We start from the raw sequence: 53778 nt of genomic DNA, 5'->3' as shown, positions 1-53778 counted from the left end.
TTGTGCTTACACAAACGTCCTTTCCACCGCCAATACTTGCTGTCGGTAGCGGGTTCACCTGAACAATGGCATTTCCCGTTACATCATAACTACATCCCGTTGAACTTGCATCCTTAACACTGACCAGTTTATATTCGTAAGCACCAACTATACCATTAGGCTGGCTGATTGTTGCTACTCCATTATTGTCAGAAATTATGGTTTCTTCTGCACTACCAACTTTTTGATAAGTGAAAGTATAAGGAGCAGTTCCCTTAGAACCCTTCAAGGTAATGATCGAAGAACCTGAATTTGCACAAACCTGAACACTACCATTAATCTCGGCAACTGGTTTGGGATTCACTGTCAAGGTAGCTATACTAGAGCTAACAGTGCAATTGGCCGAAAAAACATCCAATCTGTATTTGTATCCATTTGCGATGTCAGACACGTCTTTAGCCATAAGGGTTTTAGTGGTAGACCCGGAAATTCCGTTGCCATCCTTAACAGCTTCCCACTTTCCACCAGGGACTAAATACATCCACTGAAATCCAGTAGCGTCCTCATCGACAACGGCTGATGCGCTAAAGTCAGCTCCTTGACAAATTGTAACACTCTGAGGTTGAGAGGTGATTCTTGGGGTAAGAACTTTTACCGTAACCGTCCCAATTGTCGACTTCTCATCGTAAAAATCTCTGTAAGTATATTCGATCGCATCAGTACCTAAAAAAGTAGGTTCGGGTGTAAATGTCAGCTCCTGAGTCTCCTGTGAAAATGTATAGGTCCCGATACCAGCCTTAGTAATACTTTGCTCAATTTCAGGCGTCTGTGGATTTAAGTCAACTTGATCTAGCTTAATAGGTCCATTTGCATTAGGAGTATCGTCATTTTTAAGTATTAAATAGCTTATAGGATTATTCTGACAAGTTTCAATAATATCATTCCCGGCCGTTGGTTGCTTAAGCTGGTCCCTATTCACACCCAATGTTAAACCCCTGATTTCATGATAATTATTGCTTCCTCCTGTAGAAGAGGAAATCCCGTATTTCAAACCTGCGGCAGGTATAGGCACATCGTATGGATAATCTGTAATGACTTTTGTAATTTGATCATTGTATCTAATACTTACATTAATCAGCAGTCCGCCACCCTTTCGCGGAATCAAATTGATAATTACTTTTCGATAACCAGTTTTGTTTTCCTCAGCACCCCTCACTCCTCCCGCGATTTTAAAACTTCTACTACCCTTGGAAGTTTGGTAGCTTTTTAAAAAAGCGTAATTTTTGCCATCAGTTTGGAAACCATCTCCAGCTCCACGTAATGTGACACTATTCTCTATAAATCCATCACCACCCTGTCTATTTTCTGTCGGATTTGAGAAATTACCATACTCATCAAGCCCGATACCCAAATAACCTTTACTCACACCCGGTCCGCCATTTAATTGGGAGTAACCAAGTGAGCCTCCAAAACCACCGATGTTAAAATCATTTTCCGTGACCGCGGCATCAAATAGAAAAAAACATATACCATCTGCACCATTACCGCCATAAGTAAAATATTCAAATTCGATATTGAGTCCATAATTACCGGTAAAAACATTATTAGAGAAGACATAGCCTTTTTGATTGCCAAAATTATTTGTTAACCTCAAATATCCCTCTCCTGGCTTGTCATTTGGTGCATCCGTTACACCCGGCGGGGCAGTACCAGCCGTTAGATAAGCAGAAGGTGCTCCTCCAAAAACTACATCTGATAACTTTGGAGAGGCTCCTTTAAAATCCTCCTTATAAGGAAACTGCGCAAATGCAAAAAACGGAATAAAAAAAAGAATAAAAAACGCAACCAGGGAAAAACCCTTCTTCACCAAAAAACCTCCCCGCTTATACCCTTGTATCAAGGATATCAACCGACCAGACCTTAATAAAACAGAAAGGAGAGGTAACTTCATAAAGCAGCGTTATTGTAAAGATTTAATAGTCTCGTTCATCATAAATAATTCAACTATAAAGAGGCTTTCAAATTTTAGTGAAGTTTTTCACTACAGCTCTTCTCTATAGGAGATCAATAATAATTTCTAATAAGTTAATTAATCGTTTTACTCCCACAAAATACCAACAATATTCGAATATTTCCAAATATAATTCCCCACTTTTCAAAATTTCATAATTCTCGTGCCAAAAACTATGTTCAGACAACAATTGAACTTTTAAGTATGTTTGAAAAAATCCTTCCAAGATCAAAATACAAACCAAATACATCTTTTAGGAGTGCAAAACCTGACCTACGTAATTCTGTGTTATACGGATTTTTTTATAAAAGTAGATTTTCTTAAAATACAGCCCGCAATAGACATAGGAGTATGAATTACCCATATTGAGAATTTTTGTACACACATATAAAATGGAAATCTTTGATTTTTGACATGGTTTAAAAATGCTGAATTAGCCACATTAACAACCTAATTAGTTAATATATATTAATTAATATAAGAATATTATCAATAAATAAGACTCATTACAAAAATCATCAGACACTTTTAAAAGAACAAAAATCACAATTATTAAACAATAAACAAATTATTAACCATAAAGAACAATATTTTGCAAAACCACTCAGTAAACATCCGACGACGCCAGTGGTAAATGACTAATAATCCGATTATTTTTTGTATCTTTGCAGAGAACGGAATACAAACACACTATTCTCTCAATACTTACTTGCTAATCAATCTATTGGTTAGATTCAATTTCTCCTGACCCCCTACCGTTGGTGTCCGGGATTTAAGTTTTATTCAGGCTAGATGGATCCTTGGATTGATATTTAGGATCGCCTCAACAAGTAAACATCAGAGAAGAGTTATTTTTTAACTAAATCAAGGAAATTTATGGCTAAGTCTCAGGCAACCTTCATGAAAAAGCAATTAGAGAAAAACAGACAGAAGAAAAAAGAAGATAAGGAGCAACGTAAACTGGAACGCCAGCAAAATTCATCAGGAGGAGACCTGGAAAGTATGTTGGCATACGTTAATGAATTCGGCGAGATCGTTTCGACACCTCCAGAAAAGGTTTCTACACCTCCAGAAAAAGATAAATAAGAACAGGCCTGTAAAAGGGCCTTTTTTTATTAGATATCAACCCAAGCATAATTTAAATGATACTATCTACAGAATCACATTATCTTGTTATCAGGTATATATCTCCTGTACACTTAACAGGCTATTAACGGGCTATTAACAGGCTGTTGACAGGCTCAAAAGGGTGTTTTAAGCCTGTCAACAGCCCGTCCGTACCTCCTTAAGTCCCTGATAATAGCAAACTGAATATCTTCTTAAACAGAAGTATCAACAATCAAGAATATAATGAGTATAAAAAAAGGCTATATCTGAGATATAGCCTTTAAATATATTAGATCAGCAGAGAAACTTATTGTGCCCTGCCTGATTTTTTATCTTGTCCTCTTCCGATCAGGTAACCTGCACCAGCACCAGCTACACCACCGATAACGGCACCTCTACCTTTTTTCTTGTCGATCAGGGCACCACCCAGACCACCGGCACCCGCACCGATTACAGTTCCGAGCGCAGCGCTACTCCAGCCTTTTTTCTTTTGTGTAGTTGTCGTCGTCGTAGTGGACGACGAAGGACTAGCCATTCTTGCAGCAGGTGCATTTTCAGCAGCCCTCGCTTCAGCCAGCATAAGTACTCTTTTTTCTTCAGCCTCTTTTGCTTCTTTAACTGCAAGTTCCTTTTTGACGATTTCAGCTTTTTGGAAGCTATCTACCCTCATACTATCTCTTGTTGCTTTTATAGCTGCCTGTCTGATTGCTTCTTCTTTTTTAGCATTGGAACAAGCCGACATGGCCAGGACAACTCCAAATATTGCTATTAACTTTTTCATCGTGTATCTTTTTTAGTTAGAGAATTAATAATATATCACTATTTACTAAAATGATGCCAAGATTAAAACAGCACTATTTATCCATCAACGGAGACCATCCCCGCTCTTCTGTACTGTCCCGATCATCATCTTCACCATCGGGATTATGAGAGATCCTGTCATTGTCATTATTGAGGTTAACATGGTAGCGGGTATCATCAGATGAATGATCTGCATCTAATCCCAGATTCGTGTTTTTATCCTCTTCAGCTAAATCGGTTTTAATTTTTTTATCCTGATCAGTGACTACTTTTTGATTCATATTTGCCATCATCTATAGGTTATATGATGTTATAACAAAAATAAACTCCCCCTGGTTTGTTAAAATCTGCTCTTTACGAAAGATTAACCGATTTAGATTTTGGATATTAGTATTCTATTGATTATTTTCACACCGAAATTTATAATAATAATATGCGTACAACAGGAAAAGTTAAATGGTTTAATTCTGCAAAAGGGTTTGGTTTCATCACTCCAGAAGATGGAGGAAAAGATATTTTCGTACATTTCTCTGCAATTGCAGGTGACTCATTCAGAGAACTGAATGAAGGTGATAATGTAGAATTCGAATTGAACGACGGTAAAAAAGGCCCTGAGGCTTCTAATGTAACTGTTATTTAATTAGCATTCGTTAAAAAATTAAAAAGGGGTAAATGCATCTGCATTGCCCCTTTTTTTATGAATAAAAACTAAATCATCTCATGAAAACGATAAGTATCCTTGGTTGCGGATGGTATGGCCTGGCACTCGGCAAAAAATTGGCTGCGTCAGGCTATACTGTAAAGGGATCAACCACCAGTCCGGAAAAATATCCTGCATTGAAAGAATCCTTCATTGAGCCATATCTGGTGAGTTTTCAGGATAAGGAAGAGAATTTTGATCCTGCATTTTTCGATAGCACCACGCTTATCATTTGTATACCCCCAAAACGAAGCAGTGCAGAACAGCATACCTATCTAAAGAAGATTGCAAAGATAGCAGATGCTGCTTCAGGAACAAGTATTGAAAATGTAATCTTCATTAGCTCCACTTCTGTTTACGGTGACCACAATGACAAAGTTGATGAATCTTCAGTCCCTCTGCCAGACACTGATTCCGGGAAAGCTATCTTAGCTGCAGAAAATCTGCTGAAAGAACATAGCGGCTTCAGCACTACCGTGATCAGATTCGGAGGACTGATAGGGCCAGACAGAAATCCAGGGAGGTTTTTTGCCGGAAAATCCGATATTCCAAACGGACAGGCGCCGGTAAACCTGATCCACCTGTCAGATTGTATCGGCATCACTCTGAAGATCCTTGAAAATCGCGCTTTCGGAGAAACATTTAATGCCTGCTCCCCTGAGCATCCGAGTCGTGCAGTATTTTACACCGATGCCGCAAGGCAATCAGGTATGGAACTACCCCAGTTTAAAGATGAACTATTATCATGGAAACAAGTAGACAGTTTTATGGTTAATCAAAAATTTAATTACAACTTTGAAGTGAAATTGAATCCTCTTGTGATACAATAAAATAGGAAATTTGAATCAATCAATTTTATGGAAGTGGCTGTGGTTACCTTTAAAAATGATATATTGCTGATCTGCCAGCCCCCATTGTATTGCATGGGAGCAGTTCAGGCGAAGTTTTCAAAGATACATTATACAGAGAGATGAAATTAACAGTGTGGGGCGCAGCGAAGCAGGTGACAGGAAGTATGCATTTACTTCAGTCGGAAGACTATAATATCCTGATAGATTGCGGACTGGATTACGAAAAGGGCACCTATCAGGAAGAAAACCAGTACTTTCCGTTCGAACCTTCAGATATTGATGTAGTGATATTAACTCATGCTCATATCGACCACTCTGGAAATCTTCCGACGCTTGTAAGAATGGGCTTCGAGGGACAAATCCTCTGTACCCCTCCTACTGCAGATCTTACAGAGTTGCTGCTCATGGATTCCGTTAATATTTTTCTGAGCAAGCAAAATAAAAGAGGTAAGGGTAAAAGAGCAGGCTCCGGTCCAAAACCTTTGTACCTGCACAAACATGTAACAGACACTGTAGAACGCTTTGTAACGATAGCTTTTGATAAAGATTTCAACCTAAGCCCAAAGATCTCCCTGAGATTTATACCTGTAGGCCACCTCCTCGGAGCGGCAGCAATAGTACTTACCCTGCAGGATGAAGGAAAAGAAAAGAGGATCGCCTTTACAGGAGACATTGGCCGTAAAAACTATCCCGTTCTCGTAGATCCGCAGGCGATTCCTGCGGTAGATTATCTGGTATCTGAGTCTACCTATGGGGGCCGGGTACATAGTAAAGATACGACGCTTCAGGACAAACTCATCGAAACAATAAACGACACCTGTGTGAAGTTCCCCGGAAGGCTGATCATTCCTGCCTTTAGTATCGGCAGAACTCAGGCACTGGTATACTCACTGAACAAGATCTTTAGTGAGGGGCTCCTCCCCCCGGTGAAGATATTTGTAGATAGCCCACTTGCCAGTTTCGCCACAGATGTGTACCGCAAATACCATCATCTGCTCAACGAAGAATCACAGGATTTTTATAAACGCAAAGGCGATGAGTTCGAATTTGAAGAACTATCCTATGTGCAGGACAAAAGGGAAAGTATCTCCATCTCCAATTACCATGAACCCTGTATCATCATCTCCTCAGCAGGTATGCTGGAAGGTGGCCGTATACAGGATCATTTGTACTACAATATCCAGAATTATTACTGCACCATCTTATTTATAGGTTACTGTGCCAAGGGAACGCTTGGAAACCGCTTACTGCGTGGAGATCCTATCGTAAGACTGAGACACCGCGACCTGATGGTATTTGCCACCATCAAACAGACAGACCTCCTTAGCGGACATGGCGATCATGATGACCTAATGAGCAACGTGACTCAGCAGAACCCTGCCATTCTGAAGAAGGTCTTTCTGGTACATGGTGAAGGTAAAAGCCAGGAAATCTTAGCCACTTCAATACGCGAAGCAGGTTATGAAGTAGCTATTCCTGAAAAAGGCGAAGTGTTTGAATTATAAAATATTTTTAACACTTCTTGATACCTGGGCGATGTGCTCAAACATATCAACAGCACTATGCTCAGCAAGCTGATGTTCCTCTTCAGGAACGGTAGTATTCAAAACATTCACAAAACTCAGCCATTTGGGCATAAGATTTTGTGCATACACATTGTAATAGTTTAAGCTCAGGTTTTCGAATGCAGGATTTGCACGAAGTTTTTTCTGGATCACATGCCCCCCAAGGGTAGCTCCTTCCAGCACATACATTGCACCCAATGAAGAAGAATTATTGTAATCCTTCAGCAGAAAATCGATATCTAACGCGTCAAGATCTGCCTTGTCCATATTCATCTCCTTCAGATCCTGCTCAAGAGCAGAAAGTTTGTCCCTGTTTTCGATATCAAGACTCTCCTTGATATCATCATCCAAAGCCTCATGTAATTTGGATTCTATAGCAGCATGAACAACGTAGTTGGTTGCCAGTAAAGTTTTATATTGCTCGAGTGTCAGTGTTTTGTTCATAATTTGCTGAACAAACATCAAATTTTCGAGCTCATCGTGATGGGCACTTGTGGCCGACTTTAATTTTTCCTGAAGCATGAAAGCCTGGTGTAATAAGAGTGATTATATTAATTGATACTTCTGTTCTGGGTAAACCAGAAATCATAGAGCGATCGTACACACAAAATCAGGTTGTGATAGCCGCTGGGCTTGGTAAGGAAAGCATTCGCACCAATTTCAAGTGATGTTCTCACGTCATTGATGTCATCAGATGTAGAAAAAAGTATTACAGGTACATATTTGAAAAAAGGAATTTCCTTGATACGCTTTAATACATCAAGTCCTGAGAGTCCAGGTAAATTCAAATCCAGCAAAATCAATCTGGGCCTATGTTTTTCTTCGGCGAAACGCTGCAGCGTTGCTATTGCGGCATTCCCATCCTCAGCAATACTTACCGTTAAATCCTCACTTACTTCCTTCACCGCATATTGCATAATAAATGCAAAATCCTGATCGTCTTCTACGTAAAATATATCCGGGGGCATTATCATATCTTAAATTTTGAATGCTATATAAAAAATTGTGCCAACTTCCAGTTCGCTTTCAAACCATATTCTTGCATTATGCTTCTCTACAATACGTTTTACAATTGCCAGACCAACACCAGTGCCTTCAATATCCTTAACATTCTCCATCCTTTTGAAGAGTTCGAAAACTTTATCACGATGACCAATGTCGATACCGATACCATTATCCTGGATCTTGTAAACAACTTCTTCCTCCTCCTTCACACCTTCTATGTGTACAGCTGGATGCTCTTTTACAAGACTGTATTTTACAGCATTGCCAATCAGATTGGAAAAAATCTGGCTGATGAGCACCGGAGAGCCCATTATTGAAGGGAGCTCGCCAAAAGTAAGTGAAACCTTCTGCGCTTTCATAGCCATGATTGCTTCAGCTGCGCTATCTTTCACGATCTTATCCATATCCAGCTCAGCAAATTCCACCTCTGCCCTGCCCACTCTTGCAAGTTTTAGGATCTCATTGATCAGGAAATTCATTTTATCTGCACCGGCTACTACTCTTTTGAGTAAATTCTTTCCTTGTTCATCTAAAGATTTATTTGACATAATCACTAATTCTGTGTAACTCTTAATCGAAGTGAGTGGAGTCCGCAGATCATGAGATATGGTATAGCTAAATGTGTCCAGTTCTTCATACGCACGTCTGAGGCGTTCATTCAAGATTCTGATCTCGCCAGCTTTCTTGTTAATGGTATTGATGATTTTTTCGCGCAGCTTCATCACATTAGACACTTCGGTTTTGGTCCACTTCAGCGCTGTATTTTCAACCTGCTGGGAAAATGTCTCAAAAGAATTTCTCGGTGAGAGGTTCATTAGGCCATTTTCCGATAGCACCACAGGCTTTTCAGGATTCCCTGCCCAATGGATCTCAGTGATTTGCTCAGGTCTGAACCAAACCACGATCTCGTCCATATCTTTAGAAACCATGGCCGCTATGATACCGCTCCCAACTTCCTTGTATGCTTTTGCACTGGGGAAAACTTCTGGTAAGCGGTGCGTATAGTATATCGCATCATCCATGGTAAACTTCAACCAGTCGAACAACTCTCTTAATTGCTGCTGATTTGGCGTAACACCAATGGTTGAGATTTCATTATCATATAATACAGCAGCACCCGAAGCACCTGCAATATCTTTTATAGTATATTCCTGACCGGTAAGTGCCGAAACCAGGTCTTCATCTTTAGTCAAATGAAGGCTGATCAGACTCATGGCCAACTGGTAGCTGGTTGATTGCTGTTCATGCTCTTCATCTTCCCTGTACTCCAATGCTGATGAAACGATTTTGCCTATTAACGCAGAACCTTCCCTTGCTTTGTAATCGATAAATTTAGGGCTATAATTATGACAGGCAATTAAGCCCCATAACTCACCATGAGCAATCAGGGAGATACTGAAACTGGATTCGACACCCATATTTTTCAGGTACTGAATATGTATCGGAGAAACTGCCCTGAGCACAGAATGTGTAAGGTCAAGTGGCTCGTCAATTTCAAGCGTCAGAATTGGTGCGCTCTCTGTATTCACATCAGCAATAATCCTGGTATAATTAAGTTTATACAGCTCTCTGGCCTGTTTGGGGATATCTGATGCCGGATAATGCAATCCATAGAAAGGCTCCAGATCATCATTCTTAACTTCTGCAATAACCTCACCGTGCCCATCTTCCAAAAATTTATAGATCATAACACGGTCATAGTGTATGATATCTCTGATTTCCTTCGCCGTATTGTGCAGAAGAGATTTCAGGCTCTTGCCGCCAAGAATTTCTGAAACGGATTTGCCAATCTGGTTCTGTATATCATATTCCAATGTTGCAGCTTCAAATTCTATCAGAAAAGACTTTCCGCTTGCGGAAATGATCATATAGAAGTCGGCCTCATCAATCTGCACCGGATAGGGATTGATGGAACCAAAATCTTTCTTTACTCCGCCCAGATGAATCATCTGGAGTAACTGTCCGCTTTTGATATTTAAACCGGCAAGCTCTTCGAAATTATCATAAGGTTTTCCCAAAAGGTTTTTGGCTTCTACAGCTATATAGTCTTTAGTATTTTCACTTGCATAGGTGATCAGTAAAGATTCACTATCAACTGCAAGCAGAAAACCGTGTGATTGTACTTTTCCTGGAATATGGATGGGTTCCCTATCGCAATTGCTCAGATCAACATTGTTCAAATTCATAGATATCGTCATGCAAAATATTGGCCGTAATCGTTTCAGCGCCTTTGCTGCACAAAATTATCAGAATTTATGAATCTGATGACAGTTTCGAAAAGTATTTATTCAGGATACCTCATATAAACAAAACATGAAGTCACGGTTAAATTTTACCCAAAAACAGGTCTTTTGTAGCAAATACTATACAGTAAACTGAATTTTAAAAGCGAAAAGTCAAACCGCAATATAAATTATGCAGACATAGTAACCACTTCATAATGAAGAGATTTGAAGGATATAATGATGCAATTCTGGCTTTGGCAGGATTATTTCGTATAGCAAATCATTCAGTACAACACTGAATGCATTAATATCTAACAACAAATAAAATGAACTCAAAAATTACAAAATCGGCGTTGATACTATCCTTAGTAGGGTTATCAACTTCATTATTCGCTCAGGATATGAATTCTGACACCACTAAACGTTTTGACAAAAAAGATTTCCGCACCTGGTCGATTGGCTTAAATGGTGGTATGTTAACTCACTATACGCCATTCAACGGAAGCAGCAATGGAGATTTCCGCACACCACAGGAGAGCTGGGGATACGGAGGTTATATCAAGAAACAAATCCTTCCGGGATTTGGTATTCAGGCAGACTTCCTTGCAGGTAAGGTAAAAGGCTTCAGGGCTAACTCATTACCTTCGCCAAGTGCAGCACAGGATAACAGCAGCTTTGAAACAAAAATCGATTGGTCGGCAGCATTAAGCGCTAACTTCACTATCGCTAACCTGAGCTTAAACCAGAAACGTAACTTCTTATCACCTTATGTTACTGCAGGTGCGGGTTACATGTCGTCAAGTGCGAATGTACAAAACACACCTGCGGGAGCCAGCACAGGCTACAACGAAAACTGGTTTGTACCAGTTGGAGCTGGTTTCAAACTGGGTGTATCCAAAGGTGTAAACATCGATTTAGGATATACAGTTAGCTTCATGAAAACGAACAACTTCGATGGTGTGCGTGGCGCAGCAAATGATAAGTTTTCTTATGCACACGCTGGTGTGGAGATCGCTTTGGGTAAAAAAGGAACTTCACAATTACAGAATTATAGCCCTATCGCCGCTATCCGCGAGGAAAGTGCAGCTGAAAGTGCTGAGTTAAGAAGAGCATTGTCAACTTCTGAGCAGAACAGACTGAGAGATCAGGAACAATATGCTAAAGATATGGGCGATGACGATATGGACGGTGTAGCTAACAAATTCGACAAATGTGCCGGTACTCCTGCAAATACAGTTGTTGATGGAGCAGGTTGTCCTCTGGTAGCGCCTAAACCTGTGATCAGGGAAAAAGTGATCATCACAGAATCAGATCGTAAAGTAGTAAGCGAAGCAATCAGAAACCTGGAGTTCGACTTAGGTAAATCTACGATCAAAGCGACTTCATACACTACATTAAACAGAGTTGCCGCTTTATTGGTTGAGAAAAACTTCAGCCTGAAATTAGCAGGACATACTGATAACACTGGTTCTATGGCCTTAAACTTAAGCTTATCAAAAGACAGAGCTGAAGCGGTTAAATCTTACCTGGTTTCTCAGGGAGCTAACGCCTCACGTGTTGAAGCTACAGGTTACGGACCTAACCAGCCGATTGCTACCAACAAAACAGCAGCCGGACGTCAGAAAAACAGAAGGGTAGAATTTACTTTATACTAGTATACAATCCTTATCAAGCAAAAAGCCCCGTTCATCATTGAACGGGGCTTTTTGCTTGATAAGGGTTTTTACAGAAAACGGAATACTTAAAGTTCAGGCCAGTTTTCTCCTGTTAATTTCAAAACTCCAGCATCTCTGTTAAAAGCCAGGGTGATACGCATCTTATCTTTCAACACAGTATCAATCGCACTGCAGGCATTATATTCTTCCTTAACAAATTCCAGTTGCAAAGTAGCAAGACCAGCTTCCTGAATCACAACTGAACCGGGAACAACCGCTACCCTGCTCACTTTCTCTTTTGGAAAGTAAGCCTGCAGCATATAACCGATCTGCTCTGCATGATCATGGATAGCAGTGATAAGCAATTCTGCAGATACTGATGGCTGCTGTGCTAAAGATTCCTGTTGTGCAGCAGATAATTTTAAAAGATAAGACGATTCCATTTCTTATATAATTTAAGGTTTAAACCAGGGTGGCAAGAGCTTCCTTACTGAAGCCTTTCAGTTCATCAACTTGTCCCTGCTGAACCTTTTTCACCCAGTCAGGATCTGCTAATAAAGGCCTTCCAACTGCAACCAGATCAAAATCTCCCCTGTCCATTCTTTTCACCAGTTCATCAAGTGATGCCGGCTGTGAGGCTTCGCCCCTGAAAGCAGCCATAAACTCACCTGTCAAACCTACTGATCCTACTGTGATCGTAGCTGCACCGGTCAGCTTTTTAGCCCATCCTGCAAAATTCAGGTCAGAACCTTCAAACTCAGGCTCCCAGAAACGACGCTGTGAACAATGTAAGATATCAACTCCTGCATCAACCAGAGGGTTGAGCCATGCTTCCATTTCCTGTGCTGTAGCTGCCAGTTTGTAGTTGTAATCCTGTGGTTTAAACTGCGACAAACGAATGATTACAGCAAAATCCTCACCTACCTGTCTGCGCACCTCTTTGATTACCTCAATAGCGAAACGACTGCGTTCGGGTAGTGTTGCACCGCCATACTGATCAGTACGCTGATTTAAAGCATCCCAGAAAAACTGGTCGATCAGATAACCATGGGCACCATGTATTTCCACACAATCAAATCCCAATCTTTTGGCATCTGCAGCTGCCTTTCCGTAAGCCAGAATAGCGTCTGTAATATCCTTTTCAGTCATTGCCTGTCCTTTTTTCTCACCAGGATTCACAAAACCCGAAGGACCTTCAAACTCCGCAGGTGGCAACCATCCTGAATGATGATTAGCCATGATACCCATATGCCAGATCTGAGGTCCCATCTGACCATGAGCGCCATGAACATCCCTGATTACTTTATCCCATCCGGCAAGTGCCTGATCACCGTGAAAGTGTGGAATATTGCCGTCGTTTGAGGACGACAGACGGTCAATTACCGTTCCTTCAGAAAGAATTAGTCCTACATCTCCAGCTGCACGCTTACGGTAGTACTCGGCCACATCAGGAGTTGGAATTCCATCCGGAGAGAAAGCACGGGTCATTGGTGCCATCACTATCCTGTTCTTCATATTTAATGTTTTCAGCTTAAAGGGCTGAAACAAGCTATCTGTATTCATATCTGTTCTTTTTTATTTCGATCACACGAATATACATCGGTATTTCCCGATAGATGAATAGATGTTACAACATGACTATATGATGATCAATCTCCGAGGACAGTGGAAGATTAAGAAGAAGCGGTGACCCTGTGAGCAACAGCGGCAACAAAACATTTGAGGAATGGCCAGACTCTCAGGCTTTTCATGATAAAAAGATCCTGCAACAGCGAAGTTTCTCCATCCAGAAAAGCAAAAATGCGATATGCCGGAGCCTGTTTAAAAAGATCTGCAAAAAGCTGATGCCCCTCATACCGACGTTCTGCCAGAACATTGAGTAAAGTAGCGTCATACAATTGCTGTTTCAGGCCAATGTTCTCGTTCTTAAAAAAGGGATGTCCTTCAGACTGGAAACTCTGCAGGATTTTTCCAATGGTTTTTTGGGTATTTGTGAAAGTATAACCAGTGCTTGCCCGGGTATCTCCTCCGGCAGTACCAATATGAACGATATTATCTTCAAACCTTTGGAAAGGATGATCCGTCATCGGTATTACTCCATATTCCTCCTCGAGAATTTCATAATCACTGATTCTCAGTACATCATGAATATACTTCCGCAGCTCACGCTCGTATTCCTCCATTGGCAACACTGATTTTGAAAACAGCGTATATTCGATAAAAAGCTCATCCGAAGCCATCGGAAAGACATACAGAAAGGTGGTTCCATTTTGCTGTCCCGTTCTGAAATCCATGAGTATCGCTTCTGAAGGCCTGGACAGCGAATTTTTAACTTTGATCCTCAAGCCTTTGAAGTGTTGTAAAAAATACTGAACACCCGGAACCGGTGCTGGCTGATGGTAAACAGAATTAAAGAGATAAGTTGAGAGATAGGTGTGCTCAGGGGTTTGAAGGGTACATTGCTGACCGGAAGAACTCACTGAAGAAATCTCAGACTGAATGAAGGTGATATTGGGAAACTCACGAAGATACGCCAGCACGTGTTCGTAAAAATCGATACTATTGATACGGCTATACGTGTAGTCGCCAGTTTTCAAAGCTACTTTTGTACCATCGTGAGACACAAAATAAAGCTCAGGCCATTGGTGTCTGATCAGTTGATCAAAACATGAATCTTCTTTATTCCAGAATGACCAGGTTTTATCATTTACGGCTTTATCAGAGCGGTCGACCACAATGATTTCCTGATCTACCCAGATACCGAGCTTCATCGCCCTGTACAGGAGACTTAAACCGGCAAGGCCTCCGCCACAGATCAGGATATCACATTTTATATGCATTGCCATACAGTATCAACAAACCACTTTTTATGGTCGAGGAAATGAGTAACAGTTTTGAAACCGGTGTGGCTCGCCATTGTTTCAGTTTCCTCAAGGCTGTATTTTTGGGAGATTTCCATATCAATGATTTCATTCTCCTTAAACAGAAACTTCTGTCCGGAGATCGTAACTTCCTGGTTGATCCTGCTGATCAGGTAACTCTTACAGGCACCACTTGCCGGGTCATAGGTAGGATAATGTTCAAACTGCTCGGTGTCAAAATTCCCCTCCAGCTCATTATTGATCCGGTGTAACAGGTTGAGATTGAAATCCCGCGTAAATCCTGCGGCATCGTTGTAAGCAGCAAGAATAGTTCTCGGATTCTTTTTCAGATCGAAGCCCACCAGCACCAGGTCGCCCTCCTGCAGGCAGGAACGTATTTTACGGCAAAATTCAACTGCATTCTCAGGGGTTTCATTCCCGATATTGCCACCCAAAAGCATGACCACCTTTTTTCTGGATGAAATCTGATTTGCCTTTTCCAGCATCTGAAAATACTCACCATTCAGACCTTCAATTTTAAGTCCTTCGATCTTTTCAGGAAGGGATTCTTCCAGGTGTGCAATCATTGCAGATGAAATATCTATTGGCATGTAAGTGAAATCGGCTTTCATGTCTACAAGTTCCTTTAACAGAAAACTGGATTTCGTAGCATCTCCGGCGCCCATCTCTACCAGGTCGAAGGTGTTAAAGCCATTTTTCAGCGTTACTGCAAGATCTTTGGTGTGTTCCCTGAAGATCTCCATCTCACAATTTGTAGGATAATATTCCGGGCAATCCATGATTTCCTGGAACAGCTTATCGCCTTTCCCGTCATAGAAATATTTAGAGTTTAGTGTTTTTGGTGTCTGACTGAGGTCATGTAAAACCTCCTGGAGAAATTGATTCATATTTATTTTGAGAGCCTGATTCCGCTATACATCCAGCGTAAATTGGGGTGAAAAAAATTGCGGTAAGTATTTCTGCTGTGATGTGCCGGTGTGGCAATGGAAGCGCCACGTAATACTTTTTGGTTGACCATGAATTTACCATTATACTCTCCTAAAGCACCTGCTGCTTTGGAGAATCCGGGATAGGGAAGATAAGCACTTTCTGTCCATTCCCAGAGCTTGCCCCATTCCAGTTCTGCAGAAGCTACCTCCCATTCGAACTCTGTAGGTAGACGCATGCCTTTCCACTGCGCATATGCTGCCGCTTCATAGTAACTGATATGTGAGACAGGTTCGTCGGGCTTCAGGATTTCCAGACCTGAAAGACTGTAACGGTGCCATAGCCCTTCCACTTCGTACCAGTATAAGGGGGCTTTAACATTATTCTGAGATAGCCAGTCCCAGGCTTCGGCATGCCACAGGTTGAAATCCTGATAACCGCCGGCTTTGATAAATTCAAGATATTCTTCATTATTTACCAATCGTGTGGAAATGCTGAAGTTTTGGATATATACTTTGTGTCTGCCCAATTCATTATCAAAGTGGAAGTTCTCCCCCTGATGACCCACCTCGTAAACACCTTCAGTAAAATCTAGCCATCCCTCTTCAGTATTCAGCAGACCGGATTCGATGTTATCTGAGGCATATTCCGGAAAGAGCGGATTATGACCCAGAATATATTTGATATCATACCATAACAATTCCTGATGCTGCTGCTCATGATTTAATCCCAGCTCCACCAATTCCAGAATCTGAGGATCAGTTAATGCCGGCAGGTATTTTTCCATCGCCTCATCAACATAAGCTCTGTACTGAAACACGTCATCTACCGTTGGCCTGCTCAGGTTGCCCCTGTCCGTACGGATCACTCTCGCGCCTATGTTTTCATAGTAACTGTTGAAGACATAATTATAATCCGGATTAAAAGGCTGATAGCCGAAAGCATTAGGAATAAGAATGAAGGTTTCAAAAAACCAGGTGGTATGTCCAAGATGCCACTTCGGCGGACTAACATCCACCACCGGCTGAACTACATAGTCTTCTTTCTGAAGTTTTGAACATATCAGGACGCTATGCGACCTAACTGCTGAGTAATTATCCCAGAGTGACATATTATTTTTGATTTAGATGTTTTGTTAAGTCTGTTATTGATTCGATGCTCAAACTCTGTGCCTGTTCTCTTCTCATCATGAGAGCATAACTGTTATTAAAGCCTATTGGTTTTAGCCACTTCAAATTAAATTTCTGATCAAAGGCCTGACTCACATAATGGTATACCTGATCCCTGTTACCATTTAGCTGATTAATAGTTATAATGTCAGGTTTTAACAAAACCAGAAAGCCGGTGCCCGTATATTCCGGATAGAAATCAATCTGATTATTGGTTAAAGCATCAAAACATATCTTAGTGCCCCCCAAACCGGTTTTTGTGGATACAGCAAGGTCGGTATTGCCCAGGATCAGTATCTTGTACATCTGCACCAGTATGTATTGCTCGCCGAAGATCTTGGAACCTATCCTGATTGTCCCTTTTGTACCATTTCTGGCAGGTTTGTACAGGTTCTTATCCATCATAAAATCCTTCGCTACTTTTTCCGGGCTCTGTTTAAGCTGATCTACCTTAAAATTCAGGTCTGTCATCACCGAATCGTTGATAGAACCGGATAGCTGATTAAGTACTCCTTCCAGCTCGGGATATTTCTTCAGCACATCGTTTCTAACTATGGGAGCAGCATAATAGGGCGGAAAGATATGCCGGTCATCTCTGAGTGTAACCAGGTCATAGGCTTTTAAACGCCCATCAGTACTATAGCCGCTAATCACGTCGAGTTTATGCTCAAATGCCGCCTTATACATCACGGCATCGCTGATCACAACCGTCTCTATTCCCAAACCATAAACGCTTTTCAATCCCAGATACCCGTCCTGACGGCCCATAAACTCCGGTGTAAAACCTGCAAGCATTTTACCCCCGATCTGTGTAGGCAGCAGATAGAAGGAGCTCATCGTGATAAAGGTAAATGGCAGGATCAACCAGGCTACTCGTATACTTTTCAGGTTGATCTTTTGCAGCAATGATAAAAGGAAATCCAGTAAGATCGCCAGCAACGCTGCCGGAATTGCCCCTGCCAGGATCATATTGGAATTGTTGAGGGCAATCCCTCCAAAAATAAACTCGCCAAGACCGCCCGCAGCAATATAGGCAGCCAGCGTAGCAACCCCCACATTAATGACAGTGGCCGTACGGATACCTGCCATCAATACCGGAAAAGCCAGAGGCAGTTCTACTTTAGTAAGGATCTGCCACTTGTTCATGCCCATCCCCTTCGCAGCATCAACCACTGCAGGGTTTACTTCCGTGATGCCGGTATAGGTATTTCTGAGTATAGGCAGCAGTGCATACAGGAAAAGGGCAAGAATGGCTGGCTTGGGCCCGATACCTAAAAACGGTATCATTACCCCAAGTAAAGCTATGCTTGGAATAGTCTGTAATACGCCGGCAATCCCAAGGATGATGCCGGAGAGCTTTTGCTTTCTGGCAATCAGAATTCCGATAGGTACCGCAATAATGATAGCCAGGATCAGAGAGATCATCGTCAGGCCGATGTGAGCCCAGGTCTGGCTCCATAACTTGTCAGACTGCTGACTTACAAACTGCCAGAAACTTTGGGTCTCATCCATTATTTTGTTTTTTAAAGCGCGAAAATGCCCCCATTAACTGATCTAACGTAACTTCATCAGATTGAGAATTCTTATTTTGCAGAAGCGCTTCCATCTTATCCCATACAGATAAATCTTCCTCTACCTCCGGCAGCACTTCTTTTAGTAAAACTGATTTAAATTCCAGCTGAAGGCGCTGTTCATTCAGGAAATCTGACACGAAATCATTTGCCGGATGAAAGAGCAGCTCCTCGGGGGTACCGATCTGCTGAATCTCACCCTTGTCCATCAGGCAGATCCTGTCGCCCATCTCAAAGGCTTCCTGTACATCGTGTGTCACCATGATGATGGTCTTTTTTACCAGTTCATCCAACATCCTGAACTCTTTCCTGATATTGATCCTTGTAAGATTGTCCAATGCACCAAAGGGTTCATCCATCAGCAATACCGGCGGATTGACCATCAGTGAACGGGCAAGCCCCACCCTTTGCTGTTGGCCACCGCTCAGTGCAGTAGGATATTTGTCTTTTAACGCAGCATCGAGCTTGAGCTTATCAAAAAGTTCATCAGCACGTTTCCTAATGGTTTCAGTATCCCATTTCAGAAGACGCGGAACGATCGCAATATTTTCTGCAACGGTATAATGTGGAAAAAGACCATGGTTTTGCAATACATAACCTATCCCACGTCTCAATATTTCTGGCTGCTGCGTTCTGATATCTACCCCATTCAGGAAGATAGATCCCGAATCTGGTTCTATCAGCCGGTTAATCATACGCAGCGTAGTGGTCTTTCCGCAGCCACTGGTACCCAGCAAGATGAGGTTCTCTCCTTCTTTTACCTGGAAGCTGATATTGCTTACCGCTCTGGAAGAGCCAAATTGCTTAACGAGGTTCTCTGCTTTAATCATTTAGTCGAGCGACATAAATAAGTTATTGAGTGATTCTGCATATAGAGGATGCGCGAAAATGGTATACCTGATCTCCTCATACGTAATTTTACCCATCATCGCCATTTGCAGGATAGACATAATCTCTCCACCCTGTTCACCGATAATGGTTGCACCTAGTATTTGCTTTGTCTTTTTATCAACCACTGCTTTCATGAAACCCCGGGTTTGGCCTGTCTCTATTGCCCTTGCAACATGCGCCATTGGCAATTTAGCCACCACATAATCCAGCTTTGCTTCAATCGCTTGTGTTTCGGTTATTCCGATCCTGCCCAGCTGCGGATCTACAAACATACAATAAGGAACCATCCGGTCTTTGATACTCAGTTTGCCCTTATTTAATAAGTTTGTTGAAACCACCACAAAGTCGTTGTATGAAATGTGGGTAAAAGCCGGTCCGCCTTTCACATCTCCCAGAGCGTACACATTTTTAACGGAGGTTTCCAGAAATTCATTCACCTGGATATGACCTTTTTCATCACATTTGATACCTGTATTTTCCAAACCCAGATTTTCTGTCTGCGGTTTTCTGCCCGAGGCCAGCAGTACATGGCTGCAGGTATAGGTATTTATCTTACCCTTGTGATCTGCAGTGACTCTAATCTTTTGATTGCTGATATTTTCAAACTTCGTGACTTTCACTTCTGTGAAAACCTCAATGCCATCCTCCTTAAAAAATTCGCTAACCACCTCACATACGTCAGTGTCTTCTTTGGGCAGCAGCCTGTCGCCATGTTCAAGGAGGGTAACTTTGGCGCCGAACCTGCTGTACATCTGAGCAAACTCCAGTCCTATATATCCCCCACCCACGATCAGCAGGTGTTCCGGAACCTCTTCCAATTCCAGAATGCTAGTTGATGTGAGGTAGTCAATGTCCGTTACACCTTCAATATCAGGGATGACGGGGCTCTCACCGGTATTAATGAAGATATGTTTTGCCGTATAATTCTCAAAACTGCCGTCATTACCATCAATGTAAAGCGTATGATCGTCAGTAAATTTAGCTGTACCATATACCAGTGTGAGGTTTTTTGTATCCTCCAGCCCTTTAACAGAGCCATCATGAGAACGTTTTACAATCGCGGCCTTGCGTGCCATCACCGCTTTGAAATTCACCTCAAACTTTGGGATATCAATTCCCAGATCTGCACTCCTGCCAGCCATGTAAGCCAGCTTTGCAGAAGCAACCAGAGCTTTTGTTGGGGTACAGCCATCATTAACACAAGTGCCCCCTACCAATCTTTTCTCAATAATAGCTGTCTTCCATCCCGATTGGGCCAGCTTTCTCGCCAGTGGCGTTCCTGCCTGACCGGAGCCGATTACGATCGCATCAAATTCCTTCATTATCCTATATTTTCCTGGTTAATCACTAACTACTACACCTCTCCAGAACGCAACATGATCTTTGATCTCCTTTGCTGCATCTTTAGGTTCCGGGTAAAACCATGCCGCATCAGGGTTGGCTTTCCCATCAACTTCGATCGTGTAATAAGAAGCCTCGCCTTTCCAGGGGCAGGTAGTATGTTTATCTGAAGCCTTGAAGTATTCTTTATTCAAAGATTCCTCCGGGAAATAGTGGTTATTTTCTACTACTATGGTATCCTGGCTTTCTGCCAGGACCTTGCCGTTATAAATTGCCTTCATAAAATGAGTTTTGTCTTGTTTTTCAATAACAATTAATAATTCAAAATGTCGATAATTTTTTCAAGTTCTTCCACCGTGTTAAAGTAATGTGGTGAGAAACGGATGACCGCATCCAGATTTTTCCTGTTAAAATCTATACGTGCAAAATCTCTGAAACTCATCGAAAAATACACATGATGATCTTTAAGCCGTTGTGCGGTATCTGACAACGAACGGTTTTCGGTAGTAAAGGTCAGTATATTACTGAGCCTGCTGCCCTGGTCATGCATGGTTAAGCCTGTAACACTTTTCAACTGCTCTCTGAATTGAGTGATCAGTTTAATGTTATACTCCTCTATATGGAGGATGCCGATCTCATTGATATACTTCAATGATTCTGCCAGGCCCAGTTTCCCGGCAATAGACGACTCCCAAAATTCAAATCTTTTCGCAGTTTTTGCCAGTGTATACGCATCATCAGCCGTCCATTCGGCCCCCTGCATATCAAATATCAGCGGAACCAATCCTGCAGCTAATACCTTATCAGACACATACAACAAACCCGTCCCCCTCGGACCGCGCAAAAATTTCCTGCCTGTGACAGTCAGAAAATCACAGCCAATTTCCTGTACATCCACCACCCGCTGCCCTGCTGCCTGACAGGCATCCAGCAGATACAGAACATCAAATTTCTTACAGATCCTTCCCACTTCTACGACAGGCTGCACCAGTCCTGAATTAGTTGGCATGTAGGTGATTGCCACTAATTTAGGGCGTTGCTGGTCGACTAATTTTTCAAATTGCTCGAGGTCAAGGTCTCCATTGGGCAAACTGTGAGCCCGGATAATTCTGATACCAAAACGTTGTTTCAATGAAAGGAAGGCCAGCTGATTGGAAATGTAGTCATCATCTGTAGTCAGGATCAGGTCGCCCTCTTTGAAATCTACGGCAGTAATTGCCCTGGCAAAAGCATCAGTGGCACTGGTTACGAACGCTATATTTTCCGCAGTGCAATTCAAAAGCAGCGCCGCCTGCACATACAGTTGATCTAGCTCTGCGGTATACTGATTGGCGAGTGCATAACCACCTTCCAGCGCTTCCATTTGCAGATAGGCGGTCATTTTATCAGTAACGCGTTGCGGTACAAGCGACGAACCTGCACTGTTTAGAAAAATTTTGTCTCTACATCCTTTTGTATGTTCCCTGATGACGTCGATATCCATATGTATAACCGATTGTTTAATGCCATTAAGGTAAAGAAAATTATTTGCACAATTTAAATTCTTAGTCAGCCTGAGCACAGGGAGATACCCGACGAAGCTTGCTTTGAGTAGTGTAAGCTTTAGCGGAGCTCACCCTGTCCAGCGGTTTTCTATCGCCCGGCTGTTGCGACTTATATTTGCTGGGGGGCATACCTGTAACCGCCTTAAACTGGGTAGAGAGGTGCGCACTGCTGCTGTATCCCATTTGATAGGCAATTTCATTGAGATTCAACTCAGCATATTCCAGCAGTTCCTTGATTTTCTCAACCTTTTGCTGAATGATGTATTTTTCGATAGTAATTCCTTCAACGTCAGAAAAAAGACGACTCAGATAGACATAATCACGATCCAAATTACGGGCGATGATATTCATCAAACTCTCCTGGATGGCACTGAGGTCGGAATAATGGACAATCTCAATCACCTGGGTCTTGATCTGTTCAATCAGCTGGTTCTTTTCTTTATCAATCAGCTCGAAGCCCAGCACCTGCAGGGCCGAGGATATTTCCCGCAATTTCAATGGCTCAGGATCAGGCGAAACCAAAACTTTTCCAAGACTGATCGCATCAACACTAAATCCAAGATGATCCAGCTGCTGTTTTACAATCAGAATGCAGCGGTCGCACACCATATTTTTTATATGTAATTGCATAACATCAGATCAGTTCGGCATTATAGCCAGCTTTTTTTAAAGTATTGATTACCTCTTCAGCGAGATCAGCGTCTGTACCTGATACAGTCAGAATTTTCTCCGGCACCTGCGTATCTACGCTCCACGATTCCAATCCATTAACATGATTAAGATGGGGAGTTACCGTTTCGATACATCCGCCACATTTAATATTCGTTTTAAATTTCAAAGTTTTCATCCTGTTGGTTTTTTTAATGTTAATTACAGCCTAATCAATTTTAACCTGAGGCTATTGCTGACCACCGAAACGGAGCTCAGGGCCATTGCCGCTCCGGCAATCATCGGGTTCAGCAAAAACCCATTGACAGGATATAATACGCCTGCTGCCAAAGGTATGCCAATCAAATTGTAAATAAATGCCCAGAATAGATTCTGACGTATAGTTTTTACGGTTGCTGCCGACAATTTTAATGCTTTTAGCACCTGTCTGAGATCTGATGAAATCAGCGTTAACTTTGCAGATTCTATGGCAATATCAGACCCTTTTCCCATCGCAATAGAAAAATCCGCCTGGGCAAGCGCTTCACTGTCATTGATTCCATCGCCTACCATGGCCACTATCCTTCCCCGATTCTGCAGATCCCTGATAAAATCCGCTTTCTCGGATGGCAACATCGCTGCCCGGTATTCAGCTATTCCCACCTGACCTGCCACAGCTTCAACAGCAGAAACATGATCACCACTGAGCATATATACTGCAATGTTTGCAGCTAAAAGAGCCTGAACGGCCTCTCTGGATCCCTCCTTCAATTCATCAGCAATTGACATCACGGCCAGCACTTCTCTGCTGTTCCCGAAATAGATTACGGTCATTGCGTCTTGCTGAAATTTATTCACCATTCCGGTAAATTCGGCTGACAGTGTAATCCGGCCTGCTGCCAGATATTTTTCACTGCCAACAAAATAGCGTTCATCTTCAAAAATAGCCTCCACTCCTGAACCGGTTGTGCTTTTGAAGGAGGTAATTGCAGCCGGTATCAGAGATTGCATGCTGAGATGACCCGTCACAGCCCCCGCAAGGGGATGTTCAGACTGTTGTTCAATTGCAAGTAATATGCCTGCGAAATAGCTGGTATTGTCCTGATATGCGGATGCCCAGTTCAGGGAAGTCAACACCGGTCGTCCTTTTGTCAGTGTTCCGGTCTTATCCAGCACCACGGTATTTACTTTGCAGCCGATTTCAAGAGCCTCAGCATCCCTGATGAGAATGCCATTTTCTGCACCTTTACCCATGCCCACCATGATCGCGGTAGGAGTTGCCAGGCCGAGGGCACAGGGACAAGCGATGACCAGAACAGTAACCATTGCCATGAGTCCCTGACTCAGTTTGTATTCTCCACCGAACATCAACCAGACGCCAAAAGTTAATACTGCAATAAAAAGGACCACAGGAACAAAGATACCAGCAATCTTGTCCACAGATTTTTGAACAGGTGCCTTTGATCCCTGAGCTTCCTGCACCTGCCTGATGATCTGTGCCAGCAATGTATCGCCGCCAACCTTCTCTGCATGAAATCTGAAGCTTCCCCTCTGATTCAGGGTACCTGCATAAACGCTGCTACCAGCTTCCTTTAAAACCGCTACAGGCTCTCCGGAGATCATACTTTCATCCACATAGGAGCTGCCGCTGTACAAGGTTCCATCAACGGGAATTTTATCACCAGGTTTAATCAGCAGAAGATCTCCTGTTTTAACCGCCGAAATTGCTATTTCCTTATCCCCTTCAGGTCCGGAAAGGAATACTGTCTTTGGTTGCAGTCCGATGAGCTTTTTAATGGCTGATGAGGTATTTGATTTGGCACGCTCTTCCAGCAGTTTTCCCAGCATCACAAAAACGATGACTACTGCGGCAGCCTCATAATAAACATGTGGATGCATACCCCTGCTGTGCCAATATTGATGGTAAAAGGTATTAAATACGCTAAAGAGATAGGATATTCCTGTGCTCATCGCCACAAGGCTATCCATATTGGCCCTCTGATGACGGGCCTGTTTGAAGGCGTTGATGAAAAAACTCCTGCCGAAAACAAAAAGCACTGGTGTTGTCAATGCAAACATATAATAATTTGCATATGGGATATCCATGAAGAACATACCAATGAGTACTACTGGCAGGCTGAGCAGAGCTGCCAGTATTGTTTTTCGTTTAAGTGTCTGATATTGATCTGCCTGAACTTCGGCTTGCTGCTCCCTGGCATTTACAGTATCTACAATCAGATCGTATCCAGCACTCTGCAGCGCCTGGCGAAATCCCAAAGGCTGTATGATACTTGGTTGATAAACCACTTTCACTTCCTGTGTGGCATAATTAACTTCAGCGTTTTCTATGCCATCCTGCGCAGCAAGAACAGACTGGACGCTGGATGCACATCCTGCACAGGTCATGCCTAATACTGGTAAAGAAATGGTTTGAAGTTCTGAAGCTGACATTTTTTTGTTTTATCATACAAAGATAGGCTGCGCGTAAGCTAAAGATTTACATGATACTGTTATAATTTTATATAATATGGATTGCAAACTGCATCATCAGCGCATTCAAAATGCAGCATCATTTAATATAACAATCTACATATCAGGGTCTAAAGTCCCCAATCATACCTATATAATGACAGGATCAAACAATCGTCCAAAATTACGGTTACATCAGTATGGACGTATTTAATATTAAAATAGGATTTGGCAATAATGAACTGACACTAACTGTCCTGCCAAACGATGAAGGACAATATAAAATCATCTACTATGGGGGTGTGCTTGGAGCAATTCGCCTGGAGGCCGATAATGAGACCTGGGAAAAGGTCCCTGATGAGGAAGTGGAAGCAGGTGATCTGCCCTTTTACAAACATGATCTGACCGCAGACCGCCTGGATATCGTACTGGATAATGCCACTGTTGGGCGTATTGGTGAAGAAATACATGCCCATTTATAAAAAGCCCCTCTACCAATTGGTATAAGGGGCTCAAAACACACACTATTTTTATATAAATTTATCATAAAATGCCTTTTCAAGCATAATACATCTTTATTGTCACAAATATCTTACCATTAATTTCATATAGATATCTGTCATATAATGAATACGTTATAATTTCAGAATATCAGTGCAATGTCAGCATTGTCCTAAAAAGCCGATTATCACTAAACTTCGGCAAACAATTGGTTCTTATATTCCTCCAGTCTGGCGATTTCATCTTTAGGCAACTTTGGAAAGCGGAGATTCAGCTCAGCGAACTTCTGCTCCAGTATCTGGCTGATTGCCAACCGTGCATACCATTTTTTATCTGCGGGAATGATATACCAGGGTGATTCATCTGTAGAGGTTTCTGTAATTGCTTCTTCATAAGCCGACATATACTGCTTCCATTTGCCTCTCTCCGTGATATCTGCTGAGGAGAATTTCCAATTTTTTGCAGGATCATTAATTCTGTTCAGAAAACGTTCTTTCTGGGTATCCTGCGACACATTCAGAAAAAATTTCAGGACGACCGTCCCATTTGCGGATATGTGCTTTTCAAAATTCCGTATGCTCTCATAACGTTCTTTCCAGAAACTTTTTCCGATCTTCTTTACAGTATCAAATCCAGGAATACGCTCGTTCAGAATGTACTCCGGGTGCACTTTACATACCAGCACGTTTTCATAGTGAGAACGATTGTGAATACCTATTCTGCCTCGTTGAGGTAGCGCCAGGTGATGCCGCCACAGAAAATCATGTTCATACTCATTTGCCGTTGGGGTTTTAAAACTAAAGACCTGACATCCCTGGGGATTGAGGCCAGACATCACGTGCGAGATTGCACTGTCTTTACCCGCTGCATCCATGGCCTGGAAGATAATCAGCAGGGAATGGGCATTTTCTGCATACAGGATCTCCTGATATTTGCTTAATTTCTCCTTTACTACTTCCAGAGTCGCCTTGCCAACATCTTTTTCCATGTCGCCTGTATAATTTGTACTGTAGTCTTTCAATTTAATCTTCTTCCCCGGAGGCGCCAAAAAGCGATTTGGATCTTTACTCATTACGTCGTGATTTAAAAACCATTTATAGGTTGACCGTGTTTAATCTACTCAAACACAAGTGATTTTATAGCCTGCTACCGATGAAAGGCAACGTATTTCAGAATGGCTAAAATTTTAGTGATTTATTTGCGTTAATTTGCACACTGAGTGTTTAACAAGAATATCACAAGAACTGTTTTACAAAATTTTTGACCCTAACAAATGTTTAAAGAGATCCAAAATAAGTACCTCCGATATTTTTCCATATTTATCTTTAGTATCATTATCTTTTTCTGTGCACTACAGCTCAATTTTTTATGGCTGTTTGGATATTCTCCCTCAATTCACGACATCAAAATGCCTACCCTCAGTGTAGGCTCAGAGCTCTATACAGCTGACGGTAAGCTGATCGGCAGATATTACAAAGAAAACCGTACCCCTGTAGATTTCAAACAAATTTCTCCTACTGTGATTAATGCTTTGGTAGCTACGGAAGATGTAAGGTTTTACAAACATATAGGGATTGATTTCCGCTCCCTCCTGTCCAGTGGAATCTCTACTGCTTCGGGGGATAAGAGGGGCGCAAGTACCATCACCCAGCAACTGGCCAAGAACATGTACCGTACAAGGTATAATAAGTCGCAGGGTTTAATCAAATATATACCTGTTGTCCGCACAATAGTTTCAAAGCTGAAGGAATGGATGACTGCCATTAAGCTGGAAGGCAACTATTCAAAAAATGATATCATCACGATGTATCTCAATACGGTATCATTTGGTAACAACAGCTATGGTATCAAGACTGCAGCAAGGATATATTTTGATAAGGAAACTGATTCGCTGAGCGTACCTGAATCAGCATTGCTGGTGGGAATGCTGAAGGGAACCTCAACTTATAACCCTGTCCGCTATCCTGAACGTGCACTGGAAAGAAGAAATGTTTCTTTGTCACAAATGAATAAGTACGGATACATCACCGCACAGGAGCTTGCAACCTACAAAAGTCTGCCCTTAAAGTTGAAAGAAGGAAGAGTTGATGAAGGAAGTGATGGCGATTCATACCTCAGGGCAGCTGTATCGAAATATCTCGAAAAATGGTGCAAAGACAACAAATATGACCTGTATGAAGACGGATTGAAAATTTACACCACCATTGATTCCAAGCTGCAAAAGTACGCAGAGGAAGCCGTAGCGGAGCAGATGAAGATTATCCAGAGAAGATTTTACAGCGTTTGGGGCAATGAAGATCCATGGCAGGACTCTGAAAAACATAAAGTAGATTATCCGGGACGTGCTATGCGCAACCTTCCGGTGTATGCGATGCTGGAGAAAAAGTTTGCGAACAACCCTGATTCAATCTCCGCCTATTTCAATAAAAAGAAGAAAATGAAAATCTTCTCCTACAAAGGAGACCGCGATACCCTCTTCTCTACCCTGGATTCCATCCGCTATTACGGCAAGATCATGAACACAGGAATGATGACACTTGATCCTTTTAACGGAAAAATCAAAGTATGGGTAGGTGGTGTAGATCATAAATTCTTTAAATATGACCACGTTAACCAGGCGAAGCGTCAGGCAGGCTCTACCTTCAAGCCCTTTGCTTACCTGGCTGCTTTTGAAAGTGGTATGAGTCCATGCGACACCTTTACAGATAAACCTGTAAGAATCAAATATGAGGAAGATGGGAAAACAGAATACTGGGAGCCGAGAAATGCCGACTGGAATACGACTTACCGCGAAATGTCCCTTCGTACCGCTATGGGGCGCTCCGTAAATACCGTGACCGCACAGGTAACTGAAAAGGTAGGTTGGGATAATGTAGTAAAATGGGCTCATGAATGTGGTATCGACAGTCACCTTCAGTCTGTACCATCGGTGAGTTTGGGTCCAAATGACGTTTCTGTTTTCGAAATGGTAAAAGCATATGGGACCTTCCTGAACAAAGGTGTAAGGACAGATCCTATTCTGGTGGAAAAGATCACTGATCAGGATAACAATGTAATAGAAGATTTTGTAGCGAAAACAAAAAGAGTACTTTCTGAAGAAATTGCCTGGCTGATGCTGTATATGTTCCGTGGAGGAATGGAAGAACCGGGAGGAACTTCTCAGGCACTATGGGAATGGGATCTCTGGAAAAAGAATAATCAGATTGGCGGTAAAACAGGAACCTCATCAGATTACGTAGATGCCTGGTATATGGGAATTACAAAAGACCTGGTGACTGGTGTATGGGTAGGATGCGATGAACGTTCTGCACACTTCAAAAATGGTGAAACTGGTGAAGGCTCACGCACAGCATTACCTATTTTCGCGAAATTTATGGAGAAGGTTTACCATGACCAAAGTACGGGTTATACTTACGGACCATTTCCTAAAGCTACAGTACCGATCACCCGCAGTATCAACTGCCCTACCCCCTCCTATGCTGTAGATACCGCAGTTACAGATAGTGTAGTGACGGACTCCCTGAATGTAACACCAGCCACCGAAACTGAAACAACAACTCAGGAAAAACAGGAAGAAACGAAAACTGAAGAAAAAAAGGCAGCTGAGCCAGCCCCAAAACAACTTCCTCCGCCACCGCTTAGCCGCAAGGAAGAGCGCGAGCTGCGAAGAAAACAACGACAGGAAGAACGGGAAAGAAAGAAAAACGAAAACTAAAAAAGCTATAAAGGCCAGCCGGAACTCAAAAACCAGCCGGCCTTTTTTATGTTGGTCCTCATATTCAGCTTTATTATGACATAATCGTCAGGGGCATTTTCACTTGTGTAGGCAATGGTCTGTTCATCGTGATATGTTCAAAATCAAGACCTATGGTAAGATCAATCCAATCAGGATTGCATGAACGTACCAAACGCTCCTTCTGCATCCTGGTGAATCTGCTGATCAGTTTAAAACGGCTCAGGGCTTGACTCTCGGTTTTGAATTCTTCAAAATAGACAAGACGGGTAAGCTGCTGGGCATTATCAAAAAACAGACTTGGCATCTGTTTATAAAAATCAAGCGTCTTAATTAAATCAGCGCTCATTCCAACGTGTAGACTGGTACGGTTTCTATCGGTTACGATGTAGACAAATTTTCTCATTGCTTTCAGCTTAAATTATTACCACTAATTAAATTAGTATATATATTTGGAGTACGAATAAATATTACTAACTTTATTGGTACAATAATACTAACTATTTTAGTATAAACAAATTATTTTTAATCTTTTATTTTATGTCAAATATTTCCAGCAATCTCAAATACCTAAGAAAGAAAAAAGGCCACACACAACAGCAATTCGCTGATTTGATGGGAATTAAAAGATCATTGGTTGGTGCGTATGAGGAAGACCGGGCCGAACCAAAATATGACTTACTAAAAAGAATAGCAGAATACTTCGAATTAACGATTGATGAGTTTATCAACGAAACCGTCAATGATAAGTGGAAACCACAATTAAAAAGCCAGGGATCCAACCTAAGGATACTCAGTATTTCTGTAGATCATAACGACAACGAAAACATCGAAATGGTACCGGTAAAAGCAAGTGCAGGATACCTGAATGGATTTTCAGATCCGGAATACATCAAGGAACTGCCAAAATTCCAGCTACCCCTACCTACGCTGAAACAAGGTACTTTCAGGGCCTTTGAAATCGTGGGTGATTCCATGCTGCCGATCCAACCCGGAAGTGTCATCATCGGTGAGTATATGGATAACTGGAATGATATCAAAACCGGTGATACCTATGTGATCGTCAGCAAAACTGAAGGCGTAGTTTACAAACGTGCAGGAAATAAATTCAAAGAAAATAAAGAATTAAAACTCATATCAGACAATAAAATGTATGATCCGTATCTGGTTGCAGCTGAAGATATCCTGGAAATCTGGAAAGCCAAAGCTTATATCAGTTCTACCCTGCCTGATCCAGCACCGGAACCCACAATAGAAACACTGACCAATATGATGTCACAAATGCAGAAGTCGCTTTCGCAGATGAATAAAAATTAATATTTACAGGATGCATTAAACTGTTTCCCTTTTTTCAGCTCAAAGAGATTAAACGACATAAAGATAAAAATGCCCCCGTGTCATCACAGGGGCAACAAGTTTTAAACCTCAATTCAAACAGATGAAAAAATTATTTTTGACCATCGCTATTGCTGTTATGGGATTCACTGCAAGTAATGCCCAGACTGCTGCTCAGAAAGAAAAAGCTACTCCTGCTCAAAAAGCAGAAAAAAGCACAGAAAAATTGCAAAAGGAACTTTCATTAAATGCAGACCAAAAAAAGAAGGTGTATGCTATAGAACTGGAAAAGTTTCAGAAATCCGAGAGTCTTCACAAATCTGGTACAGCTGCGAAAAGCGCAATGAAAGATCAGCAGAAAGCGATTAAGAAAGCCACGGAAGCAAAACTTGATCAAGTGCTTACAGCAGAACAAAAAACAAAGCTGGACGCTATCTACGCCGAGAAAAAGGCGAAGAAAGACAAAAAGAAAGCTGCTAAGGCTTAATCAGAATTTCAATTCAAAAAAAAGGCTACCTCATATGAGATAGCCTTTTTTGTACTTAGTTATTTCTATTTAACTGTATCAATTACAGCTTTGAAAGCCTCAGGGTGATTCATAGCTAAATCAGCTAAAACCTTACGGTTTAAACCAATATTTTTGGTAGCTAATTTACCGATCAGTTGAGAGTAAGAAATACCGTGCTGACGAGCTCCAGCGTTGATACGTTGGATCCACAATCCGCGGAATTCTCTTTTCTTAACTTTACGGTCACGGTATGCATATTGCAAACCTTTTTCAACCGTATTTTTGGCTACAGTGAATACTTTACTTCTTGATCCCCAATAGCCTTTGGCCATATTAAGGACTTTTTTCCTTCTTCTTCTCGAAGCTACTGCGTTTACCGAACGTGGCATAGTGTTGTTGTTTTTTGATAAACGGTGTTGCGTATTTCAGCAAACTTACTACCGGGTACCTGGTTAAAAATTAATTATTTACCGATAGCAAGCATACGCTTAACGTTGCCCATATCAGCAGCTGACACCATTGAAGTGTGACCTAAATTACGCTTACGTTTTGTAGACATCTTTGTCAAGATGTGGCTTTTGTATGCGTTCTTTCTAGCGATTTTACCTGTTCCAGTAAGCGAGAAACGCTTTTTAGCACTGGAATTGGTTTTCATTTTTGGCATAACCTGTGTTTATTTATGTAACTTATTTATTTTTTTGCAACTTTTGGAGCAAGCGTCAGGAACATTCTTTTACCCTCTAATTTAGGTAACAATTCAACTTTTCCTATGTCTTCCAAAGCCTGTGCAAACTTAAGCAACAGGATTTCTCCCTGCTCTTTGTAAACGATTGCCCTACCTTTGAAATGTACGTATGCTCTCACTTTTTCGCCACTTTCCAAAAAACTCTGCGCATGTTTCAGTTTAAACTGAAAATCATGATCATTCGTATTAGGACCGAAACGGATTTCCTTAATTACTGTTTGCTTAGCATTTGCCTTAATCTCTTTTTGCTTTTTCTTTTGCTCGTAAACAAATTTGCTGTAATCGATTATTCTACAAACCGGAGGCACTGCGTTAGGTGATATCTCTACCAGATCCAGTTCCAGTTCATCCGCAAGGGCTAAAGCTTTTGCCAAAGGATAAATCCCCGGTTCAACATTATCTCCAGCTAATCTGACCTCCTGGGCCCTGATAAACTGATTAATATTATGTTCTGCTTCTTTTTTCTTAAAAGGAGGACGTGGTCCCCTGTTAAATCCTGGTCTGCCTAATGCCAAATTTATATATTATTTAAACTGTAATTTCTTTAATTAATAATTCTCTGAACGCCTCGATTGTCATCTCGCCTAAATCTCCCTCACCATGCTTCCTCACTGACAACTTACCTTCCGCCATTTCCTTTTCACCGATTATCAGCATGTAAGGCGTCTTTTTAACCTCTGCGTCCCTGATCTTCCTCCCGATCTTCTCATCGCGGAAGTCAATCAAACCGCGAATATCGGAATTATTTAGTTCATCTGAAACTTTTTTAGCATAATCTTCATACTTTTCTGAAATAGGAAGGATTATGAATTGTTCCGGTGAAAGCCATAACGGGAAATTACCTGCACAATGTTCAATCAATACAGCAACAAAACGTTCCAGTGAGCCAAATGGCGCTCTGTGTATCATCACCGGTCTGTGTTTCAGGTTATCACTGCCAGTATATTCAAGTTCAAAACGCTCCGGCAAATTGTAATCCACCTGGATTGTTCCCAGCTGCCATTTTCTACCCAAAGCATCTTTTACCATGAAGTCCAGTTTCGGACCATAAAATGCAGCTTCGCCCAATTCTACAACTGTAGTCAGGCCTTTTTCAGCAGCGGCATCAATGATGGCAATTTCAGCAAGTTTCCAGTTTTCATCTGTTCCGATGTATTTTGATTTGTTCTCAGGATCTCTCAATGATACCTGCGCAGTATAATCATTAAAACCTAATGATTTAAATACGTACAGCACCAGGTCGATCACCTTCTTAAACTCATCTTTTACCTGATCCGGTCTGCAGAACAAGTGTGCGTCATCCTGAGTAAACCCACGCACCCTTGTCAGGCCGTGTAGTTCTCCGCTCTGCTCATAACGGTAAACCGTACCGAATTCAGCAAAACGTAAGGGAAGATCTTTGTAAGAACGCGGTTTAACTTTATAAATCTCACAATGGTGAGGACAGTTCATTGGTTTTAAAAGGAACTCCTCTCCCTCCTGCGGAGTTTTGATCGACTGGAAGGAGTCTTTACCATATTTATCCCAGTGACCTGAAGTCACATATAAATTTTTATGACCGATATGCGGAGTGATTACCTGCTCATACCCGGCTTTCCCCTGTGCTTTTGTTAAAAAGCTCACCAGGCGCTCACGCAAAGCAGTTCCTTTAGGCAACCATAAAGGCAGCCCCATTCCTACCTTATCCGAAAAAGCAAATAACTCCAGTTCTTTACCCAATTTTCTGTGGTCGCGCTTTTTCGCTTCCTCGATCATCTGCAAATATTCTGTCAGCTCGCTTGCTTTGGGAAAAGTTACCCCATAAATTCTTGTGAGTTGCTTTTTTGTCTCATCCCCTCTCCAGTAAGCACCTGCAACGTTCATCAGCTTCACGGCCTTTACAAAGCCTGTATTTGGAATATGCGGACCACGGCACAGATCTGTGAAGGCACCCTGTTTATAAAAGGTAATCTTTCCGTCTTCCAGACCCTGCAACAGGTCAAGCTTATATTCGTCGCCCTTTTCAGTAAAGTAATTGATTGCATCACCTTTAGAAACACTGGTACGCTCAAAAACTTCTTTCTGTTTCGCCAGCTCCATGAATTTGGTCTCAATCGCCTTGAAATCGTCCGAAGAGAACTCATGGTCACCAAAGTCCACATCGTAATAAAATCCTGTTTCAATAGCAGGGCCGATACCGAATTTAGTACCCGGATATAGTGCCTCAAGGGCTTCTGCCATGATATGCGCAGATGAATGCCAGAAGGTAGCCTTACCGGCAGTGTCATTCCAGGTCAGTAATTTTACAGAAGAGTCTTTTTCAATTGGTCTGGATGAATCCCAGACTTCACCGTCTACTTCGGCAGCGAGCACGTTGCGTGCTAATCCTTCAGAAATGGATAAAGCAATTTGGTGGGCGGTAATCCCACTTTCGTACGGACGGACAGAGCCATCCGGTAATGTAATGTTAATCATCTACAACTATGATTTATATGTGAATGAAATGAAATATTTAATCATCACTTACAAGGTGATTTGATAAGACAAAGATAAGGATTTAAGCAACAACCGGAGAAACGAATCTTATTTAGTATAAGTAATGGCTTCATTTCCCTGTCCCACGATAACTACAGCCGCCAGGTCAACAAACAAGCCATGGGCCAATATACCTTCAATTTGGTTCAGCTTTTCTGACAGGCCGGCAGGGTCGGCGATCAGGCCGAAATCTGCATCTACAATCAGGTTGTGATTGTCGGTGATATACTGCTTGCCATCTTTCATTCTCACGTTTCCGGTACCACCAAGCTTCGTCATTGCGCGCAGTACATAATTCAGCGCCAGCGGCACTATTTCTACAGGTACTTTGAACTTGCCAAGCTGTTCTACTTTTTTTGCAGCATCGGCAATGATGATTTCTTTTTTTGTGAGCGAGGCCACAATCTTTTCCCTGAAATGGGCCCCGCCTCCCCCTTTGATCAGATTCAGGTTTTCGTCAAATTCATCTGCGCCGTCAATAGTTACATCGATGTACTCTACATCATTCATATCCAGCAACTCTATTCCAAGAGAAGTGGCAAGGGCAGCAGTATGCTCAGAGGTCGGCACACCTTTGATTTTGAATCCATTTTTCACAAGTTCCGCCACTTCGAGAATAGCGTAATAAGCAGTAGAGCCTGTTCCCAGGCCTACGATATCATGATCACGAATGTATTTAACAGCTTCACGAGCAGCAACCTGTTTTTCCAGATCTTTTGTATTTGTTGGTTCCTTATCCAAAATATTTAAACTTAGAGGGTTAGTTATGCGCCCTAAAATTAGCAAAATATCTTGTGTATGGCAATGATTATAAAATCACAGCCAATTCATTAACCGTCAATCTCCAGTTCTCATTTTCAGGGATTCCAGGCTTACGTTTGCCAAAAAACTGCACAATGATTGAACCTTCGCTATCAAACACTTCAATACTCGTGACAATACCATCTTCAGTCGGCTTTTTCACCAGCCATACAGCAGCAATTCCGTCCTCACGCAAATGCATATTAAAATCAGGATCAAGCACATTGAACCAGGGGCCGGCCTGCACCAGTTTTTTTACAGGACCAGTATGAATCTGAATACATCCTTTGTTACCGGTAAACACCATAATCTCCAGACCGGTATCAGAAACCTTTTGAAAAATATCTTTCAGTGACTTGTAGGAAATCTGTACCGCATGTCCTTCCGGCGCCAGACGCAAACCCTGAGTTCTGCTGACACCAAATTTTCGCAGTAAGGCATGAAAGGCGTGCGTGTCTGTCAGGCTGAGCCACTGCTCACGGAAACCAGCGGCATCAATCTCTGCATCGGGTTTTTCCGTGGCAGCAGCCTTATCTTTTACAATCTCCAGCGCCGCATGCTGATCCGCTGCGGTAAAATGATCCACCAGTGTTTCAAAGGCTGCGACATCACTGGTTTCGCCAAGGTAAATCTTATGAATAGCCTCGCCGTCTTTAGCAAAAAACTGCAGGCTTTTACGCCCGTTTTCATCTACGGCAAATACTGAAGACCAGGCCGACATAAACAGGCGCAGATCAATATCAGGGTTGACGGCAAGACCCATTGGTCCGGAGAATGATAAATTACTGTACACACCTTTGCGTTCATGCACGCAATAATCATTACGTGTCAGTGCCATCACCTTTCCCAGCGACTCCACGCTCTTCAGGATTTCCTGAAATTCGTTTTTCAAACGGATGACCGAAGTACCTGTGGCGGTCGCTAACAACTCAGCTTCAGTGGTACCTAATTGTTTGGCTGCATCTCTGATTCTTACCTTAGGGTTCTCAATTTTAAAAGCATCCCACTGGCTTCTCAATTCTATAATCTCACTCATGTCTTTGTCTTTAATCAATTAATACTTTATTTATTATAGTTTATTCTGACTCATGGCAGGAATAACCAGCGGACAACTATATCCTTCACAGGCCATCAGCTTTACGTTGATGCTGAAAGTTTCATGGATGTTCTCACAACTGATCACCTCAACGGGCGGGCCCATGGCTACCTTCCTGCCTGCCTTCAACATCAGGATCTGATCTGCAAAACGGGAGGCAAAATTGATATCATGCAATATACAAATTACACAATAACCTTTGTCGGCCAGCCGCCGTGCCAGCTCCATCATTTGCTGCTGGTATAAAAGGTCCAGTCCATTGGTAGGTTCATCCAGAAACAGACAGGCATCAGGGCAGTCATACACCTGCGCCAGCACGCGCGCCAACTGGACACGCTGCTGCTCTCCGCCGGAAAGTGTATTATAGTCTCTGCCCGAGAGATGTGTGATTCCCGTTTCTTCCATCGCCAGCTGCACCACTTCCAAATCCCTTGCTGCAGGAACCTGTTCAAAATGAGGATACCTTCCCATCATCACCAGCTCAGTCACGATGAAAGATACGGAGATCGTACTCTGCTGTGATAATACGGCACGCTGTTTCGCAAGTTCCGGAAGTGTATACTGCTGAAGCCGCTTCCCACGAAAATTGATATTTCCGTAACTGGGTGTAATCTCCCGGCAGAGCAATTTCATCAGGGTACTTTTTCCTGCACCATTGGCACCGAGGATAGCAAGCAATTCGCCCGACTTCAGCTCAAAGCTCAAGCGATGCAGCAGTTCCTTATTACCTACCTGGTAAGACAGTTCATTTACTTCTATCATATGTTACTTTTATTACGCTCCGTAATGATAATGTATAAAAATACGGGTGTTCCGATCAGCGCCGTCAAAATGCCAATGGGCAGTTCAGCAGGCACAACGATGGTCCTCGCCAGCAGGTCGGCCAGGGTCAGCAGTGCTGCACCCAACAGTGCAGAGCCCGGAATCACCAGCCTGTTATCTGCAGTAAAGGTCATTCTGATAATATGCGGCACGATCAGCCCGATAAATCCAATGGTGCCTGCCACTGCTACAGAAGCCCCTACTGCAATTGTTGCCAGTACGATAATAATTCTCTTCAGGTTACGGACATCAATACCCATATGGAGCGCCTCAGCATCTCCCAGTGCCAGCGCATTTAAGGATTTAGCAATCAAAGGTAATACCGCAACAGGGATTAGAATAAAAGGTAAGATCCCTGTTACCGTTTCCCAGCTCGCACCTCCCAGGCTACCCAGGCTCCAGAAAGTAATCGTACGCAACTGCTCGTCTGTAGCCATATAAGTAAGCAATCCCGTAAAAGCACCCGCCAGCGCATTAATTGCGATGCCCGACAGCAGTAAGGTTGTCGTCACCGTTCTGCCGTTTCTGACAGACAAGCGATATACGACGCTTGTAGTGATACAGGCCCCGGTAAAAGCGGCAAGCGACAAGGCATAAAAGCCCGATATGCCACTCAGGGACCTGAAGAATCCTACCTCCAGCACAATCATCAGTACAGCAAATAAGGTCGCTCCTGAAGAGATGCCGATTAAACCTGGCTCTGCCAGTGGATTTCTGAACAGCCCCTGCACCGCCGCACCTGATATCCCCAGTCCCGCGCCAATGAGCACACCGAGAAAAACTCTCGGGAGTCTGATGTTCAGCAATACCGCTGCCTGCTGCGGCTTAAAATGAGTAGTTCCGGAAAAACCTGCCTGTTTTCCAAGGATACCGGTCAGTTCAGCAAAACTGATACTCACTGCGCCTATACAGGAGGATAAAACCATTGTTCCGACCAGCAGGACAAACATTGCCATTAATATATATCCGGTATTTCTCGTCACTTAATTTTGGAGGCTAATTCCTGAATGGCAATCCCTAACCGCGGACCAAAGCTGCTCAGCAATTCGCCATCCATGGTAATAATTTTATTGTTTTTCCCGGCATTTGTCTGCTTTATGCCCTGCACCTTCGTCAGTCCCGCAGCACCTCCCAGACTTTGGAGACCACTGTCGAACAACAAGATGATATCAGGATTGGCTTTCACCAAAGCCTCAGCTGTCAGCGGTTTATAATCTGCAAATGCTGTCACTGCATTTTGTCCACCGGCCAGGCTGATCGCCTGATCAATTGCCGTACCTGTTCCGCCCACCATCATGGTTCCGGTACCACGGGCATATATAAATAGTACTTTCGGTTTTTTATCCGCTGCGGCAACAGCAGGAACCTTCGAGAGATCAGCCTCCAGCACCTTAACTACTGAATCTCCTTTCGCTTTGGCATGTAAGCTGTCCGCCAGGAAATGGATGAGTTTTTTGGTGCCTTCCACGGAATATTCCTGATCTGCCAGCAACAGTTTCACACCCGCAGCTTTAAATTGTGCAGCCAATGCCGGGCTTACTTCTTTCTTCAGACCGATGATCAAATCTGGCTGCAGCGCCATCACGCCTTCGGCATTGATATTCTTATTGTGGCCAACTTTTGGCTTCGCCTTCAGGCTTTCAGGATAATTGCTGGTAATATCTGTACCAGCGATATTCTTTTCCAGTCCCAGTCCTGCCAGCACTTCAGATACTGCCCCGTTCAGAGAGACAATCTTTGTACTGTCCGGCAAGGCCGCAGTAGTTTCTTTGGTATTGTTATTACATGCTCCCAGGCTTAATACAAGCAGAGCTAAGGGTAAAATATTTAGTTTCATAATCGGATTTTAAAAATAAAAAGGCGGCTTCCGTTAGCACGCGGAAGCCAGCCTTGCACAACAAACTAACCAAGTTTAGGCCTTTTTAACCAGCTTATATTCTACTACCGGTTTACCTCTCACCCCACTGTCACTGGCGTGGAAGCTGATAAATTTCAATTTGTATATATTTCCTGCAGGATCCTTAACCAGGTAAAAACGATCTGTTTTCACACCAGCGGTACCTGTGGTTGATCTCCAGTTTGAACCGATCACATCTCTTGTTCCCAGGAAGCTGATCCCTGTAAGATTGGCCTCTGTGAAGTTTGCATAGGTAACCGTGCTGTTTGCAGCATTTCCTGAGAAGATTACTTCAGCGGCCGTAGCACCTCCAACAAAATTGAGGATCACGAAATCTGAATACGTATAAGGAAGAGTTGCGTTTGCTTTATATGTTGAAAGCCCCCATTCTATATCCCATGCTGCTTTTTCGGGCTCTACCGCCACTGCGCCGCTAACAAAAGAGACATATTTGAAGTTGAACGCCGCATCTTTTGCAATATTCAGTGTTTTAAAAGTTGTCTCATTAATTTTGGCATATTGCAGGGTATAACCACTCGCATTACGGATCACACGTATTTTCTGCCATCCCCTGTTGCCGGTAACGCCGGTTGCACCACGGTTCATAATATATACTTTGTTATCCGCTTCAGTGGCAGAGACTGCCTGTATCACTGTGCCTGCCAGATAAGATGCAGCATTGCCTTCAACCGGATCAATGATGCTGAATGTACCCAGTCCCTGCCCAACAGCCAGGGTTGAAGATGCTGCCAGAGCAATGGTATCTGCTGCTGTCACCTCATTCAGGTTGTTTTTGCTAAGCGCAATCGCAGTGGCGCCAACGCTGTGATTGAGGATCACCCTGTAGTCTGTTCCAGAGTAAAAACCTAAATCCCAGGAAGCACGCGCCACCGGTGTTTGTTTATCGGTGCTGAAGTCTACAAATACGCTATTTCCAGCGCTTGCACCATCTTCAGCACCAATAAGGCCGTTCAATGTTAAGGTACTGCCGTCTGAGGCAGGTACCGTAACGATTGGATCATCATCTTTGCTACAGGCCGCGAACGCAGCAGTAAAACAGAAGAGAGCAATGATTTTAGTAAATTTTTTCATGATGTGTTTAGGGTATTTTATAATTGTTTATTGGTTAAAATTGAAACTTAGTCCCAGCACGTACGACCTTCCGTAGTTCAGGGGAACTGAGCCCCCGGAACTGTGTGCCGATGTATTCACAATAGCTGTATTGCTCAGCATTTTGGTATCAAAAAGGTTCTTTATCCCGGCATTCAGGTTCAGTGATTTCAATATATTTTGTGTGAACATAAGATCTGCTGTGGTGAAGGCGCCGACTTTCGCCAGTCGCACCTGCTCCAGATTGTCCAGCGTAGCCAGTTCATACAAAGGTCTTTTGCCGGTATACTTAACAGCTAAATTTGCAGTGGTTCCCGTTTTCCTGAAACTGTAGGTGATATTTGTATTTACTTCCGGCGTCCAGACAAACTCGGGAGATTCCCCATACTGCTCCTCAGATTCGCTGTACTGGTTGTAAGTCCCAATGTAAGAAAAGCCTAATGATGCCTGCCAGTCTCTCAGGTAAAGGGTATTTTCAAAAGTTCCGCCGGTAGTTTTGTATTTTGCGATGTTAATCAGTGTGGTGATCGTTGGATCCGCTACCGAAAGCCCGTAATCAATTCTGTTTCTGAAGTTATTATAGAATCCGCTCAGCACTGAACGAAAGCGAAGGTCATCCTGGGCTGTTTCGGATAGGGACAGGGAAGCCGTAAAACTATTGGATTGCTCCGCCTTCAGGTTTTCATTACCCATAATCGAGTGGCTGGCATCAAAGAAGTCATAATATAATTCCCGCAGTGCCGGAGAACGGAAACCACTCGCATACCCGAATCGCAAATCCAGTATATCATTTAACCTGATCTTGGTATTGAGGGAAGGAATAACCGGAGGAGCATCATATACAGAGTTGCTGATGAAACGTAAGCCCGGACGGATCGTTACGTCTTTAAACAATTTCAGTTCCGAGGAGATAAAAAATGCATAATCATTGATCGATGGAGAACCAGAGATCCTGGCCCCGCTGGCATTGTCCAGATTGATCTCCACACCCGGCTGGAACGAAGCGCGCTCTGATAATTTATACTGGGCAGTGGTACGGATATTGGTCGACTGAAATTTAGAGATATCCTGTTCCCCTGCCCCGGTAGATAGCTCTTCATTTCCTGTGGTGTAATCATGCACTACCGTTTTAGTTCTGCGTTTCAGATTTGAGAGTCCAACAATGCCACTCAGCTGCAAGCGTTCATTTACTGTATAATCGCCGTGTAACTGCTGACTGTACCTGTTGGTGATATATTTCTGATCGGTAGATCTGAAGTTATTAGGGTTATACGCACCTTTGCTGTCGATTGTTTCATCCACATGATCCAACCTGTACCATACATTGAAATTGCTCTGCGCATACCCGAACCTTGTATTCGCCAGCCATTGTTCTTTTGGCTTCCATCGGTTCGTATTGGCAGCAATTTCTTCTGCAGTAGCCAATGCTCCCGGAAGGTTATAACCACCAAAATCATTATGCGTCAGCCCCCCCAGAACATTCCAGCCTTTATTCTGCCAGGCGGCGCCAACATGCTGCAAATGTGAACCGTCCTTACTGAAGGCTGAGTAAGAGCTGCCAACAGTCTCTTCCTGAATACGGGCATTGATATTGACGGTTTCTTTAACAGGAGATTTAGTGATGATATTGATCACACCTGCCAGTGCATCCGTTCCATAAGAAACGGAAAGCGGTCCTTCTACAATTTCAATATGGTCAACCGTGTTGATATCAATCTGGTTTAAACTTTCACGTGTATCGCTTCTGTCTACCATAGGTACTCCGTCAAGCAGAATCTTTACATTCCTGCCCGTCATTCCCATCATCTGGATATCGCTTGTGCCAAGAGTAATGTCATTTGAAAATCGAAAACCAAGTTCAGTGTTGAGTACCTGCTGGATGTTGGTTGCAGCACGCAAGCGAATACGTTCAGCAGTGATGATGCGGGTCTGATACACAGAGTTTCTAAGGGATTGCGGCTGATATTGTCCGGTTACGACTACCTCTTTTAATGCATTTCCAAGAGAATCAGTGGCGTTCTTTCTCCTTCCGGATTTATCCTGCGCATATGAATTTACAGTGAAGACAAACACAGCGGAAAGAAGTACTACAGTTCTCATTAATGTATCTATTTAGAATAAGTTTAAATAATGATACAAGTATAGGGAGTAATCTAGAATAATTCCAAATAAAATATAAATTAATTACAACTGACTGTTTATCAATGATACTTAATAAAAAAAGCACCAGTAATTGGTGCTGCGATCATATCAAACAAGAAGAAATTCTGTTATTTTACTGGACGATTCCGCTGAGAACGGCAAATCTGATCAGGGCGGCCGTATTTCTTGATCCTGTTTTCTCGATCAGGCTTTGCCGGTGTCCTTCGATAGTTCTTTTGCTGACGTAAAGCTTGTCTGACATTTCATTGTTCGTCAGCCCCTCTGCGATCAGGTGCAGGACCTCGATCTCTCTCATAGAGAAATCTATATCTTGATGAGATTTATCAAATGCCGGGTTCACAGTATGCATCAGCTTGTCCAGCAACTGGACAGACAACTCTGAGCATACATATTTGCCTCCTGAATGGACATGTTTGATTGCAAAAAGAAGCTCATCTGCGCTTACGCTTTTCAACAGGTATCCTGAAGCTCCCTCTGAGAAAGCCTGGGATAAGTATTTTTCATTATCCAGCATGGAAAGCATAACGATCTTAATTTCCGGGTTATGGATCTTGATTTCCCTGATCAGTGCTATTCCATCCATTTCGGGCATATTGATATCAGCCAGTATCATATCCACTTCTATTCCTTCGGCAAGCATCCTCAATACCTCAATACCATTCACCGCTTCACCCTTGATCCTGATTTCCTTATCAGCTCCAAGCAGCAAACTGATTCCATTACGGACAATATTGTGATCTTCTGCTAATATCAGATTTATCATTTTATAATTTTAAGTTGAAACCGGTGGAAGGTTCAGCGCCATTGAAACTGTCAGTCCTTTCTTAGAAGAGTTGAACTTGACTTTTCCATTTAAAAGATAGACCCTGTTTCTGATGCCACTCAAACCAGAACCACTTTTAGTGGCTTCCTCTATAGTTGTTTTCAGTCCAGTCCCGTTATCCTGCACTTTTATCAGCACCTGCTGATCTTTACAGCTTACTTTTATTTCGGCCCTGCTGGCCCGGGCATGTTTGATACAATTACTGATCATCTCCTGGATCATCCTGAAAATATACAGTTGTACCTCCTCACTTAAAGAATCTGCATTGTTATCAATGAATGCATCTATTTTAAACTCTGGACTACTCGTACGCTGCGCCATTTCTCTGATACCTGCTACAAAACCAAAGTCTTTCAGAACAGAAGGTGTAAGTTCATAGGAAAGTTGTCTGGTCTCCCTGATCGCCTGATCCAGTAATTCATTTACATTATTAAACTCACCTTTCAACTGATGGTTGCGCTGTACACTTTCAATATTCAGCCGAATACCATAAAGTATCTGGCAGACACTATCATGGAGCGCACTGCTGATGGTATTCCTTTCTTTTTCCTGAGCTGTTAATGTGGCCAGCATTATCAGTTTTTGCTGATCGTTTCTCAGCGTTTCGGCCTCCTTCTCCATCCTCTTTTTTTCGGTGATATCCATCAGGATTCCCGCAAAATAAGATTTGTCATCCTGAACAGTGATTTCATGCCCCTTGGCAGCAATATGTTTGATCTGATCACCATCAATCAGGATCCGGAATTCCAGATCAATTTCTTTGAGACCATTCAACGCATTTGTCAGATGTTCCCTAACCTGTACCTGATCTTCAGGATGCACAATTTCGATCAGACTCTTAATAGTACCCTGAAATGTCCAGCTGTCCATTCCCATGATATGGACACTGTGCGTATCAAGAAACACCTTATTCGCATCCCATTCTATTGTCCATGTTCCTGTTGCTGACGCTTTTAAAGTCATCTCCAGGCGATCTTTCGTTTCCTTCAGTACCTTCTGTGCATTCCTGCTTTCAGTAATATCAATCAGTGTAATGTAATACTTGATTTCCGTAGCGATCATGCTCGATATGACGATTCCTTCCATCCTCGTATACACAATCTGATCATGCGGTAGCAGCAGTTTTATTTCCGAACTCTGCTTACCATCATTATTTTGCATTCTATGCAAAAAGTTGTAGAAATCCTGCCAGGAGTTTGGCGCTATAAAACTCTGGAACCTTCTGCGGATGATCGTCTGCTTTGACATATTCAGCAAATCAACACCATTCTGATTGGCTTCCTCAACAACACCCAGGTAGTCAAGGATAAAATACCCCACGGGCGCAAGATCATACAAACCCACGAATTTTGCCCTTTCCTGATCCAGGGTTGCATACGAAGCTTTGAGTTCATCATTCTGCATCTCCAGTTCCAGCTGGTAAACCTGGAGGTCATTGAGCAAAATGTTGATTTCTTCCGCAGTCATATTAGTCTGAGAATCCCTAGCCACTGTGATGAGTTTTGAATGTGAGTAATGAAACCAATGATTTCCCCTTTTCGTCCTTGCTGATATGCTGAATTTTAGCAAAGAAACTTCTTATGCCCAGGCCCATAAATTCCTGCTGGATAAAAACCTCCTCAGTACCTGATGAATTCAGCAGTACATCAAGTTTGTCCGTTTTCCATTTGTTATGAATAATTTCCATCAGTGGTTCTGCGATGATTTCTTCCTCTTTTAACTTAAACTGTTCCAGAAATATATCACTGGCTACGATCACCTTTCTGTCCTTATCGAGGATCAGAGCTGCATCAGGTAAAACATTGACCATGTTTCTGGCGTAATCAAGGAGACTGGTCAATTTATTTTCCATCGCCTTTACCGGTGTAATCTTGGTAAAGGTAACTACCGCCCCGCTGATGAAGTTATCCATGGTACGGTATGGCATGATCCTCAGGTTATACCACTCGTCTTTTTTAGTGCTTACCTCCAGCTCTTTGCCCACCAGCTTTTCTATGACCTCTGTGATCGCATCTTCCAGAAAAGGGTATTCAAAATTTGATACAATATGAGTTATTGAACGGCCAACATCACCGGGAATCATGTTAAAAAGCCGCGTGACTTGTGGTGTGAACCTCAGAATATTCAGCTGGTTGTCCAAAAAGATAGTTCCTATCTCCGTATTATCAAGCAGGTTTTTCATATCATTATTCAGCTGTGTAAGTTCTTCAGCCTTATTCTGATACTGCAGGTTGATGGTCATGAGCTCCTCATTGAGCGACTGCATCTCCTCCTTGGTGGTCAGCGCCTCTTCATTCGTACTCTGTAATTCTTCGTTGGTACTTTGCAGTTCCTCATTTGTAGACTTTAATTCCTCAAGCGAGGTTTCCATCTGTTCAATGGTACTGTGCAGCTGCTGCTTGGTGTAAATCAGTTCCTTTTCCAATTCTTCAATTGCCCCCTGTCGGGTAGGATCGCTATTCTTCGCCTGGTCGGCGCGTCTTTTCTTGACTAGTCCGTAATCATTGAAAGTAATCAGGAGCATGTCCTGCAAGGGTACCTCTACAATGTAGTCTACCCTGAAACCAACCAGATAGGTTTGGCCCCCATCTTTCACTTTAATCTCCGGAACTTCAACTTTATCCTTTTTCTCCCAGACCTGATGCAATGCATTCCCGATCGCATACCTGAGTTCTTCTTTCGCAAGGCGATGAATATTAAAGATTGCCTCGCCAGAATTGATCTGCATATATCTCGATGTTTGCCCGTTGATATATAAAATATCACCCCTTTCGTTCAGTAAGAGCGAGGTGGGTGTGAAATTCTCAAGCAATATCTTATGGAACGTTTCCGCCATGGGACTTTTCAGACTTTTCACTGGTAAATGAATTTTCAGGTTTTTATTGGTTTGATTAGCCACATGGAAAGGAAAGTCAAGCATGGTCCCCAATGCAGCGGTACCCTCTTTTTTCTGGAATATTTTCCACTTGTTTTCCAAACTGGTAAAGCTGTCCCCGAAAGTGCCCACAGACTCTGCCGGACCGAGGAAAAGGAGTCCGTTGCCTGACAGAGAATAATGAAAAACAGGAATGATCTTCTTTTGCAGTTCTGAGGTAAGGTAGATCAGTACATTCCGGCAGCAGAGCAGATCTAATCGTGTAAAAGGAGCATCTTTAATCAGGTTATGCTGTGCAAACACAATCATCTCCCGCACTTCCTTTTTAACCACATAACCTTCATTAACCTTGATAAAAAAGCGATTGAGTCGTTCAGGCGAAATTTCCGAAGTGATATTGGAGAAATAACTGGCTGATCGCGCATGGTCTATCGCCTGGGGATCCAGATCTGTTGCAAAAATCTGCAGTTTTGGAACCTTGGCTGTTTTCAGCGTATCCAGAAATTCTATCACCAGCATGGCAACGGAATAGGCTTCCTCACCTGTAGAACATCCTGCAATCCAGATCCTGATCGGGTCGCCCGGCTTTTTCAGTGCCAGAAGAGGATACAGCTTGCTCTTCAATGCATCAAATGCATCCCTGTCTCTGAAGAATTTCGTGACACCGATCAGCAGCTCATTAAAAAGCAGCATAATCTCACTGGGATTCTCACGCAGGTAATTAATATAATCCAGGTAGTCTGTAAGCTGATGAAAGGCAATACGCCTTTCGATCCTGCGGACAATGGTACTTTTCTTGTACAGCGTGAAATCATGGCCCGTATTGGAGCGCAACAGCATCAGTATTTTCTGAAGATGTGTATGATTACTATGGTTCATGGTGAATTCAGATTCTTCCTGTGGTTCCCGGATCGCAGGATGATTCAGATACTGGATCAATTTCACTGGCATGTCTTCCGGGGCCAGAACATAATCGACCATATTTGTTTTGATAGAAGTACTCGGCATACTGTCAAACTCTGCTGTTTCAGGGTCCTGGACCATCACAAGTCCAAGTTTTTCCTTGATCATCCTTACTCCTGTTTCTCCATCTGCGCCCATACCTGAAAAAATTATTCCCACCGCTTTGGCCTGCTGATCTTCCGCCAGGCTCTGCAGAAAATAATCAATGGACATATGCGCTCCTTTATATCTCGAAGGTTCCATCAGCAACAATCGTCCGTTATGGATACCCATATCTTTTCCAGGGGGAATGATATAAATATGATCTGGCTCCACTTCCACTCCATCTGTTGCTTCCCTGATCACCATGGCCGTGATCGGTTGCAGTACCGAAGCCACATCAGCGATATGCGATTTATCAAGATGCATAATAATGACAAAGGCCATCCCACTTTTGATGGGCATATGCATAAAGAATTTTTCAAAAGCATGAAATGATCCTGCGGATCCGCCCATACCGATAATTGGAAAAGAAACCTTAGGCTTTCCCGCCCCGTTAAATTTTGTTTGTTGAGTCATTTTATTGTTTCAAACATAATAGGAGTAAAATACTCATAAAATTTCCAATTACAAAAATATATTAAACCGGAAAATACATATACAAAATAACACATAATTATGCGCACAATTCACATCTCCCTCATTGATAACAGGCAAAACCACCAATTGTTAATCAGATTCACTTTCTTATCATACATCAATAACGCAATCAATTATTTGTTACAACTTTGATTTATTAAAAAATTCAAAGACATGAAAAAATTATTCGTTCTATTATTTGCTGCTTCAGCGGCTTTATCTTCTTTAACTGCATCGGCACAAACCTGGACAGCTGACAAGTCACACTCTAAATTGGGTTTCAGCATTACCCACATGATGGTAAGTGATGTTGAAGGTTCATTCAAAACTTTCGAATCAACTATCGTTTCTTCTAAACCTGATTTCAGTGATGCCGTTATCAACCTGACTGCAGACATCAATTCTGTGAATACTGAGGACGAAAAAAGAGATGGACACCTGAAAAGCGCTGATTTCTTTGATGCTGAAAAATATCCTAAGCTGACTTTCAAAAGCACTTCAATTAAAAAAGTAGCTGCCAACAAATACAAAGTGAATGGACAGTTAACACTTCACGGTGTAACTAAAGCTGTTGTTTTGGATGCAGTATTAAGAGGAACAACTGTTAACCAGGCTAAAAAAACTGTTGCTGGTTTCAAAGTAACAGGTACAATCAAAAGAGCTGATTTCGCTTTAGGTACCAAATACCCGAATGCAATGCTGAGCGACGAGATTGCACTGAATGCAAATACAGAATTTGTAAAAGACTAATTTTTCTGCCAAAGCAGAACAAAAGCCTCTCATCCCAAAGGATGAGGGGCTTTTTAATAAAAATTAAGATTCTGATTTATTTCGATAAATTGCAAGCCGATTGTTTGACCGAAATAAATAATGACAGAGATTAACAAGGACACACATATAGCCATTATCGGCTTAGGTTATGTTGGTCTGCCACTTGCCGTAGCTTTTGCAAAATATTTTAAAGTCACCGGATTTGATATTAATCCCGGAAGGATTGCAGCATTAAAGAGCGGAGTTGACAGCACTCTTGAGATCAGTACTGAACAGCTGAACGAGGTATCGCATAACCTTTCGTTCAGCAACGAACCCATTGACATTCAGTTTGCCCGTGTATATATCATCACGGTACCTACTCCAATTGATAAATATAACCACCCTGATCTTCAGCACCTTTACAGCGCAAGCAGAACTGTAGGACAGTATCTCAAAAAAGGTGATCTTGTGATTTATGAATCTACGGTTTATCCCGGAGTTACTGAAGATGAATGTGCTCCGGTATTGGCACAAGTATCAGGTCTGGTTTTTAACAAAGATTTTTCATGTGGCTATTCTCCGGAGCGTATCAATCCGGGCGACAAGGAGCATACGCTCACACAAATCGTAAAGATTACCTCAGGCTCCAATCCGCTGGCAGCAGAAAACGTAGACAAATTATACCGCTCGATTATTACAGCTGGAACATATCCTGCTTCAAGCATTCGTGTTGCCGAAGCCGCAAAAGTGATAGAAAATGCACAACGCGACATCAATATCGCCTTTGTGAATGAACTGGCAAAGATCTTTAACCTGATCGGACTGGACACGCATGATGTTTTACAGGCGGCAGGAACAAAATGGAATTTTCTTAATTTCAAACCTGGTCTGGTGGGTGGACATTGTATTGGTGTAGACCCCTACTACCTTGCCCAGAAAGCGCAGGAAGCAGGATATCATCCCGAAATCATCCTGGCAGGCAGAAGACTCAATGATGGTATGGGACAATATATCGCCGATGAAGTGATCAAGCTCATGGTCCGCAAACAAATTCAGGTCACCGGCAGCGAAGTATTGATTCTGGGTTTCACCTTCAAAGAAAACTGTCCGGATGTAAGAAACACGGGAGTAATCGATATTGTCAGCCGTCTGAAAGAGTATCATGTCAATATCTGCATTCAGGACCCCTGGGCAGACCCGGAGCAAGTCCTGCTCGAATATGGAATCACCTGTCAGAACGGAGAAGTCACAGGACGCAAATTCGATGCAGTGATCGGTGCTGTCGCACATCAGGAGTTCAAATATGCCGACATTGCCAGTCTTTCCAAAGAAAACACTGTTGTATACGATATCAAAGGGATGTTTGATCCGGAAATGACCCATGGCAGACTCTAAGCAATTATACCACACCGCTGATCTCAGCACAAGCAATTTCCTCGTAACCGGGGGAGCTGGCTTCATTGGTTCTAATCTGATCAGATATCTTTTGAGTCATGGTGCAGGAAAGGTTCGGATACTGGATAATTTGTCTACCGGCTTCAAAAAAAATATTGATGAATTTACTGACCATCCCGCTTTCGAGTTTATCGAAGGAGACATACGCGATTTGGAGACCTGTAAGCGAGCCTGTAAAGGAATCGACTATATCAGTCACCAGGCAGCTTTAGGTTCCGTACCGCGCTCTATTTACGATCCTATCACCACAAATCAGGTCAACGTTGATGGTTTTATGAATATGCTCGTAGCTGCAAGGGACGAAAAGGTAAAAAGAATGATATACGCTGCTTCTTCATCAACCTATGGGGATAGCAGGGATTTACCTAAGAGGGAAGAGAAAATCGGAAATCCACTCTCACCATACGCGGTTACCAAACTGGTGAATGAACTTTATGCAGATGTTTTCCGCAAGAGCTATCAGCTGGATAGTATCGGACTCAGATACTTCAATGTCTTCGGACCGAAACAAGATCCTGAAGGCGCATACGCTGCCGTGATTCCCCTGTTCATCAGAGCCGCACTAAACGGAAGTCCTGCACTGATCAACGGTGAGGGGAACCAGACGCGCGACTTCACGTATATCGAAAATGTGATCCAGGCAAACGTCAAAGCTATGTTATACTCCGGCACCCTGCCTCACCAGGTTTACAATGTGGCATGCGGCGAACGCATTTCGCTGAACGACCTCTGGGCACTCATCAAGAGCCTGAATAATTCCGGCTCCGGAGAGATCCACCGCGAATCCAGAATAGGGGATATCCAGGACTCACTGGCAGACATCAGCAGGATCAGAACTGACCTCGGATACCATCCGTTTTTTTCCGTAAAAGACGGCCTTAAACTCACCCTTTACTGGTCTCAAAACAAGCAGTAACCAATAATGAGTAGCTTCATTTAATGCCCGGATTTTACTCAAAAAACATGAGCCAATAAACAAAGTCAAGTTTTTATTCTAAACTAATTTTCAGATACTTAACATATGTCATATAAAGTCATTAATCACAAATAGTAAGAAGGAGAAAATAGATTAAAATGCGGACTTTTGCGTAGGTATACAGAAGAAAAATTTACTGCCATGTCCTACCACACTTTCCACCCAAATTTGTCCGCGATGCCTCTTCACAAAGTCGAGACAAAGCTCCAGTCCCAAGCCCGTCCCCTTCTCCCCGGAAGTTCCGTAAGTCGTGTAGTGAGAACTCTTTTTCCATAACTGATTCACAATATTTTCAGACATGCCGTTGCCGGTATCACTGACCGAAAACAGGATATCCCCGGCCCTCCGTGTTGCGGCCACAACCACCGTTCCCCGGGCAGTAAACTTGATCGCATTTGATACCAGATTCCGGATAATTGTATCCAGCATATCCCTGTCAGCATATAGCTTCAAACCTTCATCAACATGTTCAATCAATTCTATATTTTTAGCTTCGGCCATTGGCTTAAGACGCTTCAGACAGATCATGATCTGCAGCTGCACATCCTCGATCAATACCGGATTAAAATCCAGAGAATCGAACTGATTTTTTGCCCATCGCAACAGATCTTCGAGCAGTTCATTGGCATTCTGCAATCCTGATTCCATCCTGGAGATATACTCCATCAGATCATCTTTAGTAGCATCATCGACATCCATCATGGCCAGCTCTGCAAGTTTCAAACTGGCCGCAACAGGGTTCCTCAGGTCATGCCCTACGATAGAGAGCAATTTTTCCCGGTGGAGGTTCAAGGCCTTCAACTCTGTGTTTAATGATGTCAGTTCATTTTCCTGCAACTTTCTCAGCGTAATATCCCGTATAGAGCCCTCAGAGCCGATGACCTCATCATCCTCGATAATCAGCCGGGCATTTACTGAGGCGTAGCGCAACTCACTGTTTTTAGTCTTCAGCTTAACCTCAAAATCAATGACGGAATAATCCTGCCGTAAAACATTCACAATCCTATCCCGGTCTTCTTTGAAATAATAAAAATCGATTGCAGGATGGCCGATAATATTTTCACGCTTATCGCCATAGTACTTCTCTATCGAGGGGCTGATTTCAGTAATCACCCCATTCTGATCAGTACGGTAATAAATATCCTGTGTATTCTCAAATATCTTGCGGTATTTCTCTTCGCTGATAGCCATGGCATGTTCAGCCTCCTTAATCTTGGAAATGTCCTGAATCTGGGATATCAGGCGAACAGGCTTACCGCTGGCTTCCCTGACCAGCGAGACACCCAGCAATACCCAAACAGGCGTACCATCCTTATGAACATAGCGTTTTTCCATATGATAGCTTTCCCGCCCGCCTTCGATCAGTTCATTGAGAAGTTTGATATTCAGAGGCACATCTTCAGGGTGAGTGATATCTACAAAGCTGAGTTTTTTTAACTCCTCTTCAGTATATCCGAGCATGTCGCACAAACTCTGGTTAGCCCTCTGACACCTCCCTGCAATATCAAATAAAGCCATGCCGATGGCAGAATATTCAAATGCACCCCTGAACTGTTCTTCACTCAGCCTGATCATGTTTGCCGCCAGATGTCTTTCTGTATCATCTATGATCATCAGACTATTGACAAGGTTACCTTCTGTATCAGTATAGATAGATGAAGACATAGAACAGGGAAAATGCTCGCCGTTTTTGCGGATTCCAATGAGTTCTGCAGCAGCCTTTCCTAACCTTTTACGGGTTTCCAGGAACACCTTTAAGTTGGGATCTTCCAGATCAAACAGGTCGCCGCGCCCAAGTGCTCTGAATTCCTCAAGTGTATATCCGAACATATCCAGTGCAGCCTGATTGGCTTCCAGCACCATTTGGTCAGGAATGGTTTGCAAAAAAGCAGAAAGCGAGTTTTCAATAATTGACCGGTATTTAATTTCACTGTTGGCCAATGCAATCTCCTGCAGCTTCTGAAGCTGTATGTCCTGGAATATCCCATATACCCGCACAGCCACACCATCAACCAGATCAACATTCCCCTGCACCTTTATCCACAGCTCATTCCCGCCCGCAGTAATCAGTTGAAGCTCCAGATTGTAGCTCTCTCCCTTTTCTACTGCAGCCACGAAAGCAGCTAAAATGGTATTTCTGTTCTCCCCTTCTTTAAAAAAAGCGATCGCAGTTGTCAGGTTAGGAATATAATCCTCCGGAACCTCATGCAGTTGCTTGGTTACGGGAGACCAGTATATTTCATTCTTAAGCAAATCAACTTCCCAGGCACCTACCCGGGCAACTTCGTTGGATTGCTCATAGAGGTCGATCATTCTCCTGGAATAAGCTTCCTTTTCATCTCTTTCAGTAATTAACTCCATGTAAACCAGCACCCCGGCAATTTCATCTGAATCATCACTCCAGGACTGCAATTCCCAGCGGACAGGCCTTTTCAATCCATTCGGAAAAATGAGCTGATCATATTTACCGGCATGACGTCCACCAGCAAGCACCTCATGATAAGCAGGGATCCAGTCTTTTTCATCAACACGAAACAATTCGGTATGACATTTACCGGAATGGTCATCACCTAACTTAAAATCACTCTTCCACTTCGCTGAAACTGCCAGATAACAAAACTGCCTGTCCAGAAGTGCGACTGCAGAAGGAGACTTGTTAACGACATTACGGAGAGAATCGGTTACGTTATTTGCCATAGTATTTGATTAGAAACCTGAAATTTACCCCTGATAACCTGGAATTATCATA

General features: G+C 42.7%; 48 protein-coding genes. 12 read left to right on the top strand and 36 right to left on the bottom strand.

From position 1 onward, the window contains the following. On the bottom strand, nt 1–1930 hold a 1930-nt coding region (locus tag OQY15_RS12600; protein ID WP_265792113.1), incomplete at its 3' end, for a hypothetical protein. Between the two features lie 936 nt (nt 1931–2866). Here OQY15_RS12600 and OQY15_RS12595 point away from each other — a divergent pair. Beyond that, on the top strand, nt 2867–3076 hold the full coding sequence (locus OQY15_RS12595) for a hypothetical protein (RefSeq protein WP_265792112.1): 210 nt from the start codon (nt 2867–2869) through the stop codon (nt 3074–3076). A gap of 328 nt (nt 3077–3404) precedes the next feature. On the opposite strand, the gene OQY15_RS12590 is transcribed toward OQY15_RS12595, so the two are convergent. Together OQY15_RS12590 and OQY15_RS12585 are read right to left on the bottom strand one after the other, a co-directional pair. Continuing rightward, nucleotides 3405–3878: a glycine zipper 2TM domain-containing protein gene (locus OQY15_RS12590; RefSeq protein ID WP_265792111.1), complete on the bottom strand. Its 474-nt coding sequence runs from the start codon at nt 3876–3878 to the stop codon at nt 3405–3407. 73 nt (nt 3879–3951) lie between these two features. Then, nucleotides 3952–4179, bottom strand: coding sequence for a hypothetical protein (locus tag OQY15_RS12585; RefSeq protein WP_265792110.1), 228 nt, complete (start codon nt 4177–4179; stop codon nt 3952–3954). Nucleotides 4180–4331: 152 nt separating this feature from the next. Between OQY15_RS12585 and OQY15_RS12580 the strand changes: the two genes are divergently transcribed. The 3 genes from OQY15_RS12580 to OQY15_RS12570 all read left to right on the top strand — a co-directional run bounded on the left by OQY15_RS12580 (nt 4332) and on the right by OQY15_RS12570 (nt 6954). Then, nucleotides 4332–4538, top strand: a complete 207-nt coding sequence (locus tag OQY15_RS12580; protein WP_265792109.1) for a cold-shock protein — start codon at nt 4332–4334, stop codon at nt 4536–4538. An 80-nt stretch (nt 4539–4618) separates the two neighbouring features. Then, on the top strand, nt 4619–5428 hold the full coding sequence (locus tag OQY15_RS12575; protein WP_265792108.1) for an SDR family oxidoreductase: 810 nt from the start codon (nt 4619–4621) through the stop codon (nt 5426–5428). Nucleotides 5429–5568: 140 nt separating this feature from the next. Then, entirely contained in the window at nt 5569–6954 is a 1386-nt protein-coding gene (locus OQY15_RS12570) for an MBL fold metallo-hydrolase (RefSeq protein ID WP_265792107.1), read from the top strand. Here OQY15_RS12570 and OQY15_RS12565 read toward each other — a convergent pair. Genes OQY15_RS12565 through OQY15_RS12555 form a run of 3 tightly spaced genes read right to left on the bottom strand, consistent with a single transcriptional unit; the run spans nt 6949 to nt 10205 of the window. Further along, nucleotides 6949–7536 (bottom strand): biliverdin-producing heme oxygenase, encoded by a 588-nt coding sequence (locus OQY15_RS12565; protein ID WP_265792106.1) that lies wholly within the window; start codon nt 7534–7536, stop codon nt 6949–6951. The genes OQY15_RS12570 and OQY15_RS12565 overlap by 6 nt on opposite strands. 29 nt (nt 7537–7565) lie before the next feature. Continuing rightward, nucleotides 7566–7988, bottom strand: a complete 423-nt coding sequence (locus tag OQY15_RS12560) for a response regulator (RefSeq protein ID WP_265792105.1) — start codon at nt 7986–7988, stop codon at nt 7566–7568. Between the two features lie 3 nt (nt 7989–7991). Then, a complete protein-coding gene (locus OQY15_RS12555) occupies nt 7992–10205 on the bottom strand; it encodes an ATP-binding protein (RefSeq protein WP_265792104.1) in 2214 nt (737 codons plus the stop codon). A 365-nt stretch (nt 10206–10570) separates the two neighbouring features. Here OQY15_RS12555 and OQY15_RS12550 point away from each other — a divergent pair, with 365 nt between their 5' ends. Beyond that, complete coding sequence (locus OQY15_RS12550; protein ID WP_265792103.1) at nt 10571–11899, top strand: OmpA family protein; 1329 nt, start codon at nt 10571–10573, stop codon at nt 11897–11899. Nucleotides 11900–11985: 86 nt separating this feature from the next. Here the strand turns inward: OQY15_RS12550 and OQY15_RS12545 are convergent, their stop codons facing one another. The 13 genes from OQY15_RS12545 to OQY15_RS12485 form a co-directional block, all read right to left on the bottom strand. After that, a complete protein-coding gene (locus OQY15_RS12545) occupies nt 11986–12342 on the bottom strand; it encodes a hypothetical protein (protein WP_265792102.1) in 357 nt (118 codons plus the stop codon). 19 nt (nt 12343–12361) lie between these two features. Then, nucleotides 12362–13462 carry an NADH:flavin oxidoreductase gene (locus OQY15_RS12540; RefSeq protein WP_265792101.1) on the bottom strand — a complete coding sequence of 367 codons (1101 nt, stop codon included), beginning with the start codon at nt 13460–13462 and terminating at the stop codon, nt 12362–12364. 110 nt (nt 13463–13572) lie between these two features. Further along, nucleotides 13573–14739: a lycopene cyclase family protein gene (locus OQY15_RS12535; protein WP_265792100.1), complete on the bottom strand. Its 1167-nt coding sequence runs from the start codon at nt 14737–14739 to the stop codon at nt 13573–13575. Then, on the bottom strand, nt 14730–15668 hold the full coding sequence (locus tag OQY15_RS12530; protein ID WP_265792099.1) for an L-histidine N(alpha)-methyltransferase: 939 nt from the start codon (nt 15666–15668) through the stop codon (nt 14730–14732). The genes OQY15_RS12535 and OQY15_RS12530 overlap by 10 nt, the downstream gene beginning before the upstream one ends. 2 nt (nt 15669–15670) lie before the next feature. Beyond that, the gene (gene egtB / locus OQY15_RS12525; protein ID WP_265792098.1) at nt 15671–16819 is read right to left on the bottom strand and encodes an ergothioneine biosynthesis protein EgtB; all 1149 of its coding nucleotides are present in this window, start codon (nt 16817–16819) and stop codon (nt 15671–15673) included. A gap of 1 nt (nt 16820) precedes the next feature. Further along, on the bottom strand, nt 16821–18389 hold the full coding sequence (locus OQY15_RS12520) for an ABC transporter permease/substrate-binding protein (protein ID WP_265792097.1): 1569 nt from the start codon (nt 18387–18389) through the stop codon (nt 16821–16823). Then, a complete protein-coding gene (locus OQY15_RS12515) occupies nt 18382–19278 on the bottom strand; it encodes an ABC transporter ATP-binding protein (protein WP_265792096.1) in 897 nt (298 codons plus the stop codon). The genes OQY15_RS12520 and OQY15_RS12515 overlap by 8 nt, the downstream gene beginning before the upstream one ends. Further along, on the bottom strand, nt 19279–20661 hold the full coding sequence (gene lpdA / locus OQY15_RS12510; protein ID WP_265792095.1) for a dihydrolipoyl dehydrogenase: 1383 nt from the start codon (nt 20659–20661) through the stop codon (nt 19279–19281). A gap of 18 nt (nt 20662–20679) precedes the next feature. Next, a complete protein-coding gene (locus tag OQY15_RS12505; protein WP_265792094.1) occupies nt 20680–20961 on the bottom strand; it encodes a DUF427 domain-containing protein in 282 nt (93 codons plus the stop codon). 32 nt (nt 20962–20993) lie between these two features. Further along, a complete protein-coding gene (locus tag OQY15_RS12500) occupies nt 20994–22163 on the bottom strand; it encodes an aminotransferase class V-fold PLP-dependent enzyme (protein ID WP_265792093.1) in 1170 nt (389 codons plus the stop codon). Nucleotides 22164–22224: 61 nt separating this feature from the next. After that, nucleotides 22225–22854, bottom strand: a complete 630-nt coding sequence (locus OQY15_RS12495) for an AraC family transcriptional regulator (protein ID WP_265792092.1) — start codon at nt 22852–22854, stop codon at nt 22225–22227. A gap of 4 nt (nt 22855–22858) precedes the next feature. Next, complete coding sequence (locus OQY15_RS12490) at nt 22859–23071, bottom strand: cation transporter (protein ID WP_265792091.1); 213 nt, start codon at nt 23069–23071, stop codon at nt 22859–22861. Between the two features lie 23 nt (nt 23072–23094). Next, a complete protein-coding gene (locus OQY15_RS12485) occupies nt 23095–25323 on the bottom strand; it encodes a heavy metal translocating P-type ATPase (RefSeq protein ID WP_265792090.1) in 2229 nt (742 codons plus the stop codon). A gap of 218 nt (nt 25324–25541) precedes the next feature. Here OQY15_RS12485 and OQY15_RS12480 point away from each other — a divergent pair, with 218 nt between their 5' ends. Then, entirely contained in the window at nt 25542–25823 is a 282-nt protein-coding gene (locus OQY15_RS12480; protein WP_265792089.1) for a hypothetical protein, read from the top strand. Nucleotides 25824–26032: 209 nt separating this feature from the next. On the opposite strand, the gene OQY15_RS12475 is transcribed toward OQY15_RS12480, so the two are convergent. After that, entirely contained in the window at nt 26033–26914 is an 882-nt protein-coding gene (locus OQY15_RS12475) for a polyphosphate kinase 2 family protein (protein WP_265792088.1), read from the bottom strand. A gap of 201 nt (nt 26915–27115) precedes the next feature. Between OQY15_RS12475 and OQY15_RS12470 the strand changes: the two genes are divergently transcribed. Next, the gene (locus OQY15_RS12470) at nt 27116–29557 is read left to right on the top strand and encodes a transglycosylase domain-containing protein (RefSeq protein ID WP_265792087.1); all 2442 of its coding nucleotides are present in this window, start codon (nt 27116–27118) and stop codon (nt 29555–29557) included. A gap of 73 nt (nt 29558–29630) precedes the next feature. Here OQY15_RS12470 and OQY15_RS12465 read toward each other — a convergent pair whose 3' ends face one another. After that, on the bottom strand, nt 29631–29981 hold the full coding sequence (locus tag OQY15_RS12465) for a GIY-YIG nuclease family protein (RefSeq protein ID WP_265792086.1): 351 nt from the start codon (nt 29979–29981) through the stop codon (nt 29631–29633). A gap of 134 nt (nt 29982–30115) precedes the next feature. On the opposite strand from OQY15_RS12465, the gene OQY15_RS12460 reads away from it, so the two are divergent. After that, nucleotides 30116–30892, top strand: coding sequence for a LexA family transcriptional regulator (locus OQY15_RS12460; protein WP_265792085.1), 777 nt, complete (start codon nt 30116–30118; stop codon nt 30890–30892). Between the two features lie 121 nt (nt 30893–31013). Continuing rightward, nucleotides 31014–31397 (top strand): hypothetical protein, encoded by a 384-nt coding sequence (locus OQY15_RS12455; protein ID WP_265792084.1) that lies wholly within the window; start codon nt 31014–31016, stop codon nt 31395–31397. A gap of 65 nt (nt 31398–31462) precedes the next feature. Here the strand turns inward: OQY15_RS12455 and rplT are convergent, their stop codons facing one another. The 14 genes from rplT to OQY15_RS12385 form a co-directional block, all read right to left on the bottom strand. Next, complete coding sequence (gene rplT, locus OQY15_RS12450) at nt 31463–31807, bottom strand: 50S ribosomal protein L20 (protein WP_037439531.1); 345 nt, start codon at nt 31805–31807, stop codon at nt 31463–31465. A gap of 74 nt (nt 31808–31881) precedes the next feature. Then, on the bottom strand, nt 31882–32082 hold the full coding sequence (gene rpmI, locus OQY15_RS12445; RefSeq protein WP_041887185.1) for a 50S ribosomal protein L35: 201 nt from the start codon (nt 32080–32082) through the stop codon (nt 31882–31884). Nucleotides 32083–32108: 26 nt separating this feature from the next. Further along, entirely contained in the window at nt 32109–32678 is a 570-nt protein-coding gene (infC, locus tag OQY15_RS12440) for a translation initiation factor IF-3 (RefSeq protein ID WP_265792083.1), read from the bottom strand. A gap of 13 nt (nt 32679–32691) precedes the next feature. Continuing rightward, a complete protein-coding gene (gene thrS / locus OQY15_RS12435; protein WP_265792082.1) occupies nt 32692–34617 on the bottom strand; it encodes a threonine--tRNA ligase in 1926 nt (641 codons plus the stop codon). Nucleotides 34618–34725: 108 nt separating this feature from the next. Beyond that, a complete protein-coding gene (gene rpiA / locus OQY15_RS12430; protein WP_265792081.1) occupies nt 34726–35418 on the bottom strand; it encodes a ribose-5-phosphate isomerase RpiA in 693 nt (230 codons plus the stop codon). Between the two features lie 67 nt (nt 35419–35485). Then, nucleotides 35486–36514, bottom strand: a complete 1029-nt coding sequence (locus tag OQY15_RS12425) for a ChuX/HutX family heme-like substrate-binding protein (protein ID WP_265792080.1) — start codon at nt 36512–36514, stop codon at nt 35486–35488. Between the two features lie 33 nt (nt 36515–36547). Then, nucleotides 36548–37336, bottom strand: coding sequence for a heme ABC transporter ATP-binding protein (locus OQY15_RS12420; RefSeq protein ID WP_265792079.1), 789 nt, complete (start codon nt 37334–37336; stop codon nt 36548–36550). Then, entirely contained in the window at nt 37333–38379 is a 1047-nt protein-coding gene (locus tag OQY15_RS12415) for an iron ABC transporter permease (protein ID WP_265792078.1), read from the bottom strand. The genes OQY15_RS12420 and OQY15_RS12415 overlap by 4 nt, the downstream gene beginning before the upstream one ends. Further along, the gene (locus tag OQY15_RS12410) at nt 38376–39233 is read right to left on the bottom strand and encodes an ABC transporter substrate-binding protein (protein ID WP_265792077.1); all 858 of its coding nucleotides are present in this window, start codon (nt 39231–39233) and stop codon (nt 38376–38378) included. Before OQY15_RS12410 ends, OQY15_RS12415 begins: the two co-directional genes overlap by 4 nt. A gap of 75 nt (nt 39234–39308) precedes the next feature. Then, nucleotides 39309–40385 (bottom strand): HmuY family protein, encoded by a 1077-nt coding sequence (locus tag OQY15_RS12405; RefSeq protein WP_265792076.1) that lies wholly within the window; start codon nt 40383–40385, stop codon nt 39309–39311. Nucleotides 40386–40412: 27 nt separating this feature from the next. Continuing rightward, nucleotides 40413–42503, bottom strand: a complete 2091-nt coding sequence (locus tag OQY15_RS12400) for a TonB-dependent receptor (protein ID WP_265792075.1) — start codon at nt 42501–42503, stop codon at nt 40413–40415. A 175-nt stretch (nt 42504–42678) separates the two neighbouring features. Then, entirely contained in the window at nt 42679–43329 is a 651-nt protein-coding gene (locus tag OQY15_RS12395; protein ID WP_265792074.1) for a response regulator transcription factor, read from the bottom strand. Between the two features lie 9 nt (nt 43330–43338). Further along, nucleotides 43339–44856 carry a PAS domain-containing protein gene (locus tag OQY15_RS12390; protein WP_265792073.1) on the bottom strand — a complete coding sequence of 506 codons (1518 nt, stop codon included), beginning with the start codon at nt 44854–44856 and terminating at the stop codon, nt 43339–43341. Between the two features lie 16 nt (nt 44857–44872). After that, a complete protein-coding gene (locus OQY15_RS12385; protein ID WP_265792072.1) occupies nt 44873–47785 on the bottom strand; it encodes a CheR family methyltransferase in 2913 nt (970 codons plus the stop codon). Nucleotides 47786–48019: 234 nt separating this feature from the next. Here OQY15_RS12385 and OQY15_RS12380 point away from each other — a divergent pair, with 234 nt between their 5' ends. The 3 genes from OQY15_RS12380 (at nt 48020) to OQY15_RS12370 (ending at nt 50969) form a co-directional block, all read left to right on the top strand. Beyond that, nucleotides 48020–48595, top strand: coding sequence for a YceI family protein (locus OQY15_RS12380; protein ID WP_265792071.1), 576 nt, complete (start codon nt 48020–48022; stop codon nt 48593–48595). A 120-nt stretch (nt 48596–48715) separates the two neighbouring features. Then, the gene (locus OQY15_RS12375; RefSeq protein ID WP_265792070.1) at nt 48716–49993 is read left to right on the top strand and encodes a nucleotide sugar dehydrogenase; all 1278 of its coding nucleotides are present in this window, start codon (nt 48716–48718) and stop codon (nt 49991–49993) included. Beyond that, nucleotides 49980–50969 carry an SDR family oxidoreductase gene (locus OQY15_RS12370; protein WP_265792069.1) on the top strand — a complete coding sequence of 330 codons (990 nt, stop codon included), beginning with the start codon at nt 49980–49982 and terminating at the stop codon, nt 50967–50969. The genes OQY15_RS12375 and OQY15_RS12370 overlap by 14 nt, the downstream gene beginning before the upstream one ends. A gap of 153 nt (nt 50970–51122) precedes the next feature. Here the strand turns inward: OQY15_RS12370 and OQY15_RS12365 are convergent, their stop codons facing one another. Further along, nucleotides 51123–53726: a PAS domain S-box protein gene (locus tag OQY15_RS12365; protein ID WP_265792068.1), complete on the bottom strand. Its 2604-nt coding sequence runs from the start codon at nt 53724–53726 to the stop codon at nt 51123–51125. Between the last annotated feature and the right edge of the window lie 52 nt (nt 53727–53778).

Source organism: Pedobacter sp. MC2016-15 (assembly GCF_026239695.1).
In the GTDB taxonomy this organism is placed as follows: Bacteria; Bacteroidota; Bacteroidia; order Sphingobacteriales; family Sphingobacteriaceae; genus Pedobacter.
This window is presented reverse-complemented; position numbering and strand designations above follow the sequence as displayed.

Bases quoted from the DNA above. Each gene is read 5' to 3' on its own strand.
- OQY15_RS12595 (WP_265792112.1), top strand. From the start codon at position 2,867: ATGGCTAAGTCTCAGGCAACCTTCATGAAAAAGCAATTAGAGAAAAAC.
- OQY15_RS12590 (WP_265792111.1), bottom strand. From the start codon at position 3,878: ATGAAAAAGTTAATAGCAATATTTGGAGTTGTCCTGGCCATGTCGGCT.
- OQY15_RS12585 (WP_265792110.1), bottom strand. From the start codon at position 4,179: ATGAATCAAAAAGTAGTCACTGATCAGGATAAAAAAATTAAAACCGAT.
- OQY15_RS12580 (WP_265792109.1), top strand. From the start codon at position 4,332: ATGCGTACAACAGGAAAAGTTAAATGGTTTAATTCTGCAAAAGGGTTT.
- OQY15_RS12575 (WP_265792108.1), top strand. From the start codon at position 4,619: ATGAAAACGATAAGTATCCTTGGTTGCGGATGGTATGGCCTGGCACTC.
- OQY15_RS12570 (WP_265792107.1), top strand. From the start codon at position 5,569: ATGAAATTAACAGTGTGGGGCGCAGCGAAGCAGGTGACAGGAAGTATG.
- OQY15_RS12565 (WP_265792106.1), bottom strand. From the start codon at position 7,536: ATGCTTCAGGAAAAATTAAAGTCGGCCACAAGTGCCCATCACGATGAG.
- OQY15_RS12560 (WP_265792105.1), bottom strand. From the start codon at position 7,988: ATGATAATGCCCCCGGATATATTTTACGTAGAAGACGATCAGGATTTT.
- OQY15_RS12555 (WP_265792104.1), bottom strand. From the start codon at position 10,205: ATGAATTTGAACAATGTTGATCTGAGCAATTGCGATAGGGAACCCATC.
- OQY15_RS12550 (WP_265792103.1), top strand. From the start codon at position 10,571: ATGAACTCAAAAATTACAAAATCGGCGTTGATACTATCCTTAGTAGGG.
- OQY15_RS12545 (WP_265792102.1), bottom strand. From the start codon at position 12,342: ATGGAATCGTCTTATCTTTTAAAATTATCTGCTGCACAACAGGAATCT.
- OQY15_RS12540 (WP_265792101.1), bottom strand. From the start codon at position 13,462: ATGAATACAGATAGCTTGTTTCAGCCCTTTAAGCTGAAAACATTAAAT.
- OQY15_RS12535 (WP_265792100.1), bottom strand. From the start codon at position 14,739: ATGCATATAAAATGTGATATCCTGATCTGTGGCGGAGGCCTTGCCGGT.
- OQY15_RS12530 (WP_265792099.1), bottom strand. From the start codon at position 15,668: ATGAATCAATTTCTCCAGGAGGTTTTACATGACCTCAGTCAGACACCA.
- egtB (WP_265792098.1), bottom strand. From the start codon at position 16,819: ATGTCACTCTGGGATAATTACTCAGCAGTTAGGTCGCATAGCGTCCTG.
- OQY15_RS12520 (WP_265792097.1), bottom strand. From the start codon at position 18,389: ATGGATGAGACCCAAAGTTTCTGGCAGTTTGTAAGTCAGCAGTCTGAC.
- OQY15_RS12515 (WP_265792096.1), bottom strand. From the start codon at position 19,278: ATGATTAAAGCAGAGAACCTCGTTAAGCAATTTGGCTCTTCCAGAGCG.
- lpdA (WP_265792095.1), bottom strand. From the start codon at position 20,661: ATGAAGGAATTTGATGCGATCGTAATCGGCTCCGGTCAGGCAGGAACG.
- OQY15_RS12505 (WP_265792094.1), bottom strand. From the start codon at position 20,961: ATGAAGGCAATTTATAACGGCAAGGTCCTGGCAGAAAGCCAGGATACC.
- OQY15_RS12500 (WP_265792093.1), bottom strand. From the start codon at position 22,163: ATGGATATCGACGTCATCAGGGAACATACAAAAGGATGTAGAGACAAA.
- OQY15_RS12495 (WP_265792092.1), bottom strand. From the start codon at position 22,854: ATGCAATTACATATAAAAAATATGGTGTGCGACCGCTGCATTCTGATT.
- OQY15_RS12490 (WP_265792091.1), bottom strand. From the start codon at position 23,071: ATGAAAACTTTGAAATTTAAAACGAATATTAAATGTGGCGGATGTATC.
- OQY15_RS12485 (WP_265792090.1), bottom strand. From the start codon at position 25,323: ATGTCAGCTTCAGAACTTCAAACCATTTCTTTACCAGTATTAGGCATG.
- OQY15_RS12480 (WP_265792089.1), top strand. From the start codon at position 25,542: ATGGACGTATTTAATATTAAAATAGGATTTGGCAATAATGAACTGACA.
- OQY15_RS12475 (WP_265792088.1), bottom strand. From the start codon at position 26,914: ATGAGTAAAGATCCAAATCGCTTTTTGGCGCCTCCGGGGAAGAAGATT.
- OQY15_RS12470 (WP_265792087.1), top strand. From the start codon at position 27,116: ATGTTTAAAGAGATCCAAAATAAGTACCTCCGATATTTTTCCATATTT.
- OQY15_RS12465 (WP_265792086.1), bottom strand. From the start codon at position 29,981: ATGAGAAAATTTGTCTACATCGTAACCGATAGAAACCGTACCAGTCTA.
- OQY15_RS12460 (WP_265792085.1), top strand. From the start codon at position 30,116: ATGTCAAATATTTCCAGCAATCTCAAATACCTAAGAAAGAAAAAAGGC.
- OQY15_RS12455 (WP_265792084.1), top strand. From the start codon at position 31,014: ATGAAAAAATTATTTTTGACCATCGCTATTGCTGTTATGGGATTCACT.
- rplT (WP_037439531.1), bottom strand. From the start codon at position 31,807: ATGCCACGTTCGGTAAACGCAGTAGCTTCGAGAAGAAGAAGGAAAAAA.
- rpmI (WP_041887185.1), bottom strand. From the start codon at position 32,082: ATGCCAAAAATGAAAACCAATTCCAGTGCTAAAAAGCGTTTCTCGCTT.
- thrS (WP_265792082.1), bottom strand. From the start codon at position 34,617: ATGATTAACATTACATTACCGGATGGCTCTGTCCGTCCGTACGAAAGT.
- OQY15_RS12425 (WP_265792080.1), bottom strand. From the start codon at position 36,514: ATGAGTGAGATTATAGAATTGAGAAGCCAGTGGGATGCTTTTAAAATT.
- OQY15_RS12420 (WP_265792079.1), bottom strand. From the start codon at position 37,336: ATGATAGAAGTAAATGAACTGTCTTACCAGGTAGGTAATAAGGAACTG.
- OQY15_RS12410 (WP_265792077.1), bottom strand. From the start codon at position 39,233: ATGAAACTAAATATTTTACCCTTAGCTCTGCTTGTATTAAGCCTGGGA.
- OQY15_RS12405 (WP_265792076.1), bottom strand. From the start codon at position 40,385: ATGAAAAAATTTACTAAAATCATTGCTCTCTTCTGTTTTACTGCTGCG.
- OQY15_RS12400 (WP_265792075.1), bottom strand. From the start codon at position 42,503: ATGAGAACTGTAGTACTTCTTTCCGCTGTGTTTGTCTTCACTGTAAAT.
- OQY15_RS12395 (WP_265792074.1), bottom strand. From the start codon at position 43,329: ATGATAAATCTGATATTAGCAGAAGATCACAATATTGTCCGTAATGGA.
- OQY15_RS12390 (WP_265792073.1), bottom strand. From the start codon at position 44,856: ATGACTGCGGAAGAAATCAACATTTTGCTCAATGACCTCCAGGTTTAC.
- OQY15_RS12385 (WP_265792072.1), bottom strand. From the start codon at position 47,785: ATGACTCAACAAACAAAATTTAACGGGGCGGGAAAGCCTAAGGTTTCT.
- OQY15_RS12380 (WP_265792071.1), top strand. From the start codon at position 48,020: ATGAAAAAATTATTCGTTCTATTATTTGCTGCTTCAGCGGCTTTATCT.
- OQY15_RS12375 (WP_265792070.1), top strand. From the start codon at position 48,716: ATGACAGAGATTAACAAGGACACACATATAGCCATTATCGGCTTAGGT.
- OQY15_RS12370 (WP_265792069.1), top strand. From the start codon at position 49,980: ATGGCAGACTCTAAGCAATTATACCACACCGCTGATCTCAGCACAAGC.
- OQY15_RS12365 (WP_265792068.1), bottom strand. From the start codon at position 53,726: ATGGCAAATAACGTAACCGATTCTCTCCGTAATGTCGTTAACAAGTCT.